Annotated in this window: 50 protein-coding genes (1 of these 50 only partly in view); 16 read left to right on the top strand and 34 right to left on the bottom strand. The window is 64.4% G+C overall.

Features of this window, described 5'->3' with window-relative positions:
* The 12 genes from BLW40_RS11800 to fsa all read right to left on the bottom strand — a co-directional run.
* Positions 1 to 329, bottom strand: a 329-nt coding sequence (locus BLW40_RS11800) for an electron transfer flavoprotein subunit beta/FixA family protein (RefSeq protein WP_425283716.1), incomplete at its 3' end; no start/stop codon positions are given.
* Positions 326 to 1,156 carry an SDR family oxidoreductase gene (locus tag BLW40_RS11795; protein WP_074768777.1) on the bottom strand — a complete coding sequence of 277 codons (831 nt, stop codon included), beginning with the start codon at positions 1,154 to 1,156 and terminating at the stop codon, positions 326 to 328. The genes BLW40_RS11800 and BLW40_RS11795, both read right to left, overlap by 4 nt.
* Complete coding sequence (locus BLW40_RS11790) at positions 1,153 to 1,710, bottom strand: thioesterase family protein (RefSeq protein WP_074768775.1); 558 nt, start codon at positions 1,708 to 1,710, stop codon at positions 1,153 to 1,155. The genes BLW40_RS11795 and BLW40_RS11790 overlap by 4 nt, the downstream gene beginning before the upstream one ends.
* 21 nt (positions 1,711 to 1,731) lie before the next feature.
* Positions 1,732 to 3,516: an acyl-CoA dehydrogenase C-terminal domain-containing protein gene (locus tag BLW40_RS11785; protein ID WP_074768773.1), complete on the bottom strand. Its 1,785-nt coding sequence runs from the start codon at positions 3,514 to 3,516 to the stop codon at positions 1,732 to 1,734.
* 30 nt (positions 3,517 to 3,546) lie between these two features.
* The gene (locus BLW40_RS11780) at positions 3,547 to 5,868 is read right to left on the bottom strand and encodes a 3-hydroxyacyl-CoA dehydrogenase/enoyl-CoA hydratase family protein (RefSeq protein ID WP_074768771.1); all 2,322 of its coding nucleotides are present in this window, start codon (positions 5,866 to 5,868) and stop codon (positions 3,547 to 3,549) included.
* The gene (locus BLW40_RS11775) at positions 5,868 to 7,004 is read right to left on the bottom strand and encodes a thiolase family protein (RefSeq protein WP_074768769.1); all 1,137 of its coding nucleotides are present in this window, start codon (positions 7,002 to 7,004) and stop codon (positions 5,868 to 5,870) included. The genes BLW40_RS11780 and BLW40_RS11775 overlap by 1 nt, the downstream gene beginning before the upstream one ends.
* A 79-nt stretch (positions 7,005 to 7,083) precedes the next feature.
* Positions 7,084 to 7,479, bottom strand: coding sequence for a MerR family transcriptional regulator (locus BLW40_RS11770; RefSeq protein WP_002728579.1), 396 nt, complete (start codon positions 7,477 to 7,479; stop codon positions 7,084 to 7,086).
* 122 nt (positions 7,480 to 7,601) lie between these two features.
* Positions 7,602 to 9,269: a long-chain-fatty-acid--CoA ligase gene (locus BLW40_RS11765; protein ID WP_074768815.1), complete on the bottom strand. Its 1,668-nt coding sequence runs from the start codon at positions 9,267 to 9,269 to the stop codon at positions 7,602 to 7,604.
* Between the two features lie 35 nt (positions 9,270 to 9,304).
* Positions 9,305 to 10,576, bottom strand: coding sequence for an OmpP1/FadL family transporter (locus BLW40_RS11760; RefSeq protein ID WP_074768767.1), 1,272 nt, complete (start codon positions 10,574 to 10,576; stop codon positions 9,305 to 9,307).
* Between the two features lie 325 nt (positions 10,577 to 10,901).
* On the bottom strand, positions 10,902 to 11,207 hold the full coding sequence (locus BLW40_RS11755) for an SCP2 sterol-binding domain-containing protein (RefSeq protein WP_074768765.1): 306 nt from the start codon (positions 11,205 to 11,207) through the stop codon (positions 10,902 to 10,904).
* A gap of 290 nt (positions 11,208 to 11,497) precedes the next feature.
* Positions 11,498 to 12,298, bottom strand: coding sequence for a TOBE domain-containing protein (locus tag BLW40_RS11750; protein WP_074768763.1), 801 nt, complete (start codon positions 12,296 to 12,298; stop codon positions 11,498 to 11,500).
* A 64-nt stretch (positions 12,299 to 12,362) separates the two neighbouring features.
* Positions 12,363 to 13,019 carry a fructose-6-phosphate aldolase gene (gene fsa / locus BLW40_RS11745; protein WP_074768761.1) on the bottom strand — a complete coding sequence of 219 codons (657 nt, stop codon included), beginning with the start codon at positions 13,017 to 13,019 and terminating at the stop codon, positions 12,363 to 12,365.
* A 150-nt stretch (positions 13,020 to 13,169) separates the two neighbouring features.
* Between fsa and BLW40_RS11740 the strand changes: the two genes are divergently transcribed.
* Positions 13,170 to 13,868 (top strand): class I SAM-dependent methyltransferase, encoded by a 699-nt coding sequence (locus tag BLW40_RS11740; protein ID WP_074768759.1) that lies wholly within the window; start codon positions 13,170 to 13,172, stop codon positions 13,866 to 13,868.
* Positions 13,869 to 14,172: 304 nt separating this feature from the next.
* On the opposite strand, the gene BLW40_RS11735 is transcribed toward BLW40_RS11740, so the two are convergent.
* From BLW40_RS11735 to BLW40_RS11700, 8 genes are all read right to left on the bottom strand, one after another.
* On the bottom strand, positions 14,173 to 14,778 hold the full coding sequence (locus BLW40_RS11735) for an acetate uptake transporter (protein ID WP_074768757.1): 606 nt from the start codon (positions 14,776 to 14,778) through the stop codon (positions 14,173 to 14,175).
* Between the two features lie 258 nt (positions 14,779 to 15,036).
* Positions 15,037 to 15,609, bottom strand: coding sequence for a YqgE/AlgH family protein (locus BLW40_RS11730; RefSeq protein ID WP_170834571.1), 573 nt, complete (start codon positions 15,607 to 15,609; stop codon positions 15,037 to 15,039).
* 5 nt (positions 15,610 to 15,614) lie between these two features.
* Positions 15,615 to 16,121 (bottom strand): MaoC family dehydratase, encoded by a 507-nt coding sequence (locus BLW40_RS11725; protein ID WP_074768753.1) that lies wholly within the window; start codon positions 16,119 to 16,121, stop codon positions 15,615 to 15,617.
* Positions 16,122 to 16,163: 42 nt separating this feature from the next.
* Positions 16,164 to 17,225 carry a hypothetical protein gene (locus BLW40_RS11720; RefSeq protein ID WP_244511167.1) on the bottom strand — a complete coding sequence of 354 codons (1,062 nt, stop codon included), beginning with the start codon at positions 17,223 to 17,225 and terminating at the stop codon, positions 16,164 to 16,166.
* Between the two features lie 92 nt (positions 17,226 to 17,317).
* Positions 17,318 to 19,702 carry a methyl-accepting chemotaxis protein gene (locus tag BLW40_RS11715; RefSeq protein ID WP_074768749.1) on the bottom strand — a complete coding sequence of 795 codons (2,385 nt, stop codon included), beginning with the start codon at positions 19,700 to 19,702 and terminating at the stop codon, positions 17,318 to 17,320.
* Between the two features lie 92 nt (positions 19,703 to 19,794).
* Positions 19,795 to 20,106, bottom strand: coding sequence for a hypothetical protein (locus BLW40_RS11710; RefSeq protein WP_074768747.1), 312 nt, complete (start codon positions 20,104 to 20,106; stop codon positions 19,795 to 19,797).
* Positions 20,107 to 20,235: 129 nt separating this feature from the next.
* The gene (locus tag BLW40_RS11705; protein ID WP_074768745.1) at positions 20,236 to 20,694 is read right to left on the bottom strand and encodes a ribbon-helix-helix domain-containing protein; all 459 of its coding nucleotides are present in this window, start codon (positions 20,692 to 20,694) and stop codon (positions 20,236 to 20,238) included.
* Between the two features lie 7 nt (positions 20,695 to 20,701).
* Positions 20,702 to 21,256, bottom strand: coding sequence for a GNAT family N-acetyltransferase (locus tag BLW40_RS11700; protein WP_244511166.1), 555 nt, complete (start codon positions 21,254 to 21,256; stop codon positions 20,702 to 20,704).
* A gap of 170 nt (positions 21,257 to 21,426) precedes the next feature.
* On the opposite strand from BLW40_RS11700, the gene BLW40_RS11695 reads away from it, so the two are divergent.
* On the top strand, positions 21,427 to 22,365 hold the full coding sequence (locus tag BLW40_RS11695) for a LysR family transcriptional regulator (RefSeq protein WP_244511165.1): 939 nt from the start codon (positions 21,427 to 21,429) through the stop codon (positions 22,363 to 22,365).
* 111 nt (positions 22,366 to 22,476) lie between these two features.
* Complete coding sequence (locus tag BLW40_RS11690) at positions 22,477 to 22,947, top strand: helix-turn-helix domain-containing protein (protein ID WP_074768739.1); 471 nt, start codon at positions 22,477 to 22,479, stop codon at positions 22,945 to 22,947.
* A 116-nt stretch (positions 22,948 to 23,063) separates the two neighbouring features.
* Here BLW40_RS11690 and BLW40_RS11685 read toward each other — a convergent pair whose 3' ends face one another.
* Entirely contained in the window at positions 23,064 to 25,382 is a 2,319-nt protein-coding gene (locus tag BLW40_RS11685; RefSeq protein ID WP_083386759.1) for a response regulator, read from the bottom strand.
* Positions 25,383 to 25,400: 18 nt separating this feature from the next.
* Positions 25,401 to 27,929 (bottom strand): chemotaxis protein CheB, encoded by a 2,529-nt coding sequence (locus tag BLW40_RS11680; RefSeq protein ID WP_244511164.1) that lies wholly within the window; start codon positions 27,927 to 27,929, stop codon positions 25,401 to 25,403.
* An 861-nt stretch (positions 27,930 to 28,790) separates the two neighbouring features.
* Here BLW40_RS11680 and BLW40_RS11670 point away from each other — a divergent pair.
* On the top strand, positions 28,791 to 30,020 hold the full coding sequence (locus BLW40_RS11670; RefSeq protein ID WP_074768735.1) for a DUF2325 domain-containing protein: 1,230 nt from the start codon (positions 28,791 to 28,793) through the stop codon (positions 30,018 to 30,020).
* Positions 30,017 to 30,340: a hypothetical protein gene (locus BLW40_RS11665; protein WP_074768733.1), complete on the top strand. Its 324-nt coding sequence runs from the start codon at positions 30,017 to 30,019 to the stop codon at positions 30,338 to 30,340. Before BLW40_RS11670 ends, BLW40_RS11665 begins: the two co-directional genes overlap by 4 nt.
* Before the next feature lie 13 nt (positions 30,341 to 30,353).
* Here BLW40_RS11665 and rsmD read toward each other — a convergent pair whose 3' ends face one another.
* The 3 genes from rsmD to BLW40_RS11650 are packed head-to-tail and all read right to left on the bottom strand — an operon-like array spanning position 30,354 to position 32,504.
* Positions 30,354 to 30,908, bottom strand: coding sequence for a 16S rRNA (guanine(966)-N(2))-methyltransferase RsmD (gene rsmD / locus BLW40_RS11660; RefSeq protein ID WP_074768809.1), 555 nt, complete (start codon positions 30,906 to 30,908; stop codon positions 30,354 to 30,356).
* Entirely contained in the window at positions 30,883 to 31,791 is a 909-nt protein-coding gene (locus BLW40_RS11655) for a pseudouridine synthase (RefSeq protein ID WP_074768731.1), read from the bottom strand. The genes rsmD and BLW40_RS11655 overlap by 26 nt, the downstream gene beginning before the upstream one ends.
* On the bottom strand, positions 31,788 to 32,504 hold the full coding sequence (locus BLW40_RS11650) for a gamma-glutamyl-gamma-aminobutyrate hydrolase family protein (protein ID WP_074768729.1): 717 nt from the start codon (positions 32,502 to 32,504) through the stop codon (positions 31,788 to 31,790). The genes BLW40_RS11655 and BLW40_RS11650 overlap by 4 nt, the downstream gene beginning before the upstream one ends.
* A gap of 78 nt (positions 32,505 to 32,582) precedes the next feature.
* On the opposite strand from BLW40_RS11650, the gene BLW40_RS11645 reads away from it, so the two are divergent.
* The 4 genes from BLW40_RS11645 to BLW40_RS11630 all read left to right on the top strand — a co-directional run bounded on the left by BLW40_RS11645 (position 32,583) and on the right by BLW40_RS11630 (position 34,442).
* Positions 32,583 to 33,020, top strand: coding sequence for a nucleoside deaminase (locus BLW40_RS11645; RefSeq protein ID WP_074768727.1), 438 nt, complete (start codon positions 32,583 to 32,585; stop codon positions 33,018 to 33,020).
* Between the two features lie 114 nt (positions 33,021 to 33,134).
* Positions 33,135 to 33,365 carry a hypothetical protein gene (locus tag BLW40_RS11640; RefSeq protein WP_074768725.1) on the top strand — a complete coding sequence of 77 codons (231 nt, stop codon included), beginning with the start codon at positions 33,135 to 33,137 and terminating at the stop codon, positions 33,363 to 33,365.
* A gap of 171 nt (positions 33,366 to 33,536) precedes the next feature.
* The gene (locus BLW40_RS11635) at positions 33,537 to 33,761 is read left to right on the top strand and encodes a hypothetical protein (RefSeq protein ID WP_074768723.1); all 225 of its coding nucleotides are present in this window, start codon (positions 33,537 to 33,539) and stop codon (positions 33,759 to 33,761) included.
* A gap of 69 nt (positions 33,762 to 33,830) precedes the next feature.
* Positions 33,831 to 34,442: a methyltransferase domain-containing protein gene (locus BLW40_RS11630; RefSeq protein ID WP_074768721.1), complete on the top strand. Its 612-nt coding sequence runs from the start codon at positions 33,831 to 33,833 to the stop codon at positions 34,440 to 34,442.
* Positions 34,443 to 34,449: 7 nt separating this feature from the next.
* Here the strand turns inward: BLW40_RS11630 and BLW40_RS11625 are convergent, their stop codons facing one another.
* Positions 34,450 to 35,823, bottom strand: coding sequence for a GH1 family beta-glucosidase (locus tag BLW40_RS11625; protein ID WP_244511163.1), 1,374 nt, complete (start codon positions 35,821 to 35,823; stop codon positions 34,450 to 34,452).
* 56 nt (positions 35,824 to 35,879) lie between these two features.
* Positions 35,880 to 36,419 (bottom strand): YdcF family protein, encoded by a 540-nt coding sequence (locus tag BLW40_RS11620; protein WP_074768719.1) that lies wholly within the window; start codon positions 36,417 to 36,419, stop codon positions 35,880 to 35,882.
* A gap of 179 nt (positions 36,420 to 36,598) precedes the next feature.
* Here BLW40_RS11620 and BLW40_RS11615 point away from each other — a divergent pair, with 179 nt between their 5' ends.
* On the top strand, positions 36,599 to 37,957 hold the full coding sequence (locus BLW40_RS11615) for a TrpB-like pyridoxal phosphate-dependent enzyme (RefSeq protein WP_074768717.1): 1,359 nt from the start codon (positions 36,599 to 36,601) through the stop codon (positions 37,955 to 37,957).
* A gap of 433 nt (positions 37,958 to 38,390) precedes the next feature.
* Here BLW40_RS11615 and BLW40_RS11610 read toward each other — a convergent pair whose 3' ends face one another.
* Both BLW40_RS11610 and BLW40_RS11605 read right to left on the bottom strand, forming a co-directional pair.
* Positions 38,391 to 38,762 (bottom strand): c-type cytochrome, encoded by a 372-nt coding sequence (locus BLW40_RS11610; protein ID WP_074768715.1) that lies wholly within the window; start codon positions 38,760 to 38,762, stop codon positions 38,391 to 38,393.
* 255 nt (positions 38,763 to 39,017) lie between these two features.
* Positions 39,018 to 39,380 (bottom strand): c-type cytochrome, encoded by a 363-nt coding sequence (locus tag BLW40_RS11605; RefSeq protein WP_074768713.1) that lies wholly within the window; start codon positions 39,378 to 39,380, stop codon positions 39,018 to 39,020.
* A 131-nt stretch (positions 39,381 to 39,511) separates the two neighbouring features.
* Between BLW40_RS11605 and hrpB the strand changes: the two genes are divergently transcribed.
* Positions 39,512 to 42,031, top strand: coding sequence for an ATP-dependent helicase HrpB (hrpB, locus tag BLW40_RS11600; RefSeq protein ID WP_083386758.1), 2,520 nt, complete (start codon positions 39,512 to 39,514; stop codon positions 42,029 to 42,031).
* A 19-nt stretch (positions 42,032 to 42,050) separates the two neighbouring features.
* On the opposite strand, the gene BLW40_RS11595 is transcribed toward hrpB, so the two are convergent.
* The 5 genes from BLW40_RS11595 to BLW40_RS17980 all read right to left on the bottom strand — a co-directional run bounded on the left by BLW40_RS11595 (position 42,051) and on the right by BLW40_RS17980 (position 46,658).
* Positions 42,051 to 42,914: an MlaA family lipoprotein gene (locus BLW40_RS11595; protein ID WP_074768709.1), complete on the bottom strand. Its 864-nt coding sequence runs from the start codon at positions 42,912 to 42,914 to the stop codon at positions 42,051 to 42,053.
* 145 nt (positions 42,915 to 43,059) lie between these two features.
* Entirely contained in the window at positions 43,060 to 43,782 is a 723-nt protein-coding gene (phbB, locus tag BLW40_RS11590; protein ID WP_074768707.1) for an acetoacetyl-CoA reductase, read from the bottom strand.
* A gap of 105 nt (positions 43,783 to 43,887) precedes the next feature.
* Positions 43,888 to 45,060: an acetyl-CoA C-acetyltransferase gene (locus BLW40_RS11585; protein ID WP_074768705.1), complete on the bottom strand. Its 1,173-nt coding sequence runs from the start codon at positions 45,058 to 45,060 to the stop codon at positions 43,888 to 43,890.
* A 109-nt stretch (positions 45,061 to 45,169) separates the two neighbouring features.
* Entirely contained in the window at positions 45,170 to 46,276 is a 1,107-nt protein-coding gene (locus BLW40_RS11580; protein ID WP_244511162.1) for an alpha/beta fold hydrolase, read from the bottom strand.
* A complete protein-coding gene (locus tag BLW40_RS17980) occupies positions 46,224 to 46,658 on the bottom strand; it encodes a hypothetical protein (RefSeq protein ID WP_244511160.1) in 435 nt (144 codons plus the stop codon). Before BLW40_RS17980 ends, BLW40_RS11580 begins: the two co-directional genes overlap by 53 nt.
* A 151-nt stretch (positions 46,659 to 46,809) precedes the next feature.
* Between BLW40_RS17980 and phaR the strand changes: the two genes are divergently transcribed.
* The 5 genes from phaR to BLW40_RS11555 form a co-directional block, all read left to right on the top strand.
* On the top strand, positions 46,810 to 47,343 hold the full coding sequence (gene phaR / locus BLW40_RS11575) for a polyhydroxyalkanoate synthesis repressor PhaR (protein WP_074768803.1): 534 nt from the start codon (positions 46,810 to 46,812) through the stop codon (positions 47,341 to 47,343).
* A gap of 45 nt (positions 47,344 to 47,388) precedes the next feature.
* Positions 47,389 to 49,044 carry a peptide ABC transporter substrate-binding protein gene (locus tag BLW40_RS11570; protein WP_074768701.1) on the top strand — a complete coding sequence of 552 codons (1,656 nt, stop codon included), beginning with the start codon at positions 47,389 to 47,391 and terminating at the stop codon, positions 49,042 to 49,044.
* Entirely contained in the window at positions 49,029 to 49,997 is a 969-nt protein-coding gene (locus BLW40_RS11565; protein WP_170834570.1) for an ABC transporter permease, read from the top strand. The genes BLW40_RS11570 and BLW40_RS11565 overlap by 16 nt, the downstream gene beginning before the upstream one ends.
* Positions 49,994 to 50,845, top strand: coding sequence for an ABC transporter permease (locus BLW40_RS11560; RefSeq protein WP_074768699.1), 852 nt, complete (start codon positions 49,994 to 49,996; stop codon positions 50,843 to 50,845). The genes BLW40_RS11565 and BLW40_RS11560 overlap by 4 nt, the downstream gene beginning before the upstream one ends.
* 128 nt (positions 50,846 to 50,973) lie before the next feature.
* A protein-coding gene (locus BLW40_RS11555; protein WP_074768697.1) for an ATP-binding protein crosses the window boundary here: on the top strand, positions 50,974 to 51,187 show its beginning. Its footprint extends 2,066 nt past the window's final position; 214 of the gene's 2,280 nt are visible here — the first part of the coding sequence; the start codon lies at positions 50,974 to 50,976; its stop codon lies off the right edge, out of view.

Raw genomic sequence — 51,187 nt, 5'->3', positions numbered from 1 at the left:
GGCTGTTCGGTGTCGGCGAGACGCTTCAGAATCTTCGCCACCGCCAGCGGCTGGATTTCGGCATCGGTCTGGACCAGGATGCCGCGGTCGGCCCCCATCGCCAGCGCGGTCCGCAACGTCTCGGTCGCCGTCTGCGGCCCGACCGAAACCGCGACGATTTCGGTCGCGATTCCCGCTTCCTTCAGCCGCACCGCCTCCTCGACCGCGATCTCGTCAAACGGATTCATGCTGAACTTGATGTTGGCGGTCTCGACCCCGCTTTTGTCCGATTTCACCCGGACCTTGACGTTGTAATCGACCACCCGTTTGACCGCGACCAGCACTCTCATCGAACGGATTCCTCTACGAACAGATCGGTCAGCAGCAGACCGTTGGGATCGACCGCATAGGCGGCAAGATCGGTGATGCCCTCTTCGGCCAAGACCTCTTCGTCGATGAAGAAGCGTCCGGTGCAATCCCGCGCCGGACGGGTCAGGATCGCGTGGGCGGCATCGGCGACGATGTCGGGGCGGCGGCAATGGGCGGGCTTGATCGCGCCGACCATGTTCATCGCGGCGGTGTCGATCAGGGTGCGCGGCCACAGCCCGTTGGCGGCGATGCCGTCCTCGCGGAATTCCTCGGCCCAGCCCATCGCCAGGAGGCTCATCCCCATCTTGCTGATGGTGTAGGCCGCATGCGGGCCGTACCAACGCGGCAACAGCGACGGCGGCGGCCCCATCACCAGAATATGCGGATTGGCCGCCCGCTTCAGATGGGGCAGACAGGCGCGGGTGACGGCAAACGTGCCACGGACATTGACCGACATCATCAGGTCATAGCGCTTGATCTCGGTGTCGGCGGTGCCGGTCAGACTGATCGCGCTGGCATTGTTGACGACGATGTCGATGCCGCCGAAACGATCGACAGCCTGGGCCACCGCCGCATTGATCTCGGCCTCGTCGCGGACGTCGAGCTTGACCGCCAGCGCGGCTCCGCCCGCCGCTTCGATCTCGGCGGCGGTATCGTGAATGGTGCCGGGCAGCCGCGCATGGGGCGTCTCGGTCTTGGCGGCGACGACGATATTGGCGCCGTCGCGGGCGGCCCGGAGCGCGATCGCCTTGCCGATACCCCGGCTGGCCCCGGTGATGAAGAGTGTTTTTCCCGACAGCGATCTCATGCCGCTTCCCCCTGTTCGACCGGCGGTTCCGCCGGTGTCTGTTCAAACGCGCCGTCCATCTCCCGCCACGATCCGACCCAGGCCGGGATGGCGGGCGACGGGCCAGAGAACCCCGCCGCCGCGATCACCGCCGAGGGCGGCACCACACCGCCCTTGGCCACGAACGCGCCCCGCATCAGCGCCTGACAGGACAATCCCTCCGCCGTCTCGACCCGGTGCTCCATGTAGAGCCAGCGCTCGTCCCAGGCGATCAGCCGACTGGTCAGGCTGAACCGCTGGAAGGGGCGCAACGGACGGCGATAACGCACCACGCTCCCCGCCAGCACCGGCTGCCAGCGTTGGCGCAACACCGTCCGCCACAAGGTTCCGCGCAGGATCATGTCCAATCGCCCAAGGTCCATCAGCGCGAGATAGCGGGCGTTGTTCATGTGGATGTTGATGTCCAGATCGTGCGGCCACACCCGGAAGCGCAGGACCGACGAATCGGTCAAGGCCAGCCGGGGGCGGAACAGGGAGGCGATCAGCACCGCCAGCAATCGAAACCACAGGTTCACATTCGCCTCCCCTCTCCCGGACTAAAAAGCAGCTTCGTCGAACGCCATCATCGACTTGCCGCCCGCCATCACCATCGCGAACAAAGCGTTGGTCTGGGGCAGCACCCGCTCGACATAGAAACGGGCGGTGGCGATCTTGGCGCGGTGGAAGCCGTCGGGATCGTTGTCCAACTTGCTCAGGCTGATTTCGGCCATCCGCGCCCACAGATAACCGAGCGCAGTCAGCCCAAGCAGGCGGAGATAGTCGGTCGCCGCCGCTCCGGCTTCGTCGGGATTGGCCATGCCGACGCGGGCGACCTGGGCGGTCGCCTGCTGGAGGCGGACGAACGCCTTGGCCAGCGGCTGGACGAACTCGCCCAATTGCTCGTCCTCGATGTTGGCCTCGATAAAGGCCGAGACCGGGTGGAAGAACCGGCGCAGATTGCGTCCGGCATTGGCGGGCAGCTTGCGCCCGACCAGATCGAGCGCCTGGATGCCGTTGGTGCCTTCGTAAATCTGGGCGATCCGGCAATCGCGGACGTACTGCTCCATCCCATGTTCGCGGATGAAGCCGTGACCGCCGAACACCTGCATGCCGAGGTTGGTCGCCTCGAAGCCGAGATCGGTCAGCAGCGCCTTGACCACCGGAGTCATCAGGGCGACAAATTCCTCGGCCTCGGCTCGGGTCGCCGGGTCGGGATGATGCTCTTCATCATCAATGGCGCGCCCGACCCAGGCGGCGAGCGCCCGACTGCCCTCGACATAGGCGCGATGGGTCAGCAGCATCCGCCGCACGTCGGGATGGACGATGATCGGATCGGCGGGCTTGTCGGGATGCTTGGTCCCGGTCAGCGAGCGGCCCTGGAGCCGTTCGCGGGCATAGGCCACTGCGCCCTGATAGGACGCCTCGGCCAGACCCAGCCCCTGCACCCCCACCGACAGGCGTTCGGTGTTCATCATCGCGAACATCGCCCGCATACCCTTATTGGCCTCGCCGACCAGCCAACCGACTGAATCGTCGAAATTCATCACGCAGGTCGACGAGGCCTTGATCCCCATCTTGTGCTCGATCGAGCCACACGAGACGCCGTTGGACGCTCCGGGCGTGCCATCCGGATTGACCCGGTATTTCGGCACCAGGAACAGGCTGATCCCCTTCACCCCCTTGGGCGCGTCGGGCAGACGGGCAAGAACAAGGTGGATGATGTTCTCGGTCAGGTCATGCTCGCCCGCCGAGATGAAGATCTTGGTCCCGGTCAGTTTAAAGCTGCCGTCGCCCTGGGGAACCGCCTTGGTGCGGAGCAGGCCGAGATCGGTACCGCAATGCGGCTCGGTCAGGCACATCGTCCCCGACCACGTCCCATCGACCAGCTTGGGCAGATAGGTTTCCTTCAGCTCATCCGAGCCGTGGGCATGAAGCGCGACATAGGCGCCGTGGCTGAGGCCGGGATACATCCCGAACGACAGATTGGCCGAGCAGATCATTTCCTCGATCAGGATACCGACCGATTTCGGCCAGCCCTGGCCGCCATGGGCGGGATCGCACGAGATCGAGGTCCAACCGCCCTCGCGGAACAGGGTATAGGCTTCGCGGAAGCCTTTGGGCGTCCGCACCACGCCGTTCTCGAAGGTGCAGCCTTCCTCGTCGCCCGAGCGGTTGATCGGGTGCAGCACCTGTTCGCAGACCTTCGCGGCTTCGTCGAGCACCGGGTCGATCAGGTCGCGGGTGAAATCCTCGAAGCCGGGCAGAGTGGCGAGTCCGTCGCCTTCCATCAGGTCGAAGAGGACATAGCGCATGTCGCGCAGGGGAGCCGTGTAACTGGCCATGATGGTTCTTCCTATCCGTCAGAAAGGCGATCAGTTGCGCAGAGGCTTGCCGGTCATCAGCATCGTCTCGATCCGGGCCAGGGTGCCGGGATGGCGCGCCAGCCGCATGAAGCGGCTGCGTTCCAGTTCCAGCACCTGTTCCTCGTCGAGCGGCGTGGTGACGTCGGTATCGCCGCCGGTCAGCACTTCGGCCAGCGCGCCGCTGACCACCTCGTCATAGGGTGTCGCCTTGCCCTGACGGCGCAGCGAACCGATGGCAAGCTCAAGCGCGACCTTGCCGCTGGGTCCGGGCAGGGTCAGCACCGGCGGCGCGGGCGGCGCATAGCCTTCGACCAGCGACAAGGCGCGGGCCTTGGCATCGGCGAGCAGACGGGCGCGGTTCATCGTGATCCCGTCACTGGGGCGCAGGAACAGGAATTCCTTGGCCTCGGCCGCCGATTTGGCGACGGTCGCAACCGCCACCGTCTCGAACACCTTGGCCACTGCGGGCATCGGTCCCTTGGGCAACGTCCCCGCGTTCGACCAGCGCGACAGCATTTCCTTGCAACCGCCCCAGCCCGGCACCAGACCGACGCCGACCTCGACCAGACCGACATAGGTCTCGGCATGGGCCTGAACCGCGTCGCAATGGAGCAGGATTTCGCAGCCGCCGCCCAAGGCCATGCCCGACGGCGCGCCGACCACCGGGAACGGCGCGTATTTGAGGGCGCGATAGGTCTGCTGCCCGGCGCTGACCATCTGGTCGATCTCGGTCCAGGCGGCGATGTTGGCGGCGAACAAAGCCAGCCCGAGATTGGCTCCGGCCGAGAAGTTGCTGCCCTCGTTATAGATCACCAGGGCCTTGAAGTCCTTCTTGACCCGGCGGATCGCCTTGCCCAGCAAATCCATGATCTCGCCGTCGATCGAGTTCATCTTGCTGGTGAATTCAAAGCAGGCAACGCCGTCGCCGATATCCCACAGCGCGGCCGAGCCGTTCTTCAGCACCGGCTGGCGGTCGAGCTTGAGGTCTTCGAGCAGAACGACGCCTTCGGGGCGGACCAGATCGCGGTAGGCCCCGTCGAGGCCCAGCACCTGACGCTTGCCCGCCTCGATCCGGTGGAAGGTGCGCCCGGCGGCGAGACGCAGCGCGGGCGGCACCGCCCAACCTTCGCGCTCCAGCTTCGCGATCAGCCAATCGACTCCGACCTTGTCGATCAGTTGGAACGGCCCCTGCTTCCAATTGTAGCCCAGCCGCATCGCCTCATCGATCGCCTCGACTTCGTCGGCGGCATCGCCCAGCAGGAAGGCGGCATAGGCCAGGGTGCGGCCCAGCACCCGCCAGGCATAACGCCCGTGCGGGCTGTCGTGATCGAGCAGCGCATTCAGCGAGCGACCGGCCGCGCCAATCGCCTCGACATCGGCCTTGCGGGCGGGCCGGAAGGTGCCGGTGACGAGATCGACCGCTTCCTTGCGCTTGCCCGCCTCGCGGTTGACGCGATAGAAGCCGCCCTTGCCCTTGCGCCCGGTATAGCCGTCGGCGATCAGCCGCTCGACCAGCGGCAACGGCCGGTTCAGACCGTGGAACGGATCGTCGGCGGGCAACGCCGCCGCCAGACTGGCATTGACGTGCGGCATCAGATCGAGCCCGACCAGATCGAGCAGGCCGAACACCCCGGTCTTGGGGATGCCCATCGGGCGGCCGATGATCGCATCGACGTCTTCGATATCCAACCCCATCTCGACCGCTTCGATCACCGCCGCCTGGAGCCAATAGACCCCCAGCCGGTTGGCGATGAAGCCGGGACGGTCCTTGGCATCGACGACGCTTTTGCCCAGACGGTGATCGGCAAAACTCCGCACCGACGCCAGCGCCTCGGGCCGGGTGGCGGGGCCACCGACCAGTTCAAGCAGCCGCATGTAACGCGGCGGGTTGAAGAAGTGGGTGATGCAGAAATCGCGGGCAAAGCTGTCGGGCAGACCGCTGACCAGCGCCGCCAGCGGGATCGTCGAGGTGTTCGACGACACCACGCTGCCGGGTTTGCGCGCCGACTCAATCTTGGCGTAAAGCGATTGCTTGATGTCGAGCCGTTCGATCACCGCTTCAACGATCCAGTCGCAGTCAGCCAGACCGGCCAGATGGTCCTCGATATTGCCGGGCGTCACCAGCCGGGCGGCATCCCGGCTCATGAACGCCGCCGGGTCGGCCTTCTTCAGCCGCTCCAGCGCGCCGTCGGCAATGACGTTGCGGTTGGTCGCATCGGCGGGAACGATATCGAGCAACAGCACCGGGATACCGGCGTTGGCGACCTGGGCGGCGATCCCCGCCCCCATCGTCCCCGCCCCGATCACGGCAACTTTTTTGATGTTGTCCATCACACCGCCTCCAGGATGGTGGCGATGCCCTGACCGCCGCCGATGCATTGGGTGGCCAGGGCGAACCGGCCCTTTTCCCGCTTCAGCAGCGCGGCCGCCTTGCCGACGATGCGGGCACCGGTCGCGCCCAACGGATGGCCGAGCGCAATCGCGCCGCCGTCGAGATTGACCTTATCGACGGCAAGACCGAGATCACGGATGCAGGCGATCGACTGGCTGGCGAAGGCTTCGTTCAGTTCGATCACGTCCAATTGCTCGACCCCGATTCCGGCACGCGACAGCGCCTTGCGGGTCGCGCCGACCGGGCCGATTCCCATCACCGCCGGATCGCAGCCGCACACGGCAAAGCTTCGGATCGCCGCCAGGATGTCCAGCCCATGGGCGCGGGCATAATCTTCGGAGCAGACCAGCACCGCCGACGCGCCGTCGGTCAACGGCGAGGAGGTTCCGGCGGTGACGACACCTTCGGCGTTGAAGGCGGGCTTCAGTTCGGCGAGGCTTTCCAGCGTGGTGTCGGGACGGATGCAGCCATCGGCGGACACGGTGCCCTTGCGGCCGGTGATCGAAACGATCTCGGCGGCGAACAGACCGGCCTCGCGGGCGGCGGCGGCGCGGCGATGCGAGACGACCGCGAACTCCTCCTGCTCACGGCGGCTGATGCCATAGCGGGAGGCGACGTTCTCGGCGGTGTCGCCCATCCCGATATAAGCGGCGGGCAGACGGGCGGCCAAGGCCGGGTTGGGCAGCGGGTTAAAGCCCATCATCGGCACCCGGGTCATGCTTTCGACCCCGGCGCAGACGAAGACGTCACCGGCCCCGGCCAGGATCGAGCCGACCGCGACATGAACCGAGGTCATCGACGAGCCGCAGAAGCGGTTCAGCGTCGCCGCACCGACCGATTGGGGCAGGTCGGCGATCATGCCGACCAGACGGGCGAGGTTGAAGCCCTGCTCGCCCTCGGGGAAGGCGCAACCGAGCAGCAAATCCTCGATATCGCCCGCCGGAATCCCGGAGCGGGCGACCAGGGCTTGGACCACTTGTCCGGCCAGATCGTCGGGACGGACCGACGCCAGATCCCCCTTCTTGGCCGGAGTGAAGGGCGAGCGCACATAACCGGCGACAACCACCTTTTTCATCGACGAGTCTCCAGGACTTGATTGGTTTGGAGGAACGCCGTCGAAAAGAGAGGCTTTGCGGGCTGTGGCCCTCTCTTTTCTAGGCGGAACCGATATCCACGCCCTTGGTACGCAAGGTTTCGAGACTGATCCGCTCGATATCGCGCAATTCGCTCAAGGAGGTCTGCACCGCCTGAAGCTGGTCCTCGAGCTGGGCGATGCGCTCGTGAACCTTGGTGACGAGAAGCCGCAACTGACCGACCTGGGTGGTGTCCACCACGTACAGATCGAGAAATTCCTTGATGTCGCGCAAGGTGAAGCCCAGCCGCTTGCCGCGCAGGATCAAAATCATCCGGGCGCGGTCGCGATGGGTGTAGACCCGGGCATTGCCAGCGCGCTGGGGCCTGATCAGCCCCTGATCCTCGTAAAAGCGGATCGTGCGGGGGGTAACCCCCAACTCGCGTGCCAGCTCGGTGACCGAGTAGAGTTTTTCCATGACGGTTTTGCATCCATAGGTGCACAAGTTGACGTTTGGGTTCGAAGGCTTCCCTATACGTCGCTCTGATAGCATGGTTTGCCGACATGGTCATAGCCATCTTCCAGACTTTCTCTATCGGATCAGACGGCGTCCTGCCGCGAGGCGGCCCGGTCGGCGCGCGCTTTTTCTTCGGCCACCAGCTCTCGCTTCGACAGCTTGCCGATCATCGTCTTGGGCAATTCGTCGCGGAATTCGATGCTTTTCGGCATCTCGATCCGGGAAATCTGCCCGCTCAGGAAGGTTCTCAAATCCTCGGGCGTCGCGTCGGCCCCTTCGCGCAGGCGGACGAACGCCTTGGGAGCCTGACCGCGATAGGGATCGGGAATGCCGATCACCACCACTTCGGCCACCGCCGGATGCTGGTAGAGGACTTCCTCGATCACGCGGGGATAGACATTGAAGCCGCCGCAGATGATGACGTCCTTGATCCGATCGACGAGGTAGTAAAAGCCGTCCTCATCGACATAGCCGATGTCCCCGGTCCTAAGCGCGCCGTCAACGAAGACCTGGGCGCTGTCTTCGGGGCGGTTCCAATAGCCCGACATCACCTGCGGCCCACGGACGCAGATTTCGCCGCGTTCCCCCGGTGCCAGGATCGTTTCGGGATCGGCGGGCGAGCGCACCTCGATCACCGTGCCGGGCAGGGTCTTGCCGATCGAGCCGGTCCGGGCTTCGCCGGTCAACGGATTGCAGGTCACCACCGGCGAGGTCTCCGACAGGCCATAGCCCTCGACCACCCGGCAGCCGGTCAGTTGCTCGAACCGGGTCGCCACCTCGACCGGCAGCGGCGCGCCGCCCGAGATGCAGATCCGGATCGACGACAGGTCATGGCCGCCCTTGGCCGCAGCACCGTTGATCGCGGTATAGATCGTCGGCACGCCGGGAAAGAAGGTCGGCTTTTTCTTGGCGATCAGCTTCAGCACCTGTTCGAGGTCGAAGCGCGGCAGCAAGATCAGCTCGCAGCCGAAATTGATGCCGAGATTCATTACCACCGTCATCGCAAAGACGTGGAACAGCGGCAAAACCCCCAACATCCGTTCCTGACCGGCCTGGATCATCGGCACCCATTGCCGCAATTGCTCGGCATTGGCGGTCAGGTTGGCATGGGTCAGCATCGCCCCCTTGGGAACCCCGGTGGTGCCGCCGGTATATTGCAGCACCGCGACGTCGGTCTCGGGGACAATCGTCACCGGCTTGGGCTTGCCATCGTTGGCGATCAGCCGGGCATAGGGGACGTGGCGGAGATCCTCGGGAACGACGGCCATTTCCGACCGCCGCAACACCGAGAACAACACGCTTTTAACCGAGGGCAGGATGCCGCTCATCGGACAGACCACCACCCGTTCCAGGCAGGTCTCGTCCAGCATCGCGGCGACCTTGGGGTAAATCTGTTTCAGATCGAGGGTCACCATGATGGTGGTGCCCGAATCCTCGATCTGATGCTTCAGTTCCCGCTCGACATAGAGCGGATTGTAATTGACGACGATGCCGCCGATTTTCAGCACCGCGAAGTAACAGATGACGAAATAGGGAGTGTTGGGCAGGCACAGACCGACCCGCACCCCTTTCTTCACGCCAAGATGCTGGAACCCCCGCGCGGCCCGATCGACCAGATCGCCCAGTTCGGCATAGGTCGTCCGCCGCCCCAGGAAGTCGATCGCCGGTTGACCGGCGAACCGCTCCACCGCCCGATCCAGCAAAGCTGCGACCGGAGAGGTCGGGATCGTGGTCGGAGCCTGCGTCAAGATTGTGTTCACGATCCCTTACCCCTTCCGGCCAAAGCCTAGAATTTCATCGACAGACTTGTGCTGACGATATCGACGTAGGACGCGTATTCACCTGTTACGGTGCCGGTATCGGATGTCCCGACTTCGTTGAGGGACACCTTGTCGGCGAACAGGTGGGAATAACCGATGTTGAACTGGTTGCTGTCGGTCAGATCGTAGGAATATCCAGCCGAAACCCAGTAGCGGTTCGAGTCGGGAACCCGAGCGGTACGGTGGGCATCGTCGGTTGCCGACTGGTCGTAGGCGACGCCGACATGGAACTTGCCCGCCTGCTCGGTCGAGTAGGTCGCCCCCAGCGACAGGAACCAAGTGTCGTGCCAGCTTTCGTCAACAACCGTATCGTTGCGGCCGTTGCCGTACTTGATCCGCAATTCCTTGAAGCTGGACCAGCGGGTCCATTGCACGTCGCTCATCACCGCCCATTGCGGCGACAGCTCGTGATAAAGACCGATCGACACCGTATCCGGGGTGGTCAGATTGGCCGAAGCGCTATCGTTGGCGAAACGGGCCGGTCCCGGAACCCCGTTCGGAACCCCTTCGAACCGGGCCTTGCCCGAAATGTTATGTTCGATCTGCGAGCGGTAATTAAGGCCGACCCGGGATGTCGGACTGAATTCCCACAACAAACCGGCATTAGCGCCATAACCGATATCGTCGCCCTGGACCGTCGATTTGCCATCGGTGGCCCCGAAATTAATCGCCTGCGACAGCGTCACCTTGGTGTAATCCAACTGAACGCCCGCCCCGATCGACAGATTCTGGGTGATGCGATAGGCGACCGATGGATTGGCGTTGATATTGGTGATGTTGCTTTGCAGGGCGTGATAGCGCCCGACCCAATTCGGCTCGTAATGCGAGCGCAGACCATACGGCGCGGTCACCGCCAGCCCGACCTTGAGGTCGGGCTCGACATCCCACATCGCATAGACCGACCCCACCGCCGCATCCATGATCGCGTCGTCGCCGGTGCTGCCCCGCACCGAACTGTTCCGCAAACTGGCCTGACCGTTGAACACCGCGGTCGGCATGATGTAGGTGGTCGAACCGGCGACCTGCGACCCCTCCAGCCGGGTCATCCCCGCCGGATTATAAAAAATCGTGCTGAGATCATATGCCTTGGCGGTTGAGCCGGCATACGCATTTCCCAACCCTTCAGCGCTCTGCTCACGCAGCGCGAACCCCGCGGCCTGGACGTCGGCGGAAACCGCCAGCGCTGAAACCAGGCCAAGCAACCCCATACACGCCTTGCGGCGAATCAAGTGAGACATGGTGTGTTTTCCTCCCGGAGCGATCTTAACGTCGCCCTTGCCGTAAAGCTAACCGTCTCCCCTTATAACGTCAAGAGCTTTACGTTTACGTAAACGTAAGGCATGGCCTACGCCCCATCGCCTGGAATGTTCCCGTTTTATTACCGTTTGGAACAGATGGCCGAAGGCACGGCTCCGGCCCGGACACCACACTTTCGCTGCGTAGCCCCACCGCAAAATCGCCCACTGGATGCGACAAGCGGCCGGGTCAGGTCGGGCCGGAACAGTAGATATAGCGCGCGGCCGACCGCGCGGTCCGCTGCCCCGGCCTCACCTGGGACAAGGCTTAACCGATCGCGCCGACCAATTTCATCGCGACCCCCATCGACCCGGTCACCTTCAGTTTGCCCAGGGTATAGCCCAGCATTGGGTCCATCCGCCCGTCCATCAGCTTGAACAGATTGTCGGCCGACAGCCGAATGGTGCAGGCGGCGTCGATCTCGTCGTCGCTCTCCCCTTCGCTCAAGGTCGGGTGGGGCGAGCGGGCATCGACCACCCAACAGCCGTCTCCCCCCAGATCGAACCGCACCACCGCCCCCAGACGATTGAGACGGGGCAACACATCCCGCAAGCGATCTTCGACGTCGGACATTTGAGACTTGCTCCCTGCGCTTTGGATTTTTCTGTGTTTACGTTTACGTAAACGTAACCCTAAAGTAAAGCCTGTTCGACGACGACAAGGCTGACCAAAATCCTATTGAGCCGCGTCGCCCCGACCGCGCCTCGGGACGATTAAACCGATAAATATCAATATTATATTTTGCGAGATGGGCCAACGAAGGCCGGGCGTTCCCAGAATTAAATCCTGGTTACGCATACGTAACTATTGTTACGAATCGGGGATATGCCTAAGGGCTGATACGGCTTTTTCCGCCGCCTGACTCAGTCGATGGCGAGAATGACGTGCGACGCCTTGAACAGAGCCCAGGCCGGGCGTCCGGGAGTGAGCCCCATCGCCTCGGCGGACTCGCGGGTCACGGTGGCGGCGATGGTTTTGCCGCCGCCGATATCAAGACAGATCTCGCTGCTGACCGGACCATCGGCACGGCGCGACACAATTCCGGCCAGCCGGTTGCGGGTGCTCGCCTGCGGTTCGCTCACACCGTCGGCCAACAGCACGAAGCTCGACGTCACCAGGGCGGTGACGTCCTGGCCCAGCCGGATATCGAGATCGCGCAGGCTTTCGACGGTAATCAGGGCGGTCAGGGTCGCGTGCTCGGTCAGACGCAGCCCGATTTCGGCATTGACCCCGCCCAGACGGATTTCCTCGACCCGACAGCGAAACGCGTTGCGGGCGGTGGTCCGCAGCCCCAGACGGCGCAGCAAGGCCGGGGCGTCCAACGTGTCTCCGCCCTGGGAGAACAGAGCGGCGACGCGCTCCAACTGCTCTTCCATCTGATGAAAAGCGGCGATCAGAGCCAAGCCGTCTTCGGTGACGATTGCACCGCCGCCGCGACGCCCCCCGGCCTGGGCGGCGACCGCCGGACGCGGCAACAGATTGTTGACCGCGTTCAACGCTTCCCACGCCCCTTTATAGCTGATGCCGACCGACTGGGCCGCCTTCGAGATGCTGCCGTGCCGGGCCACCTGCTCAAGCAGGCGGATGCGCTCGCGTCCGACCGCGCCGCGGCCCGACCCGCGCAACGCCACTATCGCTTCGACTCTGTCGCCGTTGCCATCCACACGCCGCCCCCATCGTCATATTGCACGAGTATATGACGATGGGGGCGGCGCGCAAAGCGCAAGACTACAAAATCGACTGGCCGGTCTTCTGCCAGTCGGCCATGAAGGTGGCCAGCCCCTTGTCGGTCAGCGGATGCTGGACCATCTGGCGCAGCACCGCGGGCGGCATGGTGACGACATGGGCGCCCAGACGCGCCGCCTCGGTGACATGCATCGGATGGCGGATCGAGGCGGCCAGCACCTCGGTGCGGAACAGCGGGTAATTGTCGAAGATCGAGACGATATCGCCGATCAACTCCATCCCATCCTGTCCGACATCGTCGAGACGACCGACGAAGGGCGACACGAACGATGCCCCGGCCTTCGCCGCCAGAATCGCCTGATTGGCCGAGAAGCACAGGGTGACGTTGACCTTGATTCCGTCGTCGGCAAGCGCCTTACAGGTCCTAAGGCCCGGCATCGTCAGCGGCACCTTGACCGCGACGTTGGGGCGCAGCGCCGCCAGCTTGCGGCCCTCGGCCAGCATCGTTTCGTAATCGGTGGCGGCAACCTCGGCCGAAATCGGGCCGGGGACGATGTCGCAAATCTCGGCGATCACGTCGAGAATCCGTCGCCCGCTCTTGGCGATCAGGGTCGGATTGGTGGTGACGCCGTCAACCAGCCCGGTCGCGGCAAGATCGCGGATTTCCTGGACATCGGCGGTATCGACGAAGAACTTCACGGCGAGCTTCCTTTCGTGGCGGGAACGCGGCGGTCACCCTACCCCGCTTTGCCCACGCTGTCCTCCCCGAAAGCTCTTGCCAGCGCCGCCTGGGCGGAGTCACCCTTTCCGCCCCACTCCCCCGAGCGACGGCACAGGACGACAGAAGGCATGGGCACGACAGAACGGCATCTTGGAATCGGCGCGGCGTTCGACCGCGCGGCGGCCTCCTACGATGCCGGACGGCGGCGACTGATTCCCTGCTTCGACGAATTCTACGCCACCGCGATCGCGTTGGTGACCGAGGCGGCTCCACCCGGAGCCCGCATCCTCGACCTTGGCGCAGGCACCGGCCTGCTGACCGCGCTGGTGGCCGACGCCCGCCCCGATGCCGATTTCACCCTGACCGACCTGTCGGAGGGGATGTTGGACCAGGCGCGGGCGCGCTTTGCCGACAGTCCGTTGACGGTCCGGTTCCGGGCAATGGATCACCTCGCCCTCGCCGAGGTCGGGGCCTATGACGTCGTGATGTCGGCCTTGTCGATCCATCATCTTGAAGACGAGGGCAAACGCCGCCTGTATGCCGCCTGCGCCCGCGCGCTGAAACCGGGCGGCCGGTTCGTCAATGCCGATCAGGTCGCGGGCGACGACGCGGCAATGGAGGCGCGCTATTGGCAGCATTGGCGCGACCGGGTCGTCGCCGCGGGCACCAGCCCGGAAGACCTCGCCGCCGCGATCGAGCGACAGAGCTTCGACCGTCGCACCCCGCTTGCGCCGCAACTCGACTGGCTGCGCGAGGCGGGCCTGGGCGCGGTCGAGTGCCGCTACAAGAATGTCAGCTTCGTGGTGATCTGCGGGGATCGGGGATAGCCGGACGGCCATCCCCTTACACCCGTCGGTCGTGAAAAAGTCCTTCGGCCTTTGGCCTCAGTGTACTTTTCCCCGGTTCAAAAAGAATCCCCGTGCTCAATCAAGCTTTCCGCGCGGGGATGGATTTGGTTCCCTCCGAGGCCGATGGGCGACGCCCACGGCTTCGGAGGCTGGTGAAACAGACAACACGAAAAATGGGCGCTGGGCCGCCCCTAGCCCATTTTTCTCCTTTTAATCCAACGGGAAAAAGTACACCGAGCGACAGCGAGGGACTTTTTCACGGGAGACTAAACCCGTTCTTGCCTTACAGAACCGGCTTGCCGACCGGCAGAACGGTGCGGCCGAACAATTCGCCCAGCACGATCGCGGCCATCATGTACCAGGCCAGACCGGCGCACACCAACAGGACCCAGCCCGCGACGACGGTCATCTGCGGGAACCCGAAATGGGCGAGATCAAGCAGAATGAAGCCGATCAGCAGGGTGGTGAAGCACCCGGCCATCGCCTTGCTGATCTTCAGCGAGCCCACCCACAGAATCGAGGTGAACAGGGTCCAGGCAACCAGGAACCAGCCGATATCGGTGGTCGAGGACGGGAACAGATCGAACTTGTTGCCGATCAGCATCGCCGCCAGGGAAATCCAGAAACAGCCAAAGGAGGTAAACGCGACATAGCCGAAATTGTTGCCGGTCTTCTGCTCCTGCAACCCGGCGATCAGCTGGGCCATCCCACCGAACACCAGTCCCAGCCAGATCACCGGGCCGATCCCCGCCCAGCCGATATTGTGGAACTGAAGCATCATCGTCGTCAGACCGAACCCGGCCAACCCGACCACAGCCGGATTGCCAAGCTTCGGCGCGGCGGCGCCCCCCGTTTTCTGATCGGTCGCTACGGCCGAAATATGAGACATTGTTCGCCTTTCATTATTCATGGCCCACATGGATGGGCATGTTGCAGCCCGCATGACGCAGAATGACGGCGAACGGATTGGTTCCAGACCATGCCGGATCGATCCCCCCTGATTCCCCGCCATTTTTATCATTTTATTGCGGCGAAACAGAGATACAGGCGAGGATCGTTCCCGAGAAACGCTCATTCCACGCGACCCGCCACACAATTTTGCATAGCTGGATTGCGAAGATAAGGGGATGGGGCGGCGCGATTGCCGTTAAGCGTGACCGGCTTCGCCCGACAACAGGCCGACATCGATCCCCAATTTGTGGATCGCCTGCTCGTATTTGCGTTCGAGATCGGGCGCGAACAGCAGGTCGGGATCGGACGGCGCGATCAACCAGGCATTATCACGAATCTCGTTGTCGAGTTGCCCCGACCCCCACCCGGCATAGCCGAGCGCCAGCAGCATCCGGCTGGGGCCGTTGCCCTCGGCGATCGCGCGCAGGACATCGACGGTCGCGGTCAGCGCCACCCCCTCGGCCACCCGCATCGTGTTGTCGTGCAGGTAATCGTCGGAATGAAGCACAAAGCCGCGCCCGACCTCGACCGGACCGCCGAACAGGATACGGATCGCCTCGCACTCGCTGGTCGAGGGAATCTCAAGCTGCTCCAACAATTGCGGAAAGGTCAGCCCGCCCAAGGCCCGGTTGACCACCAGCCCCATCGCCCCCTCGGCATTATGGGCGCACAAATAGACCACCGTCCGCGCGAAGCGCGGATCGGACATCTGGGGCATCGCGATCAGCAATTGTCCGGCCAGATAGCCGGTCGTCATCGTCTGGCTCATTCGATTCACATATTCTGCCCGGCAGCGGAAAGCAAGTCCCGCTGCTCGGTTGGACGGCGCATGATCATGTTGACCGCTTTCATCGTCATCACCGGTTCGCCATGCTGGTTGACCACCTCGATCGCCGACGTGACGATGCCGCGATCGGGCTTCGAGCGCGAAGCCACCGCCTCCAGCACCGTCACCGTCACCGCTAGGTCATCGCCCGGCCGCACCGGGCGCAGCCAGCGCAAATGATCGATTCCGGGCGAGGCGAGGCTGGCAACCGAACTCAGATAATGCTCGGCCAGCAGCCGCATCATCAGCCCGGCGGTGTGCCAGCCACTGGCGATCAGACCGCCAAACGGCCCCTGCGCTGCCGCCTCGGGATCGACATGAAAGCTCTGGGGATCGAAGCGGCGGGCAAAGGCCAGCACCTCGTCCTCTTCGACCGCGATCTCGCCGCAGCGATGGACCGATCCCGGCAGGTAATCCTCGAAATAGCGGTTGTCGGCGGGGGTGGCAAAGCTCATCTCGGCGGTGCGCTCCTGGCGGGAGAAACGATCTGCCCCAGACTACACTTTCACCGCTGCCTCGGTAAGCCGGGCCAAGGTCTTAAGATCGCAACGCGAGCCAGCCCCCCGTTCGCGCAGTCGTTTGGCGATCGTTGCGATCGCGGCGGGCTTGCCCGGCAGCCCGAACAGAGTGGTGAAGCTGTTACGCCCCAACACCCGGAAGGCGGTGGACAGGCACACCGCCGCCTGGAACGTCGATAGCGACAGACCGGCAAACAATTCGGAGCGGACCGTATCGTTGACCCCGGCCAGGGCGGCGACCAATTCGCGCAATTCGTTCGGCGAGTGTTTGCCGAGAACCTGCGCGACCGACGGGTCGGTCAGGGAGTCCCACCAGAATTCCTCCTGCGGCGAGGAGGGCCGGGCCGGGCCAGCCCCGGCAGGGGTGAGACGAACCAGCGGCGGCGGCGCGGGCGGCGGCGGGGAAAGCGCGGCGACGACGGACGGAGCGACGGGAACGGTGGCGATGGGAGACGGAGCGGGGGCGAGAGACGCGGCAAGAGGCGGCGGGACGGATGGAAGCAGGGCGCGCAACGCCTCGGGATCGCGCAGATCGAGCAGCCCCGGCCCCAACCGCAGCACCGTTTCGACCGGCAGCGGAGCGTAATGCGGTACCAGCGGCACTTGCCAATCATGCAGCAGGTAATCGCGGATCGCCAGATACAGCCGCCCCGAACGGGTGGCCGGATCGTTGGGATCGCCGCCCAGAGCCGAACGGAACCGGCGCTTGGCATGAGTACGGACGATCATCGCGACGATGTCCTGGACCGATCGTCCGCAGCGCAGCCGGACGCGGTCGTCATTGACCGGACGGCCCCGCTCATCGACCAGCAGCGAACTGAAATGAGTACGCTGGAGCTGAAAAATCTGAAGACACCCGGTCAACAGCTCGGTGCTGTCCATCACGGTATCGTAGAAATCGTCGCGGCGGATCGAGGTAAAGCCCGGCACCAGACCGCGAAAGATCGCCGCCGTCGGGCCTTTGAGGGCTTCGTTAATGAAATGAACCGCTTCGAGGCGCCCAGGGGGATCAACCAAGCGGACGGTTGAAGGTCGTGTCACGCCGCCACCATCCTTTGGCATGGCCGCCATACCCTACCCAATGGTCGGATAAGGTACATACCTGACTGACCTTGGTCAAACATCGAGTTATGTCAACTTGTCGCACCCTGTCGCGCCGCAACATCGGCGGCGGCGAGACTTTGGTCTCGATCAAGCGGTCGGCCGATAAAAGTGGGGCAAACCGGCCCCTGGGACAGGACCAGACGGCGGTGCGGGTCGCCGTCGTCGATCAGCACCAGCGGGACCGTGCCGAGCGAACCGAGTTGGACCGGGTCGATCGCCTGGGTAGCGGCAATGACCAGATCGAACGGAGCCCGGGTGGCGGTGGCCCGGGCCGAGGCCGCCAGGGCCTCGCGCCCCCCCGGAACCCGTACCACCGCGCCGCCCGCTTGCTCGGTGACCAGGGCGAGCAGACCGCGTTCGTCGGGATCGGGGGCAACGATCAGAACCCGTTTGCCGATCAGGCAGGCGGGATCGGGCCGGACCGCCACCTCCCCCGCCACCGGATCGAGCGGCAGAACGCACCACACCGCGCTGCCCTGCCCCGGTTCGGCCACGCCGTCGATCGTGCCCCCCATCCGTTCGACCAGCAGACGGGCCAGGGCCAGCCCCAAAGCCCCGGCATCGGATTCCGGGGTCGGAGCGCGGACGACGTCCAGCCAGCCGGCCTCTCCCGCGCCATCATCGACCACCCACAGCCGCAACCGGGGCGGCTGGCCGGGACCGACCTCTGCCCCCACCCGCTCGGCGAACAGACGGACCCGTCCGGTAGCGGCGGCGGCGGCACGATCGAGCAGCAGACCGAGCAGACGGGCCAGCCAGACCGGATCGACCCGGACCATCGGCGGCAACCCGGGATCAATGCGGGCCTCGATCTCGATCCGACCGGCTCCGGCACGGGCAAAGGCGATCGCGGCGGCGATCACGGTGGCGAGATCGACCATGCAGGGGGTGGACGGAGTCTCGCCCTGGTCGAGCCGGGAATAATCCAGCGCCGCGTCCAGGCGGTCGAGCACCGGCCAAGCCGCCGTGCCCAGGCTTTCCAGCGTCGGGCGCAAACGAGCGGACAGGGCGACGAAAAAGGCGGATCTGGCCTGGGCGAGGGCATGGGCCGCCTCCACCGCCTCGGTCAAGGCGCGGATCCGGGCGTCGCGCTCCCCGGTGGCGGCGTGGAACTTGGCCAGGATTCGGGTGAACACGGCGGCGATCTCGGCGGCCTCGGTCGCCGGATCGGCGGTCAGCGGCGGAACGAACGACCCCGACGCATCGTGCGCCTCCATCTGGGCGAGGAGGTCGTGCAGGGTGCGGCGGTTGGCCGCCTCGGCACGGGATTCGGCCTCGGCCTGCTCGCTTTCCAACCGACGTTTCTCGGTGGCATGGCTGCGAAACACTTCGACGGTCCGCGCCATCGCCGCCAGTTCGTCGTTAAGGTCGCCGTCTTCGACCGCGCGGCTCCAATCGCCCTGGGCTCCGGCCTCCATCACCGCGCGCAGATCGAGCAGCGGGCGGCGGATCGACAGGCCGATCATCGCGCTGATCCATCCCCCCAGCACCAGCAACCCGACCGCACCCGCCGCCCCCACCGCCGCCATTCGGGTCAATTGATCGTGCGATCGCCGACGCAGATTGTCCTCGCGCTCGCGGCTGGCGACGATCAGACGCTCGATCGCCGCCGACATCGTCACCTGACTGGGGTCGAGCACTTCGGACAAGATCCGTCCCCGCTCGGCGTAATCGCGGGCGACCTCGTCGATCGCGACGGACAGGGCGCGGGCGCGCAAAGCCAGCATCGCCAAAGCGTCGCGTTGCAGATCGCTGTCGGCGATTCGGGTCAACACTGGGATCGATTCGACCATCCGCTCCAGCCCGGCGCGGGCTTCGTCGGCGCGGTCCGGGTTGCCCTCGAAAGAAAAAGCGTTGATCGCGATCAGGGTGCCGACGAACGTCTCGTGCGATTTGACCAGCGCCGGGGCCAGTTCACCGCCGCCCCGGGTCCGGGCGGTCGAGTTGAGAATCGCGTAGAGGCCGGAAATCTCGCCAATCGTCTGGTGGATCTGGCTTTCATACAGACGGGCGATGTCGGCATTGACCATCTTCAGACTTTGGAACCCGGCGACAAAGCGCCGCGCGGCCTCGTGCATCGCCACCGCATCGTCGCCTTGCGGAACCTGATAGGAATTCGCATCGCCCATCAGGACGAACAATTCCTCCGACGCCCGCATCGCCTCCTTCAACAGATCGTCGCTGGGATTGGCGAGATAATGCCGCACCAGCCCCTGCACCCGGCTGGCATGGGCATTGATGTCAGAGAGGGCAACGGTGCCGCGCTGGACCAGCCGTAATTCGTCGATATCGTCGCTGGTCACCATCGCGGCATGCCAGCCCAGCCCCCCCACCGCCAGGGCGATGAACAGGTTGAGCGCCACCACCAGCGGAATGCGCCAAGCGATGGGAAGAGCCCTGATCCAGCGAATCAATCGGCGCGGTACCATGGACGCAATGGTACGTCATCCCTTCCCGGCTTTAAACCCAAGCGGTGAGGGGACGCCCCCGCACCGCATTGCGGGGCTCATCCGAATGCCGGAACCTCCCGCCTGATATCGGGGCCATCTTGGACGAAGGTGATCGAGAGTTGGGCGGCAATCTCCCCCGCAACGGCCGCGCGGTCGGGAACCGGCTGATGCAGGGTCACCCCGAGATCGGCCAGGGAAGCGGCAAACGCACCAAGCGCGCTGGCCGGAATTTCAAACGCAATCGAAGCCAGCCGGTTCGAAAAGAACTGATGGGTCACGACCCATCCGCCCGCCGCATTGATTGCTTCGGCCACATCATGCACCGCTTCGTGGAAGCTGCGCCGCGTCGATGCCTCCAAAACCAACATCGCTAAGGAACCCTTCTGCCGAGACCCCCATTCATCCCGGCCACAGTGGCAGAATCGTCCCGCAGAGGCCAACCTGAACTCCGTCGTGGTGGGGGGCTGAACGAGACTGTCGGCAGCCCCCCTGTCCCATCACGATTCGGCAGGCTCGGTCTGCCGCCGGGTTCGGCTCTCGCCCCGTGCGGCAGCGCCGTCGCGGCTGGCCAGCACGAACACCCGGACCGCCGAGGTCAACCCGCCATCGGGGTGACGGCGCCGTGCCGTCTGGCACAATTCATCGACACTGCACCCGTTTTCAGACGACAGCAAATCGAGCGCCCGCCAGAATTCCGCCTCGAGCTTGACGCTGGTCCGCCGCCCGTCGATGCGGACGTTGCGACAGATCAGCCCACCCGACCGGCGTTGCGGGGGATGGTCCCGCCGGATATAACTGGACGGATCGGCGATCCGTTCGTCGAGGCTGCTGATGGCGACCTCTAGGATCGCCATCAGGGGACCGTTGTCCATCTCCATCGCCCGATCGGCCAGACGGCGCAATTCGATGCGGATGTTGATATCGGCAACCAGCCCAGCAGACTCATCCCACCCCATCACCGGCCTATTCCGCCGCGGACAGGTGGTGGGTCGTCGGCCGGGACTTGATCCGGCTGAAATCCCACGAGCCCTCGGCCTGGACGATCAAGTTTTCAAACTCGGGATCGCCGAACGGCCCGGCCTCGATCGCTCCCAGATCAGGACGACGGGGCAGATCGTGAATGATCGGAACCAAAGTCCCGCGATACATCTCGATCGCCTCGCCCGACTGACGGCCGCCGAAGCGCTTCCAGAAATTAACCGTCTCCTTGCGGGCACGTCCGGCGACGGTGCGATAGCCCTTCTGCCGGGCCAGATCGAGCGCGGCGCGAGCCAACCCGGCCAGCACCTGATAGGAGCGATAGCGCCGCCGAATCCCGACCCGCTCCAGCAGGGCGAAATCGGCGAACCAGCGCAAACGGATCACCCCGGCCGGATCGCCATCGACATAGGCGATCAAGTGGGTCGATACATAATCGTTTCCGTTGAATTCGTCGAAGTAGGTGATGTTGTCTTCTTCGGCGAGAAAGACCGCCGCGCGTATCGCCATCGCCATCGCGTGTTCGTCAGGGGTACGCACTAACCGAATCTCTATCGTAGGAGAATGACGCTCGGAAGCATCTTTTAAGGGCAGGGCGCTCATGATTGCGTCTCCATGCAAGAAATCCAACAGGGGCTATCTTGCGACGGTCTGGCGCACTGTGGTATGCCGTGAAAACTGAATACCGCACACCGACCCCCGAAGGGTGCATGAGTTCATTTCGCCTCCATGATTGGAATGATGTCCGGCTGATCATCGCCTGTGCTTCGCGCGGCAGCTTTGCCGGAGCCGCAGCCGAGTTGGGCCTCGACCAGACCACGGTCAGCCGCAGGATTTCCGCGATCGAAGCGGCGATCGGACGGCCGCTGTTCAACCGGCGCCGCTCGGGGGCCTCGCCCACTCCGGCCGGGGTCGCCCTGCTGGAACGGGCAATTCGGATGCAGGAAGCCGCCGAGGATTTCGAAGGGGCGCTGCATGGGATGTCGACCTTCCCCACGCCCAAGGTGACGGTCTCGGCCAGCGAAGGATTGCTGACCTACACGCTGATTCCTGCCCTTCTCGGCCTTAAAAAGGCGGAATTGCCGCTCGATCCCTCGATGATCCGCGCCACCTTGCCCGATCTGGCCTTCACCACCGCCGCGGACAAGGCCGATATCTCGGTGATCGCCACCTCGCCCGGCGATCTGCCCCGGCTGAAGGGAGCGGTGCGGGTGCGCCGGGTCGGCACGATGCATTTCGTTCCGGTGGCGTCGCGGACGTTCCTGCACCAGATGCCGCCGCTCAGCCACTTCGACGATCTGGTCGATCACCCCCTGCTCGACATCGGCATCTACCACGCGATCCGCGGTCTGGACGGGTGGAACGCGCTGGTCTCGTCGCGCAAGGGGCGGGGCGAGGAGGTTCTGATCGCGCCGACGACGCCAAAGCTGCAACAACCGTTGCTAAGCGGTGGCGGCGTATCGCTTCTGCCTAATTATTCAACGCTTTATGAGCCGTCTTTGGTTCAGCTCGACCTTGACGCGCCATCGATGGCCGTGTCGTTGTGGCTGGTTTCACACGAAGACACGCTTCGCGAACCCGCCGTGCGCGAGCTTTACGACCTGATGGCGGCAATGTTCCTGGCCTCGTCCTGGTACCGGGAAATTTAACCACTGGTCTGCATACGCCGGTATGCAATTGCATACAAAAAACAGTTGCGTCGGCGGCCCCGGTGTTTACAATGTTTCCTGGTTCTATCCATTCGATTAGGGGTATTTGTTTTGCTTAAGAAGAACGTTTCGACCCGGGGCCGCCTGGAGAGCGGAGCCCCTAACCCCGTTGACGTTCACGTCGGCGCCCGGATGCGCCTGCGTCGCACGCTGCTGGGGATGAGCCAGGAAAAGCTGGGCGAGGCTATTGGTTTGACGTTCCAGCAGGTTCAGAAATACGAGCGTGGCGCCAACCGGATCGGAGCCTCGCGGCTGTTCGATCTGGCGCGGGTTCTCGACGTTCCGGTGTCCTATTTCTTCGACGATATGTCGGATGCGGTTCAGAATCTGAGCCCGGTCAACGTGATCAAAGGCTCGGTCGGCCTGTCGGAAGAACCGGCAACCTTCGAAGCCGATCCGATGACCAAGCGCGAGACTCTGGAACTGGTGCGGGCTTACTACAACATCACCGATCCGCAGGTCCGCAAGCGGGTGTACGAGTTGGCCAAGGCCCTCGCCGCCGCCAATATCGACGAAGAATAAAGACGTTTCCCCGACTGCTCTGCACGGATCGAAACCGATCCGTGCAGGTCCCAGGGCGGGGTTCTCTGGCACCTGATGTCACGAACCAACGCCGTCACAACAGATCGCCAGAACAGCTATCTGTTGTTCTCAAACAGAAGCTTGTAAACATCAATCAGGCTTTTTAAGCCAGCCTTTCGCATGATTGATGAGCGATGGTTTTCCACCGTTCTCTGACTGACGTTAAGTTGATAGGCAATCACCTTATTCGACAGTCCGGTAAACAGCAAATCAAGGACCTGGCGTTCCCGCGGTGTTAGTCCGGCGATGCTCTTCGTCGGCTCGCCCCGCTCCAAACGGGTTTTGCCCGCCTCTTGCGAGAGGGCCAGAGCCCGATCAATCGCCCGCCGAACCTCCGCCGACTCGACCGGCTTGACGATGAAATCAACCGCCCCGGCCTTCATCGCCTCGACAACCATCGCCATGTCGCCATGCCCCGTCATCACGATCGCCGGGCGCTCGTCGCCTCTGAAACGTAGATCCCGAAGCAATTCAAGCCCGCTCATTCCCGGCATCACGGCATCAATCAGCAGACACCCCCCGGCGTCCGAGGGCGAGCTTTCAAGAAATTCCTCCGCACTGGAAAATGTCTCCGTCGCCCATCCCTCGCCTTGCAGCCATGTCGATAGCGCCCCGAGCAAGGGGGCGTCGTCGTCTATCACCGAAATCGTCGGGGAATCGGTCGCGTCCGTGTTGGCCGGATGATGAACCCGCACCAACGTCAGCAACCGCTCGGCCGCCCGGATCAGATCGGCTCCCGTCGTCGGCTTGGTCAGCGGGAGGCATTTCGGCAAAGTAGCCAAATTGCGCTGGGTTTCGAGCGAAATGTCCCCGGTCAGGATGATCGCGGGCAGACTCTCCGCCGCCTTGACCCGCAAAGCGGCAACGATGTCTGGGCCGTTCATCGTCGCGTCGATCGAATGCTCGACCACCAGCAGGTCGATCCCCTGGGAAACCGCCTCCAACGCCGCCGCTCCGTTTCCGACCGACGTCACCTCGGCGTCTGCCGCAGTGAAAAGACGCTCCAGCATGGCACTCAGCGTCGCATCGTCTTCGACGATCAAGACACGCTTGCCCCGCACCGATTCGCTCGGCCCTTCCGCGCCCACGGATAAAATCGCCAGTGTTTCGCCCGCGCTGGCAAGCGGAAGGTCGATCGAGAACACCGACCCCCGCCCCAGACTGGAGCGGACCCGGATGTGATGCCCCAGCAGCGCGGCCTGACGCCGAGCGATCGCCAGTCCCAGGCCAAGCCCGCGCGTCCGGTGTCGGGCGGAGGTATCGACCTGATAAAACTCTTCGAAGATCGCCTGTAACTGGCTCTGAGGGATACCGATTCCGTTATCCCACACCTCGATCCGCACCATCTCGCCATAACGGCGGCATCCCATCAGAACCTTGCCGTTACGGCTATATTTGAAGGCGTTCGACAACAGGTTGCGCAGAATCTGATCAAGCAACCTTGGATCGGTATCGACGCGAAGGGTACAAGGAACGACCCGCCAAATGTTGTTGCTGGCCGCCGCGTCGGCGGCAAATTCACGCTTCAAATGTTTCAGCAAAGCAAACAATGGGACGGCGCCCCGTTTGGCGACGACGATACCGGCATCGATCTGATTGATATCGAGCAGGGAATTCAGCATCGTCACCATCGTCGCCAGCGAGGAATCCACGTTGGCGACCATCTCCAAGGTCTTGGGATCCTGGTACATCTGCCGCAACACCCCGCTGATCAGGGCCAGCGTTTGCAGCGGTTGACGCAGATCGTGACTGGCGGCCGAAAGAAAGCGGGACTTAGCCTCGGTGGCGCGCACGGCCAGATCCTTGGCCCGGCTAAGGGCGTTCTGATCGCGTTTTCGTTCGGTGATGTCGATCAGGGCCAGATTGCAGCCGCCACTGCCGAGGTCGCCCCGTCCTTCCAGGATCGCGGTACAGCCGGGACGCCCGTTGACCGGCCGCAACCCAACCTCCAGAGAGTGGATTGCCTCGCCGGGATAATGGCGGACTCCGTCCATGAAGAGCATGAAATCCGGCAACGAATCATTGATGAGTAGGGCCGCGAACTGAAGCGTTCCGATCTGTTGGGGCGCGATGTCGAGAAGGGTATGGGCGGCATGGTTGGCGCGGACGATGATCCCTGCCGCATCAATGGTGACATAGCCGACCGGAGCATGATCGTAGAGCGCCGCATACCGGGCGGCACTCTCCTCGGCCTCGACCCGCGCCTGGGCGAGGGCTTCGTTTTGCATTTCCAGTTCGATTTGGTGGACGCGCAATTCATGGATCAGGCGGATCGACTCGTCGTGCCCGCCCACCTCGATCCGGCTCTCGCGCTCCCGTTGCTCGGCACGGGCACGGATTTCGTTAGGCCCCGGTGGTTTCGCGGAACTGGTCATGGTCTGCCCCCTTTCGGGTCAGAGAGTCTCTCCCTTGAGACGTTTCAATTCGTCCTGAAGCTCCTTGATCTCGGTAACGTCGATAAAGGTGATCGCAACTCCGTCGATCACATTGTCCTGGGTGCGATAGGGAATGGTGCGCACCTTGACCCAACGTCCATTTTGGGTCGGAACCTGTTTTTCGATAAAGATCAGAGTTCGCAGAACCTCCCGCGCATCGTCGGTCAAGGTCGGATAGCGAAGATCGGTCACGATATCCGACAATGGGCGGCCGGAATCGCTGTCAATCAGCTTAAACAATTGATTTGCATAGGGCGTGAAGCGGCGAATCCGCATCTCCCCATCAAGAAACACCATCGCAATTTCTGTACTATTTAACAGATTGCTCATGTCGTTATTTACACAAACAAGATTCTCGACCTTTGATTGCATCTCGGCGTTGACGCTATGCAGTTCTTCGTTCATCGACTGCATTTCCTCTTTCGAGGTAATCAACTCTTCGTTCGCCGACTGCAACTCCTCGTTGGTGGCCTGCTGTTCCTCATTGGCGGATTTCAATTCCTCCAGCGACGCCTGCATTTCGGCGCGAGTGACATCGAGTTCCGCCCGGGTGTGCGCCAACTCGTCGCTCATTGCGTCGTGCACGCGCGAACGCGCCGCCTTGCGCGAGATATTGTGGGGAACCGAGACGCACTCGACATCGCTAAAGACCACCAACGCCAGATCGAACGTGCTTTCCGGCCGGTTCATTTTCTGAACGGTGACGGTCACCGCCTTCATCCCGCCCTCGGTCATGAAGGTAAGACCGGGGAGAACGACCGCCTCGTCCTGACGCAGCGCCCGTTTGATGGCCGATATCAAGGGCAGACGAATTCCGTCGCGCGCCATGACATGCAGGTTGAGGTTGGCTTTGCCAGCCGCCGGTTCGAGATATCTCCCGGTACGCCCACTGAAATAGAGAATTTCGCCATCGCTATCGACCAGCACCGCCGCCGGACAAAACCGGCTCAGCAAGATCCGCTCCATCATACCCTGGAGCGTCTCGCCGCCCCGTTCGCCGATCGAGGCGTCGTGCTGACTGGACAGCATGGGAACAGCCTTGCCGGGAAAGCGGATCGCGCTTCGCAGCACCGGATGATTGATCCGACGAAACAATCTGGCCTTCTGGTTAATGGGGGAGAACAGACGGGTGAAATCGCCGATGGCCTCGGCACTGCCCAGAATGAGGGCTCCGTCCGGATTGAGGGCGAAATGAAAGAGCGGCAACAGACTCTTTTGCAGATCGGGGCCGAAATAGATCAGAAGATTGCGGCAACTGAGAATGTCGAGCTTGGTAAAAGGCGGGTCGGAGATGATGTTCTGCTCGGCAAAGGTCACCATGTCCCGGATATCCTTGGCGATCCGGTACCCACGCGCATCAATGGAAAAGAAGCGGTTCAGCCGTTCCGGCGAGACATCTTCGGCAATATTGGCGGGAAACACGCCCTGGCGAGCCTGGGTGATCGCTTCGGCATTGAGATCGGTGGCATAGATCTGCAAAACGCTTCGCGCCGGGGGGACAATCTCGTCGAGAATCTCGCGAAAGACGATGGCGAGAGAATAGGCCTCCTCTCCGGTCGAGCAGGCCGGTACCCAGGCTCGTATCGGCCGACCGAGCGGATGGGACGTCACCAGAGGCACCAGAATCTGGGCCTTGACCGCATCCCACACCGCCGGATCACGGAAGAAATTGGTGACCCCGATCAGGAGTTCCCTGAACAGAAGATCAATCTCGCGGGGGTTCTCGTGCAGATAACGGACATAGTCCGGCAGGGAATCGAGGCGGTGCAACGCGACCCTTCGCTCGATACGACGAAACAGGGTCGTGGTTTTGTACAAAGTAAAATCATGGCGGGAGCGCTCGTTGAGCAGAGCGATGATCGTGTTGAGCGCGCTTCGACTTTGTTCCTCGTCCAGACCCGAGACCGGTCGGCGTCGGCAGTCGAGAATCTCCGTTATCAACGCACTGGCCGGAGCCACGATATCGACGAAACCGGCCTCGATCGCCGATTTCGGCATACTGTCGAACCCCGCTTCCTCGGGCGACTGCGCCAGGGTCAGGCCACCACTCGCCTTGATCGCCCCCAATCCCAAGGTGCCGTCCGCCCCCATCCCCGACAAGACGACGCCGATGGCAAATTCCCGCTGGTCCTCGGCCAAGGCGCTAAAAAAATGATCGACCGGCCGACGCGGCGCGTGCGGCATTGCGGTGGGCAGCAACCACAATCGCCCCTCCCGGATCGACAGATCGCGATTGCGCGGAATCACATAGACCGCATTGGGGCGCACGGTTTTTCCGTCTTCTGCCTCGGCCACCTCCATTGAGGTGACCCGTTGCAACAGGGAGACGATCGCGCTGGATTGATCGGGGTCCAGATGCTGGATGACGACGAACGCCAGTCCGCACCCGGACGGAATCGGCAGCAGAAACCGCTCCAACGCCTCCAACCCACCGGCCGAGGCCCCGATGCCGACAATTGTGAAACGCCCCTGAGCAGAATCGGACACAGGGGTGCTTCCCATCGGTTCGGGCATATCGGACGCTTGCATCGGGGGTTCGCTCGTTTCGTCGGGCATCTTTGCCCCTCCCACCCGCAGACCAATTCAGCCGGGGGCACGCCTTAAAAGTACACCGCACAGCCCAACAAAAAAATAGAAATTCATAAAGGCGTCAACGCAGAGGAACATTTCCCCATGAACTTCATTTGCATGAGTATTTTCCGAATCTATTTGGTATAAAAAATAAAGAATAACATCATACTAAACAATACATACAAACAATTATATTTGTAATTATTGCAATTGTTGTTTCAATTTTATTTTTACATTACATTAAATAAATAAAAATTATTTACTGAAATGGCGAACACCTACACCAATCAATTCATGCTTTTTACGTTTAGATGGACATCAGACAGATAGAATCTCTGGTGGAACCGATACTTCATCCCCGAATTCTCTGAAAATAACGTGCGGATGGTGGGCCAGCAGCGCCAAATCCTCGAAATAAAGGTCTTTCGGCCATGACCTCAGACTCACTTCTGTCGGTAATCGCCAGGTCAATGGAAATGGCCGAGCAGAACGGGTACGACATGGCTGGAAAAACCGAGTTCACCGCTGAGGCCATCAGGAGAATAGAGCCGGACATCAGCATATCGACCGCGAAACATATTGTATCAAAACTTACCGACATGAGTATTCGATAAAAATCGTCGGCCCAGACCCACAATCGCAGCACTCCGGACGATGGCAGGGAGGGACGAGCCCCCCCCTGTTTTAATCCGTTCACCACCCATTGACAAACCAGGGGGGAAAGGACGATAGTCGCCCTTATTAAGAATGACTCGCATTTGCGAAAGGGAGTTCCCCATGTGTCAGGCCTGTCTTACCGATCCGGTCCCGTCTGAATCCCGCCCGCGTCTGCGCCGCAAATTGTGGGAGGTCTCGTCCCACTGCCACTGCACCATCATCGGCACCTGTCTCAGCCTGCCGGAATTGCGCGGGATCGCCAGCCGCAACGGCCTGGAACTGGCCAAGCCCAACCCGACCGAATATGAAATTCATTCGGCGATGGTCCACCTCGCCTCACGCGACCGCTCGCTCGGCAAGGCCCTGCACAAGACGCTCGACCGCAAATACGCCCTGTCGATCAAGCGGTTCTCACGCATTTCCGACCGGGACAGCGTCGAGGCGCTGTGGAAAGAATGCCTGGGCCGGGGCGAAGTCGCCGGGCCGCTCTGGGCGCTGATGACCCACCCCGCCACCGACGAATCGCTGCAATCCCTGGTGTTCGGCGAAATCCACATGCTGTCGCATCAGGTTGGCGCGATGGTGCGGACCGACATGCGGCAGATGGCGGCGCTGGAAAAGGACAAGACCGCGCTGGAAGCCAAGATCAAGCGCCAGCAGGACCGGCTGCACCAGGAAATTTCCAGCCGTGAGGCGATGCTGCGCGACCTGCGCGACCTGCTCGCGCTTGAACAGGCGGAAAACCGGCGGCTGCGCGAATGCGGCGATGCCAGCGAGCAGCTCCGGGCGATGAAGCTGATGTACCAGGATATGCAACAGGCCCTGGATCGGGCCGAAGCGCGGGCGGTCAAGGCCGAGGAGCGCGTCCGCCTCGCCGAGGAGGTTATCTGCGAACTCGACAGCAACCTGACCGACCAGACCGCCGAACTGAGCGCTTTGCGCGCCGAGACCACAATGCTCGAGGCGCGTCTGAACGAAGCCCTGCCCGGTCACGACCGCCCCGCCTGCCCCACGCCGTGCGACCGTCCCGACCTGTGCGGCCGCTGCATTCTGTATGTCGGCGGGCGCTCGATCCAGGTGAAGCATCTGCAACGGCTGGTGTCGGAACGCAATGGCGTGCTGATCCATCACGATGGCGGCGTCGAGGACAATATCGGACGCCTGCCGGGATTGCTCGGTACCGCCGACGCGGTGATGTTCCCGGTCGATTGCGTCAGCCATGCCGCCCACGACCGCTTGAAGAAGCTGTGCCGCCAGTGGAGCAAGCCGTTCGTTCCGGTGCGGCGCTCGGGCCTGGGTGCCTTCATCGCCGCGCTCGACAGCCTGTCCCAGGCGACTCCGCAATCATGAACGCGCCCACCGCACCGGAAGCGCTGTGCGATCCCACCTGCCGCGACCTGATGTGGAAGACGGTGCTGGAACTGGTTCTGTCCGGCCCGCTTCCGCTCGGGCGGCTGGTGCCCGAGGTCGAGGCGGCGATCTCGGATTGCGGGCGGCACAAATCGCTGTCCGCCTGCCTTCAGGAGATGGCGCGGGGCGAACACATCCGGATGAGCTGCGACGGAAAGAGGTGGACGGTGTCGCTCGGCCCGGCGGGACGGTCCACCCTGCTGCGTCTGCGCGAAACCAGCGCCCAAACCTCGGCCAGGACCGGATCGGGGCAGGCATAGCCCCGCGTCGCGATCAGGTCTCGGACCGCACCACGAACTCGATCCGGGCCGGACCGTGGCGGCGAGTGTCGGCCAGGATGAAGCCGGGCGGCGGGACAAAAGCCTCGTCTCCCGCCACTTCGACCACCGCCAACATGCCGGGCGCCAACCACCCCGCCACATCGAGCGCGGCCAGCGCCGGGGCGGCCAGGCCGCCATGATAAGGAGGATCGAGAAAGGCCAGGGTGCAGGCGGCCTCGGCCACCGGCGGACGCGTCGCGTCGGCGCGCAGCAGCCGGGTCCGGGCACTTTCGCGCAGGGTCTCGACATTGGCGCGGATTGCGTCGAGCGAGGCCGGATGGGTGTCGAGGAACCACGCCCGCTCTGCCCCGCGCGACAGCGCCTCCAGCCCCAGCGCTCCCGATCCGGCAAAGGCGTCGATCACCGTCGCCCCATCCAGATCGACCAGATCGGAATGGGCCAGGATGTCGAACAGCGCCTGACGCACCCGGTCGGCGGTCGGCCGCGCGGTGCGGCCGGGCGGCGCGACCAGGATACGGCCCTTATGGCTTCCGGCGACGATTCGCATCGGCATTCCCCTTGGCCGGGCCGTGACGGACCGGAGCCGCCTTCTTGCGCTGATCCTGCTCTTTCAGCCGCTCGTCTTTTTCCCGCTCTCCGGCCGGACGCGAATCGACCTTGGGGCGCAGCACCGGCTTGGCCCCACCGGTCTGCTCGCGCAGCACCTTGCCCGGCACCTCGTCCACCGCGCGTTCCTCCAGCGTGCCAAGCTGGAACGGGCCATAGGCGACCCGGATCAGCCGGGTCACCGGCCAGCCGAGATAATCCATCACCCGGCGGATCTCGCGATTCTTGCCCTCGTGCAGCGCCACGGTCAGCCAGGCATTGGCCCCCTGCTGACGGTCGAGCGTCGCCTTGATCGAGCCATAGGCCTGTCCCTCGACGGTGACGCCGCGATCGAGCCGTTGCAGTGCGACCGGATCGACCTCGCCATGGACCCGGACGCGATAGCGCCGCACCCAGCCGTTCGAGGGCAGCTCCATCTTGCGGGCCAGCGCGCCGTCATTGGTCAGCAGCAGCAGCCCTTCGGAATTGAGATCGAGCCGCCCGACCGACACGACGCGGGGCAGATCGGCGGGCAGCGTCTCGAACACCGTCTTGCGCCCCTCGGGGTCGCGGTGGGTGGTGACCAGACCGGCGGGCTTGTGATAGCGCCACAGCCGGGTGCGCTCGGGCTCGGACACCGGCTGACCATCGACCAGAATCAGGTCGTTCGCGGTCACGACGCAGGCCGGGCTGTCCAGCACCACACCGTTAACCGCGACCCGGCGGTCGGCGATCCAGCGTTCGGCGTCGCGGCGCGAGCACAGACCGGCGCGGGCCAGCCGCTTGGCGATCCGCTCTCCGGCCGAAGCCGGGCTGGTGGTTTCGTCCCGCTCGTCGGTCGTCATTGTCTTGCCGCCTCCACCAGGGCCGACAGCACTTTGGCGTCGGCGGGGCCAATCAGAAATTCGGGATGCCATTGCACCCCGATGCAAAAGCGCCGGTCGGGCGCCTCGATCCCCTCGATCACCCCGTCGGGGGCGAGAGCATCGACGATACAGCCGGGAGCGACCTGTTTCACCGCCTGATGATGGGCGGAATTGACCACGATCCGCCCCGTCCCCACGATCGCGGCCAGCCGGGTTCCGGCGACGATCTCGATCTCGTGCCCCGGTTCGGTGCGCGGATTGGGCTGTTCGTGGACCAGCGCGTCTTCGACCTCGTCGGGGATATGCTGGATCAGCGAACCACCCAAGGCGACGTTCAGCAATTGCTGGCCGCCGCAAATCCCCAAAATCGGCAGATCGCGGGCCAGCGCGCCGGTCAGAATCCTCAATTCGAACGCGGTCCGGGTCGCGTTCAAGGTGACGGCGGGATGGCGGCTGTCGGCCCCGAACAGCGCCGGATCGACATCGAACGCACCGCCCGAGACGATCAGCGCGTCCAGGCGGTCGAGATACTCCTCGGCCAGATCGGGATGGTGGGGCAACGACACAGGCAGACCGCCCGCAGCGGCGACCGACTCGCAATAATTGCAGCGCAGCGCGTACCAGGGCATCGTCGAATAGCCGCCGGATTCTTCGCTGTCGAGAGTAATGCCGATGATCGGTCGTCGACTCATGGTCAAAGCTGTTCCTTGGGCGCGTGGGAGCCCTCCTATACCTTTCCGTCTCCGCCGAAGCCATGGTAAAGCGACAGCATGACCGGCTTCATGCAGATCGCCCTGGCCGAGGCCATGGCCGCCGCCGCCCGCGCCGAAGTGCCGGTGGGCGCGGTATTGGTCCGAAACGGAGAGGTGCTGGCCGTCGCCGGAAACCGGGTCGAGGAATTGTTAGATCCCACCGCCCACGCCGAAATCCTGGCGATCCGCGCCGCCGCCGCCGGACGCGGCGGACGGTTGGAGGGTTGCGACCTCTACGTCACGCTTGAGCCTTGCCCGATGTGCGCGGCGGCAATCGCCCTGGCCCGAATCCGGCGGGTCTATTTCGGGGCCTACGACCCCAAGGGCGGCGGCATCGACCACGGCGCCCGCGTGTTCGACCATCCCACCTGTCACCATCGCCCGGAAATCTATGGCGGAATCGAAGAGCGACGAGCGGCGGCGCTGTTGCGCGATTTCTTCCGGGCCAGACGATAGAGGTTTATCTATATTTTTCTCCGACTCAATTTAGCCTGAATCGCGCCGAAGATAAGCCACCGTCGGCACCGAGACTCATGACCGTCAACGCTTTGTCCCCGAAGGGGATGCATCATGGTCAAATGTCTCGCCGCAATTCTGCTGTGCACCGCCCTGTCGGGGTGCATCATTCAGCCGCTGCCTCCGGGTCGGACCGTCTATTATGCCGAACCGGCCTATGCGCCGCCGCCGGTCTATTACGCTCCGCCGCCGCCGCCGCGCTATTTCGCCCCCGGCGGCGGCTATGGTTACGGCTATGGCCCGTCTTACCCGCGCCCTCACCATCATTTCCGGCCGTGGAGATAGCGGCGGCGGTACCGATATCGACCTCTGGCCCAGACGATTGCCCTTGCCGGGACGAAGCGCAGGCTCTATCACCGGCGCGTTCAACCCGACGTCCTTACGGCGGCGGCCACCGGCGCGGCAGCGCTGGCGTCAGGCCGAAAGACGATACGTCAAGCCAGAGGAGATGCGGCAATGGCCCGCAAGAAAGCGACCGACAACGCGTTTGTCTTCTTCGACATCCTTTATGAGGACGGCACCCGCAGTTCAAACCGGAAGATCGCCAGCGCCGAATTGCTCGGGCTGGAGGGAGACGCCCCCGCCAAGGCGCTGATCGAGGCTCAGGATCGCGACATCGCCGCGAAATCGGGCAATCCGCGCGGCCCGATCAAATCCATCACCCGCTCGCCCGGTCAGTAACGTATCCCGAGGGTTTTGGTATCCAGGAGCGCCCTGCTTCACGCAGGGCGCTGGCCAGGCGGCACGTCAATGAGCGACAGCAACAACGCGACCCTGCGCACCTATGGCGACCATGTGCAGGATTATATCGACGGCACGGCGCAGACCGTGTCCGGAGCGACGAAGGACTGGATCGACTCCACCCTGGCCGGGCTCCCCGGTTCGGCGCGGATTTTGGAACTGGGCAGCGCGTTTGGCCGCGACGCCGCCTATATCGCGTCGCGCGGCTTCACCCCCGAATGCACCGACGCGGTACCGGGCTTCGTCGCCTGCCTCCAGGCCGCAGGGCACAAGGCGCGGCTGTTCAACGCGCTGACCGACGACCTGGACCGCTCCTACGACCTGATCTTCGCCAATGCGGTGCTGCTGCATTTCACCCGGGACGAGTTCGCCCTTGTCCTGGGCAAGATGAGGCGGGCGCTGGCCCCGAGCGGGCGCTTCGCCTTCAGCTTAAAGCGCGGCCAGGGAGAATCCTGGTCCAGCGCCAAGGTCGGCGCCCCCCGCTATTTCTGCTATTGGGAGCCGGAACCGCTGGAAACGGTGCTAGGCGCGGCGGGATTCGCCTCCTGGACCATCGACGCAGCCCGGACCGGGCGCGCCCATCCCGACTGGCTGTACGTGATCGCCCACGCCCCGGCTTAAGGGCGCGCTACCCCCGATGCTCGCCCCGGATCAGGCCGCGATACCAGCCAGCGGATTGCTTTAACGTCCGCGTCCCGGTCTCGAAATCGACATGGACCAGCCCGAACCGGGTGCCATAGCCCGAGCCCCATTCGAAATTGTCGAGCAGCGACCAGACGAAATAGCCGCGCAGGTCGCAGCCCTCGGCCACCGCGTCGCGCATCGCCCGGGTGAAGTCGCGCAGATAGGCGATCCGGTGGGTATCGGCGACGATGCCGTCGGCATCGGGGATATCCGATCCGGCCCCGCCCCCGCAGCCATTTTCGGTAACGAAGATCGGCAGGCGATAGCGCCGGTGCAGCGTCAGCAATTCCTCCTTGAACACCTCGGGGAAGATCGGCCAGCCGACCTCGGGGTGGGTCGCGGATTCGGGCGCGTCGCCCCAGCCATAGCCCCAGGTGGTCGTGGGATCGACCCGAGCATAGATCGGGCCGTAATGATTGAGCCCGATCCAGTCGGTCGGACGACAGATCCGCGCCATGTCGCCGGGCAGAACATAGGGCTCGATGTCGGAACAGACGATCTCGGGGTAATGGCCCAGGATCTGCGGATCGCAGAACACCCCGTTCCAATGGGCGTCGAGCAAGCGGGCGGCGGCAACATTCTCTTCCCGCCCGCCTTCGGGGCGGACAATCTGACGGTTGTGGATCGCCCCGATCGAGGCGTTGGGGACCAGATCGCGCAGCACGTCCACCCCGGCCCCGTGGGCGAGATTGACGTGATGGATCGCCCGCAGATGGGCGGCGCGGTCGGTGATCCCCGGCGCGGCCCAGGGAATGGCATAGCCGAACAGAGTAAAGACCGAAAATTCGTTGAAGGTGGCAAAGCGCTTGACCCGGTCACCATAGCGTTTGGCGATCAGGGCGGCATAATCGGCGAACCACCCGGCGGAATCGCGCGAGGTCCAACCGCCAAGATCGTCCAACGCCTGGGGTAAATCCCAGTGATAGAGGCACAGCCAAGGCTCGATCCCGGCCTCCAGCAGCGCGTCGATCAGACGGTCGTAGAAATCGAGCCCGGCCGGATTGACCGCACCCTTCCCGCGCGGCAGCACGCGTGGCCACGCGACGGAAAAGCGATAGGCCCCAACCCCGATCTGCTTCATCAACGCGATATCGTCGCGCCAGCGGTGATAATGGTCGCAGGCGATGTCGGCGTTGCTGCCATCGGCAACGCCCCCCTTCAGCTTGCAGCGGGTGTCCCAGATGCTGGGGCCACGCCCGTCCTCGGCCACCGCGCCTTCGACCTGAAACGCCGAGGTCGAAACCCCCCAGACAAAATCGGGACGCAGACCCAGCGCCTGGGCAATGTCGGCGGGGGTAGAGGGAGTGGGCTCGGCCAAGGGATGTCTCCTCGCATCACGGGTTGGGAAAAGCATCCCACCGCCCCCGAAGCCGGTCAAGGCGGCGTGGACACCGATCGCGTCAGAGCGGCCCGAAGACGCAGAGGCTCGAGCCTAATCGCCGTCCAGGGCAGCGCCAGCATCTCGCGTCCCCAGCCCAGCCACCATCCCCACCCCGACCCTCCAGAGCGAGGAACCGACGCCCCGGAGACGCGAAGGCCAAAGCGGCGAAAGGCGTAAAGGGCGCGGGGCAGATGGTGCGGATCGGTCACGACCAGAATCCGCTGCCAGCCCCGGGCTTCGACGATCGGGCGGCAATGACGGGCATTGCCGATGGTGTTGCGCGAACTCGTCTCGACGAAAATCCGCTCGGACGAAACTCCTGCGGCCAAAGCCAGATCGCGCATCACCAGCGCCTCGGGAATCGGGTGGCGGACCGGACCGCCGCTCATCAGCAACGCGCCGACCTGTCCCGAAACAGCCAGATCAACGGCGCAGGCGACCCGACGCGCCAGGGCCGGACTGGGGCCGCCATCGGGCGCGATGCTGGCCCCCAACACGATCGCGACATCAAACGGCGAGGCGGGATCGGGCATATGGAGGGCAACTCCTGGGCGGGGAAGGAAGAAAATTACAATTTTGCGGCATTGAGTGGTGTAAAAATCTTGAAACGACGTTTCCTCCGCTCAGGTTCCGACGTATCCTGCGCCCGCGCGACGCCAGCCGGGGGGCCGGTGCCGCGCACTCCTCCCCTAAGTCATGGGAAAAGGCCAAGATGAGCGAGACCGTTAAATATCTGTTGTCCGAAGACCGTATCCCCAAGGCCTGGTACAACCTGGCCGCCGATCTGCCTGTGCCGTTGCCGCCGCCGCTTCATCCCGGCACCGGACAGCCGATCGGTCCGGACGATCTTGCTTCCATCTTTCCCAAGGCGGTGATCGAACAGGAGGTCAGCACCGAACGCTGGATCGACATTCCCGAGCCGGTACGTGAGGTCTATCGCCTGTGGCGTCCGGCGCCGCTGATCCGCGCCCGTGGGCTGGAAAAGGCGCTCGACACCCCGGCCAAGATTTATTTCAAGTACGAAGGCGTCAGCCCCGCCGGTAGCCACAAGCCCAATTCGGCAGTGCCGCAGGCGTTCTTCAACAAGCAGGAAGGCATCACCCGGCTGGCGACCGAGACCGGGGCGGGACAGTGGGGCAGTTCGCTCGCCTTCGCCGGATCGCTGTTCGGCATCGAAGTCGAAGTCTATATGGTCAAGGTGTCCTATCAGCAAAAGCCGTACCGGCGCGCGCTGATGGAAACCTATGGGGCCACCTGCATCGCCAGCCCGTCGAACCTGACCCAGGCTGGGCGCGACATCCTGGCCGTCGATCCCAATTCGAACGGCTCGCTCGGCATCGCCATTTCCGAGGCGGTCGAGGTCGCCGCCTCGCGGTCCGATACCAATTACGCGCTGGGCAGCGTGCTGAACCATGTCTGTCTGCATCAGACCATCATCGGCGAAGAGGCGATGTTGCAGATGGAGATGGCGGGCGACCAGCCTGACATCGTCATCGCCTGTACCGGCGGCGGCTCGAATTTCGCCGGTCTGGCCTTCCCCTATATCCGCGAGAAGATCAAGGGATCGAAGGTCCGTGTGATCGGTATCGAACCGGCTTCGTGCCCGACTCTGACCCGGGGCCGCTACGCCTACGATTACGGCGACACCGGCAAATTGACCCCGATGGTCAAGATGCACACCCTGGGTTCGACCTTCATGCCGCCGGGCTCGCATTCGGGTGGGCTGCGCTATCACGGCATGTCCCCGATGGTCAGCCATGTCAAGGAACTGGGCCTGATGGAGGCGCGCGCCTATCACCAGACCGAGTGCTTTGCCGCCGCCGTCCGCTTCGCCCGTGCCGAAGGCATCGTCCCCGCTCCGGAATCCTCGCATGCGATCAAGGGCGCGATCGACGAGGCCCTGCGTTGCAAGCTTGAAGGCCGCTCCGAGACGATCCTGTTCAACCTGTCGGGCCACGGCCATTTCGACATGCAGGCCTATACCGACCACTTCACCGGCAAGCTGGTCGATCCGGCCTTCAATCAGAGCGCGCTCGACACCGCCCTGGCCGAACTGCCCAAGGTCGGCTGAGACGTCCCGCCCCCTCTCCCGCGTCGTCGTGGGAGAGTCTTCCGTGAAAAAGTCCCTCGCTGTCGCTCGGTGTACTTTTTCCCGTTGGATTAAAAGGAGAAAAATGGGCTAGGGGCGGCCCAGCGCCCATTTTTCGTGTTGTCTGTTTCACCAGCTTTGCGCCGCTTAAGCGCGCAAAGCTGGTGAAATCCCGCCTCCGAAGCCGTGGGCGTCGCCCATCGGCCTCGGAGGGAACCAAATCCATCCCCGCGCGGAAAGCTTGATTGAGCACGGGGATTCTTTTTGAACCGGGGAAAAGTACACTGAGGCCAAAGGCCGAAGGACTTTTTCACGACCGACGGGAGAGGGGAATGGCCGACCGGGGTCTGGAAACGACAACGCCGCCGTTCCTTGCGGAGCGGCGGCGTTGCCAATTTCCGAGACGGCGTGAAACTTACTTCACGGTCTTCAGATAGGCGATGACGGCGGCGACATCGGCCGGGTTCTTCAGACCGCCGAAGGACGCGCCCATCTTGTTGCCGGGGATGGTTTCCTTCGGATTGGCGAGATACTTGGTCAGCATCGCTTCGTCGATGGTCATGCCCGAGGCCAAGTGAGCCGGCGAATATTTGTAGTTCGGGGCCAGACCGACCTTGCGGCCATACGCGCCCGACAGGCTGGGGCCAACGCCATTCTTGCCAGCTTCAATGCTATGACAGGCCTTGCACTGGTTGAAGGCGGTCGGGGCATCGGCGGCGGTGGCGGCGAAGGGGGCGGCGAACAGGGCGACGGCGGCGGCCAAGCCCAGCTTTCTGAAGGTAAACATGAGGTTATCTCCCGTTGCGCAGAATGTTGGTGGCGCGAGGCCCCGGTTATCCCTTATGACTGTGACAAATTCAAGGGTGGAGTCGAGGCAAGTGTGGGCGAGAACCAGAACCATCGAGTAGGATTTCCCCTGCCCGAGTGTTCTCTCGCCTACTTAAACCCGATCCAGACCAGAGCCAGATCGCCGATGGGTTGTCGCGACATCTCCAGCCACCGGGGGGAAGTGGCCGGACGTCCGTCTTGTCTGTCCCCGCGCTTACAGGCTTTTCAGATACGCAATCACGGCGGCGACGTCGGCAGGGTTCTTCAGGCCGGCGAACACCATCTTATTGCCGGGAATAACCCCCTTGGGATCGGCAAGATATTTGGTCAGGGTCGGCTCGTCCCAAGTCAGGCCGGATTTGGCGTGGGGATCGGAGAATTTGAACCCGGCGAGGGTTCCGGCCTTGCGGCCATACACACCGGCCAGACTGGGGCCAACCCCATTCTTGCCAGCTTCGACGCTATGACAGGCCTTGCACATGCCGAAAGCGGGCGGCGCATCGGCGGCGGAAGCCAAAGCGGGCACCGACATCAACGCAGCCCCAAACGCAAAACCAGAAATCCAGTTGACCTTCATAACGCCCCTCCTCAAACGACGCGACGAAGCCCTTACGGGCCATGTGGTAACTGTTTCCTAAGATTGTGCTGAATTCAAGCGTGACTCGGACAGAAACATTTATTTTTCGCCCGGTATAGGAAATGTCTGATATGCAGCCGTCCCCCTTGCCCATCGATAGCGTTTTGTGCGGTCTGCGCGCCACCCTGGCCTCGTCGTCCGGTCTGGTGCTGCTGGCCCCGCCCGGTGCAGGCAAGACCACCCGGGTTCCCCCCGCCCTGCTGGACGAGCCCTGGCTGGCCGGACAGAAGATCGTGATGCTGGAGCCGCGACGGCTGGCGGCCAGGGCCGCCGCCCGGCGGATGGCGGCCGAACGGGGCGAAGTGCCGGGCCAGACCGTCGGCTGGCGGGTCCGCTTCGACTCGAAGGTGGGGCCGGACACCCGGATCGAAGTGGTGACCGAAGGCATTCTGACCCGGATGCTCCAGGACGATCCGTCCCTGCCGGGAATCGGGCTGGTAATCTTCGACGAGTTCCACGAACGCTCGCTTCATGCCGATCTCGGCCTTGCCCTGGCGCTGGAGGCGCAGCAGGGCCTGCGCGACGATCTGAAGCTGTTGGTGATGTCGGCGACGCTGGAGGGCGGGCCGGTGGCGCGGCTGATGGGCGGCGTCCCGGTGATCGAGAGTCCCGGCCGGGCCTTTCCCGTCGAAACCCGCTTCCTGGCCCGCCCCGAGCCCCGACGCTTTATCGACGAGGCGGTCCGCGCCGTCGCGTGCGCCCTTGACGAGACCGAGGGCGACGTCCTGGTGTTCCTGCCCGGCTCGGGCGAAATCCGGCGGGTCGAAACGAGGCTGGCCGAGCATCCGGCGGCGGCGGGCGTGCTTCTCGCCCCGCTTTTCGGCGATCTGACCGCAGAGCGGCAGGATCTGGCGATCGCCCCCTCCCCCACCGGACAGCGCAAGGTGGTGCTGGCCACCTCGATCGCCGAAACCTCGCTGACGATCGAAGGGGTGCGGGTCGTCGTCGATTGCGGACAGGCCCGGGTTCCCCGCTTTGATCCCGGCAGCGGCATGACCCGGCTGGTGACGCAACCGGTGTCGCGCTCGGGCGCCGACCAACGGCGCGGCCGCGCCGGGCGACTGGGGCCGGGCGTGTGCTATCGACTGTGGTCCGAGGCCGAGGACCGTGCCCTCGCCCCCCAGCCGGTTCCGGAAATCCTTGCTGCCGATTTGGCTCCGTTGGCGCTTGATCTCGCCCGCTGGGGAATCGCCGATCTCTCAACCCTGGCCTGGATCGACCCCCCGCCCGAGGCGCATCTGGCGGCGGCCCGCGCGGTGCTGACCCGGCTGGGCGGGCTTGATGCCTCGGGCCGGATCACCCAGCATGGCAAGGCGATGGCCCGGTTGCCGCTGCATCCCCGCCTCGCCCACATGATGCTGAAAGCGCGCGAGATCGGTCTGGCCGGGCTGGCCTGCGATCTCGCCGCGCTGTTGGAGGAACACGACCTGCTGCGCGCCGGTCGAAGCGGGCGGGATGCCGATCTGCGGCTGCGTCTCCAGGTGCTGCGCGGGGGCGAGTCTCCCGATCCCCGCCACGGCCTGACCGTCGATCGGGGCGTGCTCGGCCGGGTCCGTCAGGCCGCCCGCGACGCCCGCCGACGCCTCGGTCTGCGCGGCGACGAGCAAGCGGGCAGCGACGGCGATGCCGGGCTGTTGCTGGCCTTCGCCTATCCCGACCGCATCGCCCGCCGTCGTCCCGGCGGCGAGCCGCGCTATACCCTCGCCAACGGTCAGGGCGCGGCGTTTGCCGATCCCGAGCCGCTGGCGGCCGAGCCCTGGCTGACCCTGGCCGAGCTGGATGGCGACCGGCGCGAGGCGCGGATCTATCTCGCCGCTCCGATTGCCCTGGCCGAGATCGAAACCCACTTCGCCGACGACATCGAAACCGTCGCCCTGTGCGCCTGGGACAGCCGCGAGCAGATGGTCCAGGCCCGTCGGCAACGGCGATTGGGGCGGCTGGTGCTCGACGACAAGCCGTGGAGCGGGGCCGATCCCGACGCTGTCGCCGCCGCGATGACCGAGGGCGTGCGCGAGATGGGGCTAGGCTGCCTGCCCTGGACGCCGGATTTAGAGGGACTGCGCCGCCGGGTTGCCTTTCTCGCCGCGCAAGACCCCGAGGCGGGCTGGCCCGATCTGTCCGACGCCGCCCTGCTCGACGGGCTGGAAAGCTGGCTGACCCCGTTTCTGCCCGGATTGGTGCGGCGAGCCCATCTGACCCGGCTTGATCTCGCTGCGGCGCTGGCCACCCTGATCCCGTATGAGCGCCGCCGCCAGCTCGACAGTCAGGCTCCGACCCATGTCACGGTGCCGTCGGGATCGCGTCTGCCGATTGATTACAGCGGCGAGACCCCAGTGCTGGCGGTGCGGTTGCAGGAGATGTTCGGCTGTGCCGACACCCCCCGGATCGCCGAGGGGCGGGTGGCGCTGCTGCTGCACTTGCTGTCACCGGCGCGGCGGCCGGTTCAGGTGACCCGCGATCTTGCCAGCTTCTGGGCCGGGGCCTACCGTCAGGTCCGCGCCGACCTAAAAGGGCAATATCCCAAGCATTGGTGGCCGGACGATCCGATGCAGGCCGAACCGACCGCGCGGGCCAAGCCGCGCCGGGCCTGACCGCGCGGACCAAGCCTGATTACTTCGCGGGATCGACGAACTCGACGCTGCCATGCACGGGCGGGGCTTTCTGATCGCCGAACCCGGTGCCCGGCTTGGCCGACGCCGCCGGAGTTGCGGCCGGAGCAGGCGCGACGGCGGGTGCCGACTGCCCCTGACGGGCGGCAATGATCGAAGCCTCGCGGCTCTGACGATAAAGGCTGCGGATCGCGGCATAGTCGTCGAGCGAACTGCGCCGCAAATCCTTCAGCGGGTCAAGCAGGTTAGTGCGGGTGTCGAGCACTTCTGCACCGGTCTGAATGTTGTTGACGATGTCCAGACCGTTGGCCGACAGCACCGCGCCGGTGGGGCTGGCCCAGAACTCGGCGACCTTGCCGGTGCCGTCGCGCAGGTTCGACGGGCCGAACAGCGGCAACATCAGATAGGGGCCTTCTTCGATGCCCCACACCGCCAGGGTAACGCCGATATCGGTCTTGTGCGACTTGGCCCCGCCGCTGTCGGCGACGGCATCCCGCGCGCCCAGCAGGCCGAAGGTCGAGTTGATGAAGAAGCGTCCGAGCGAATCCGCCGCGGCATGGGTGTTGCCCTGCAACAAATCGTTACCCGCGACATAGGGTTCCTGAAGATTGGTCAGGATGTTGTGAACGGCGTCGCGGAACCAGTCGGGCAGGTTGGAACGATAGGATTCGGCGACCGGAACCATGATCGCATCGTCGAGCGCCATATTGACATCGAAGATCGCCCGGTTGGTCGGCTCTAGCGGATCGTTGAGGGACTGGATTTCGGCCCGTTCATCGGGATCCTCGGGCAACGTGGTACAGCCGGACAGCAGGGCGAACGACACGGCGGCAACCACCGAACAGACACGAAACCCACGACGCATGAAGACCCCCCAGCCGCGACCACTGATGCAAGAACAGCTCTTTCAGAGGTTCCGTTCGCATGCCGGAGGGGGCGGAGTCAACCTTTTCGCGCCCCGTAAGAAAGGAAGCGCCCCTCCGCCACCGGAGGAGCGCCCCTGTCGAGGATCAATACATATGCTGGCCGCCATTGACGGAAATGGTCGAGCCGGTGATGAAATCGGCATCGTCGGAAACCAGGAACATCACCGCGCGGGCGATGTCCTCGGCCCGACCGAGCCGACCGGCCGGGATGCGGGCAACGATCTTTTCCAGCACCGGCGCCGGAACCGAGCGGACCATGTCGGTATCGACATACCCCGGCGCGATCGCGTTGACGGTGACGCCGCGGGCGGCCCCTTCCTGGGCCAAGGCCTTGGTGAACCCGTGAATACCGGACTTGGAGGCGGCGTAATTGGCCTGACCGTACTGCCCGGCCTGACCGTTGATCGAGCCGATATTGACGATGCGGCCAAAGCCGCGCTCGCGCATCGAATCGATCACCAGACGCGCGGTGTTGAAGCACGAGGTCAGATTGATGCGGATCACATCGTTCCACATCTCCGGGCTCATCTTGTGCAAGGGCGCGTCGCGGGTGATCCCGGCATTGTTGATGACGATATCGATCGGCCCGTGTTCGGCGCTGATCGCCTTGAGCGCCGCATCGGTGGCGGCGAAATCGCTGATATCCCATTTGACGGCGGGAATGCCGGTTTCGGCGGTAAACGTGCGCGCGGCATCGTCATTCCCGCCGTAATTGGCGACAACGCGATATCCGGCCGACTTGAGGGAGGTGGAGATGGCGCGCCCGATGCCGCGGGTGCCGCCGGTGACCAGTGCCAAACGACCCATGGTAGTATCCTCCTTGCGTTTCTCGATTCGACTGGCTCTTGATGGCCATGGTCCGCCCAAGATGGAGCGGACGCCGGGGGACGGACCCGGCGCCCGGTATTTCCGTCAACGCTCGACGCAGAGCGCGATCCCCATCCCTCCGCCGATGCACAGAGTGGCGAGCCCCTTATGACCGTCGCGGCGGCGCAGTTCGTGCAGCAGCGAGACCAGTACCCGGGCTCCCGACGCGCCGATCGGATGGCCAAGCGCGATCGCCCCGCCATTGACGTTGACCTTGGCGGTATCCCATCCGATCGCGCGGTTGACGGCGATCGCCTGGGCGGCGAAGGCTTCGTTGGCTTCGATCAGGTCGAGATCGTCATGGCGCCACCCGGCCTTTTCCAGCGCCTTCTGCGAGGCGGGAACCGGGCCGGTGCCCATCACCTTGGGATCGACCCCGGCGGTGGCCCAACTGGCAATCCGAGCCAGCGGGGTCAGACCACGCCGGGTGGCCTCGGCGGCACTCATCACCACCAGGGTGGCGGAACCGTCATTGATCCCCGAGGCGTTACCAGCGGTAACGGTGCCGTCCTTGGCAAACGCCGGACGCAGCCGCGACAGCACCTCAAGCGAGGCGCCGAACCGAGGGAACTCGTCGGTATCGAACTGCTTTTCTTCTTTCTTGACCATGATCGGGACCGGAACGATCTCGTCCTTGAAACGGCCCGCCTTGATCGCCGCCTCGGCCTTGGTCTGGCTGGCCAGGGCGAACGCGTCCTGGTCCTCACGGGTGATGCCGAACTCGCGGGCGACGTTCTCGGCGGTGACACCCATATGGTAGTTGTTGAAAATGTCGGTCAGCCCGTCATTGATCATCGTATCGACGAAACTGACATTGCCCATCTTGGTTCCGCCGCGCAGAAACGCGGAATGGTGGGCGTTGGACATGCTTTCCTGACCACCGGCAACGACGATCGAGGAATCGCCCGCCTTGATCGCCTGGGCGGCCAGAGCGACGGCGCGCAGGCCCGAGCCACAGACCTGATTGATGGTGATCGCGGTGCTTTCGACCGGCAAACCGGCGGCAAGAGCCGCCTGACGGGCACCGTTCATGCCCTGCCCCGCCGTCAGAATCTGACCCAGGATCGCTTCGGACACATCGGCCGCCGCAACACCGGCCTGGTCCAAGGCGGCGCGAATGGTGATTGCGCCCAATTGAGCTGCGGAATGGGAAGACAACGACCCGGAAAAGGCCCCGATCGCGGTACGAACGGCGGCGACGATAACAATATCAGTCATGAGCCTTGAGTCTCCCTTATCGAGCACGGTTCGTCCGTGCCACCACTGATAGACAGAACTGCTATTATCGTAATACTGCCTTGCTCATATGTCATGCAACACCGTATCGTTACGGGTATCGACGACGGATCCAGCGAACCAGGGGACCAAGGACATCGCTGCGGGCCCGCGGCCCGGTCAGCAACCCGACATGCCCGCCCGCCACCACCGACAGCCGGGCATGGGGAATTCGCTGCGCCAGCGGCAGCGCCGAATCCGGCGGCACGATGCGGTCGCGCCCCGGCACGATCGCCAGAGTCGGCACCCGTACCTCCTCCGGCAGCACCGGACGACCGTCGATCCGCCATTCCCCCCGCGCCGGTGCGTTGGCGCCGTACCACTCGAACAGGCACTCGCGCGCCACCGCCGCCACCAGCGGCACCCCGTCATTGGCCCAATCCTCCAGCGCGACGAACTCGCGGGCACGGGCGCTGCGGGGCTTTGTGTGGGCGAAGGCGGTGAATTTGCGCGCCGCCAGGCCGGGATCGAGCCCGGCGAACAGCGCCTGGAGCAGATCGACCGGCAGGCATCCCGCGCCGTCAATCATTGCCCCCAGCGCCGGTTCCAGCGCCCGCACCAGCGCGGCGGTTTCGCTCCGCCCGGCGACGAAATCGAATGGCGTCGCCAGCAAGACCAGCGCCGCGACGCTGCCGGGCCGGCGTTGCGCCAGCGGCAGCGCCAGCAATCCCCCCATGCAATAGCCGACGACAACCGGGGCACGGCCGCATAATTCGGCGACCCGGTCCAGCATCGGCTCCAGCCGGTCGAGCACGTAATCGGTCAGGGTAAAGCCCTGTTCGTCAGGTCCGGGCGCATCCCAATCGACCAGGAACGGGGCCAGCCCCCGCGCGGCGAAATAGCGCATCAGGCTGCGTCGTTCGGTCAGATCGAGGATATAGGCGCGGTTGACCAGCGAGGGAATCACCAGCACCGGAACCGCGGGAATCGCCTCGGCCTCGCTACGGAAATCGAGCAGACGGGTGCTGCCACGGCTCCAGACGATCGGAGGCGGCGGCAGATCGCGGCGATAGGGATGGCGGCGATAGGCCTCGATCCCGTTCAGAAAGGCAGCGTGACGGCGCACCGCCTCGGCGGCCAGCGCCGTCTCGAACCCGGCCGGAGCCTCAGGACCGGCGGCGGCGAGGCTTTCCTTCAGCAGGTCCGCCTGTTCGGCCAAGTGCGGCTTCCAGGACAGCGACCCGCTCCTCCAGAGCGGCCAGACGGCCAGCGAGCCAAACAGCGTCGCCAGATGGGTCAGCAGGAGGAGCGGCAACGGACGCGGCCCGATCCGGGGTGGTGGCGGCGGCGGGACCGGTGGCGGGCTGGGGCGTGGGCGACTCTGTCGGCTCATCCGCTCGCGCCTTGTTGTTCGGGCTGGTGGCGGCGACCGCGATCCCGGCAGCCTCGGCCATCGCCGCGGCGCAGCCGGTCATCATCGCCACGCCTTTCGCCACCGCCTCGGCCATCGCCGGGTCGGAGGAGAGGGCGGCCACCTGCTGCTGCCACAAATCGAGATAGCGACGCGCCAGGGCGGCGACTTCAGGCGACGGGTCCGTCATGGCCTGAGTATAGCAACGCCCCCCCGCTTTGACCACGCCCCTGATCGAAGATCAGCCTGGATGCCAATCGACGCGGGGCAACATGATCTGTTAAGGTGAGGCAATGACAGGGCAATGAGGCCCTGTCGTCGCAGTCGAGATGAAGAGCCAGATGTCGGAGACCCAGACCGCCGCCAAGGCGCCCATCACGATCAAGAAGTATGCGAATCGTCGGCTTTACAACACCGCGACCAGCAGCTACGTGACGCTCGATCACCTGTGTCAGATGGTCAAGGACAATCAGGATTTCGTCGTTTACGACGCCAAATCGGGCGAAGACATCACCCGGTCGGTCCTGACCCAGATCATCGTCGAGGAAGAAGGAAAAAGCGGCCAGAACCTGCTGCCGATCAGCTTCCTGCGCCAGTTGATCGGGTTCTATGGCGACTCGCTGGGCGGATTGGTGCCGCGCTATCTCGAATACAGCATGCAGGCGTTTTCCCGGAACGAGGAACAGATGCGCGATTACATGCGCACCACCCTGGGCGGTGGGCTGTTCCCCTTCAATCCGTTCGAGGAGGTCGCCAAGCAGAACAAGGCGTTCGTCGAGCAGGCGGTCAAGATGTTCTCGTCCTTTTATCCGGTCCCGACCGGGACGGCGGAACCCGAGGCCGACACTCCCCGGACCGACCCGCCCCGCCGCTAGCGCCCCGCGCCCGCCCCGCGCCGGACCTCTGCCCAAAGGCCCGCCATGCGTCGTTCGCTCGCGATCCTGTCCCTGATTCTGTCCCTGGCCGTGCCGATCGCCGCCCCGGCGCGCGAATCGCTGACGATCGGCCTGTCGCAATATCCGGTGACGCTCAATCCGCTGATCGAATCGATGTTGGCCAAGACCTATGTCCTGGCCTTCGTCCATCGCCCGATCACCGCCTACGATCCCTCGTGGACGCTGGTCTGCCTGTTGTGCGAGACGCTGCCGACGCTGGAAAACGGGCTGGCGCGGATCGAGACCCTGCCGGGCGGGAAAAAGGGAATCGCCGTCACCTACGCCTTGAAGGCCGACGCGCGATGGGGCGACGGCACCCCGGTCAGCAGCGCCGACGTCGCCTTTACCTGGACGGTCGGCCGCCACCCCCGCTCTGGCGTGTCGAACAGCGAATTGTTCAACCGCATCACCCGGGTCGAGATCCTCGATGCCCGCCGCTTCACCCTGCATTTCGACCGGGTGACGTTCGATTACAACGCGATCAACGATTTGCGGCTGTTGCCCGCCCATATCGAGCGGCCCCGTTTCGAGGCCGCGCCAGAGAGCTATCGCACCCAAACCGCCTACGAGCAGGACAGCACCAATCCCGGCCTCTATAACGGCCCCTATCGCATCGCCGGACTCGAACGCGGCTCGCACATCCTGCTGGTCCGCAATCCGCATTGGAGCGGGCCACGACCGGGGTTCGACCGCATCCAGATCCGCACGATCGAAAACAGCGCGGCGATGGAAGCTCACCTGCTGTCGGGCGGCGTCGATATGATCGCAGGCGAACTGGGCTTGCCGCTGGAACAGGCGCTGGCGCTGGAAAAGCGTCAGGGCAGCCGCTTTACCTTCATCACCCGCCCCGGTCTGGTCTACGAGCATCTCGACGTCAACCTATCCTCGCCGATCCTGGCCGACCGACGGGTGCGCCGCGCCCTGCTCGCCGCGCTCGACCGCGACGGGCTGACCCGGCAATTGTTCGACGGCCGCCAGCCGGTCGCGGCGACGATGGTTCCCCAACTCGATTGGGTGTTCGCCGAGGACGTGCCTGCGGCGAAATACGATCCCGCCGCCGCGAGCGCCCTGCTTGACGAAGCGGGCTGGCGGAGCGGCCCCGGCGGCATCCGGGTCAACGCCCAGGGCGACAAGCTGGCGCTGGAGCTGCTGACCACCGCGGGCAACCGCTCGCGCGAGTTGGTGGCCCAGGTGATCCAGGCGCAATGGCGCAAGGTGGGGATCGACCTCAAACTCCGCACCGAGCCGCCGCGGGTGATGTTCGGCGACACGGTGAGCCAGCGCAAATTCCCCCATCTGGCGATGTTCGCCTGGTATTCCGCCCCCGAAAGCGTGCCGCGCTCGACGCTGCATTCGACCCTGATCCCGACCGCCGCCAACAATTGGGCCGGGCAGAATTATCCGGGCTATGCCAGCCCGAAGATGGATGCGCTGCTCGACGCGATCGAGATCGAAACCGACCGTCCCCGCCGCAAGGCGCTGTGGCGCGACCTGCAACGGCTTTATGCCGAGGATCTTCCGGCCCTGCCGCTCTATTTCCGCGCCGATCCCTTCATCCTGCCCAAGGGGATGAGCGGGCTGTCTCCGACCGGCCACCAGGATCCCAGCCCCTATTGGGTCGAGCAATGGCGCTGGGACTGATCCGTCCGGTCGTTTCGCGGCTGGGCCAGTCCGCTCTCGTTCTGCTGGCGATGTCGTTCGTCGTCTATGGCCTGATGGGGCTGATGCCGGGCGATCCGATCGATTTGATGATCGCCGGAGACCCCCGCCTGACCGCCGCCGACGCGCTCCGCCTCAAGGCGCTGTACGGCCTCGACCGCCCTTGGATCGAGCGCTGGCTGGGCTGGCTGACCCAGGCCCTTCAGGGCGAGTTCGGCTATTCCCGCCTCTATGCCCTGCCGGTCGCGGCGGCGATGCTTCCCGCGATCGCCAACACCGCCCTCTTGATGGTCTCGGCGCTGACCCTGTCGCTGGCGATCGCGATCCCGCTCGGACTGTGGGCGGCAAGAAAGCCCGGTTCGGCCGCCGACATCCTGGTCAATCTGCTCGCCTTCGCCTCGGTGTCGGTGCCGGTGTTCTGGCTTGGCCTGATGCTGATCGTCCTGTTCTCCGTCAGCCTGGGCTGGCTGCCCGCCGGGGGACTAAACACGATCGGCGGCCCGGACAGCCTGGGCGACCGCCTTGCCCACCTCGCCTTGCCGGTCTCCACCCTGGCCCTGGCCGGTCTGGGGCAATTCGCCCGCCACATGCGGGCGGCGATGATCGTCGAATCCGGCCGCGATTACATCCGCACCGCCCGCGCCAAGGGCTGTTCCCCCGTCCGCGTCCTGCTGCGCCACCAACTCCGCAACGCCCTGCTGCCGGTCGTCACCATCGTCGCCCTCGAGATCGGTGGGCTGTTTTCCGGCGCGCTGGTGACCGAAACGGTGTTCGCCTGGCCGGGAATGGGACGGCTGATCTATGCCTCGGTGATGGGCAACGATTTCAATCTGGCTTTGTCGGGCTTGCTGCTGGCGACGGCGATGACCCTGGTCGGCTCGGTCCTGGCCGATCTCGCTTATTGGCAGCTCGACCCTCGGGTGCGGGGACGATGAAGGCCCCGCTGTCCCTGCTGGCGGGCGCGGCCCTGCTGCTACTGCTGACCGCCGCGACGCTGGCCGGGCCGCTGCTGCTGCCCGATCCCGAGGCGATGGACCTCGCCGTCCGGCTGGGGCCGCCCTCGGCCGACCATCTGCTCGGCACCGACGAATTGGGCCGCGACGTCCTGGCCCGGCTGGTTCAAGGCGGCCGGGTATCGTTGGCAGTGGCGGCGCTGACCGCGACCTTGGCGGCTTTGTTCGGCACCGCGATCGGGCTGCTGGCGGGCTATGTCGGCGGACGGATCGATTCCGCGCTGATGCGCCTGACCGACGGGGTGATGGCGCTGCCGCTCTTGCCGCTGCTGATCGTCCTGGCCGCCGCCGACCCGGTCCGGTTGGGAATCCCGCCCGACCTTGCCGCCTCGGAACCGGTCGCGGTGGCGCGGCTGGCCATAATCGTCGCCTGCGTCAGTTGGACCGGAGTGGCCCGGCTGGTGCGGGGATCGACCCTGTCGGTTCGCGCCCGCGACCATGTCCGCGCCGCCGAAGCGTTGGGAGCCGGGCCGATGCGGGTGATGGTCCGCCACATCCTGCCCGACGTCGCCTCGCCGGTGGTGGTCGCCGCGACGCTTTCGGTCGGCCATGTCATCTTGATCGAAAGCGCGCTGTCGTTCCTGGGCCTGGGGCTGCGTCCGCCGCTGGCCTCGTGGGGCAACATGCTGACCGGAGCGATGGACGTGGTCTGGACCGCCCCGGCGATGGCGATCTGGCCCGGTGCGGCGATCTTCATCACCGTTTTGGCCTTTAACCTGCTGGGCGAGGGCTTGCAACGGCGGCTCGCCCCGTCCCTCTGCCGCCGATGAAGGCAGAGGAGCAGAGGCCTGCTTAAAGAGAAGGCAAAAGGGTGAGCGATCCAGCGGAATCTACCCGCAGGGAAGTGGCGTGATCCTTGCGTCCGTCGATATCGCGACCGAGGTGGAGCCACCGACCCATGCTGTCCCGCATTAAGGTTTCCCACAAGCTTTTGCTGATCTACGCCCTTGATATGATCGCAGTGATATTCCTTGGCTTCAGTCTGGCCGAAGAGAAATTTCTGTCGATCAATTTCGCTCGCCGCGAACTGGTCGGGATCGATTATATCGCCAGCGCCCGCGAAACCCTGTTCGCCGCCCTCGCGTCCGAGCGACCGCCCGGGCTGATCGAGG

Origin of the sequence: Magnetospirillum fulvum, assembly GCF_900108475.1 — a bacterium.
In the GTDB taxonomy this organism is placed as follows: Bacteria; Pseudomonadota; Alphaproteobacteria; order Rhodospirillales; family Magnetospirillaceae; genus Phaeospirillum; species Phaeospirillum fulvum_A.
The sequence above is the reverse complement of the archived record's forward strand: the minus strand, read 5'-3'. Positions and strand labels throughout refer to the sequence as shown.

Excerpts from the sequence above, each read along its gene's own strand:
- BLW40_RS11795 (WP_074768777.1), bottom strand. The coding sequence starts at position 1,156 with ATGAGATCGCTGTCGGGAAAAACACTCTTCATCACCGGGGCCAGCCGG.
- BLW40_RS11785 (WP_074768773.1), bottom strand. The coding sequence starts at position 3,516 with ATGGCCAGTTACACGGCTCCCCTGCGCGACATGCGCTATGTCCTCTTC.
- BLW40_RS11780 (WP_074768771.1), bottom strand. The coding sequence starts at position 5,868 with ATGGACAACATCAAAAAAGTTGCCGTGATCGGGGCGGGGACGATGGGG.
- BLW40_RS11775 (WP_074768769.1), bottom strand. The coding sequence starts at position 7,004 with ATGAAAAAGGTGGTTGTCGCCGGTTATGTGCGCTCGCCCTTCACTCCG.
- BLW40_RS11770 (WP_002728579.1), bottom strand. The coding sequence starts at position 7,479 with ATGGAAAAACTCTACTCGGTCACCGAGCTGGCACGCGAGTTGGGGGTT.
- BLW40_RS11760 (WP_074768767.1), bottom strand. The coding sequence starts at position 10,576 with ATGTCTCACTTGATTCGCCGCAAGGCGTGTATGGGGTTGCTTGGCCTG.
- BLW40_RS11755 (WP_074768765.1), bottom strand. The coding sequence starts at position 11,207 with ATGTCCGACGTCGAAGATCGCTTGCGGGATGTGTTGCCCCGTCTCAAT.
- BLW40_RS11740 (WP_074768759.1), top strand. The coding sequence starts at position 13,170 with ATGGGCACGACAGAACGGCATCTTGGAATCGGCGCGGCGTTCGACCGC.
- BLW40_RS11735 (WP_074768757.1), bottom strand. The coding sequence starts at position 14,778 with ATGTCTCATATTTCGGCCGTAGCGACCGATCAGAAAACGGGGGGCGCC.
- BLW40_RS11730 (WP_170834571.1), bottom strand. The coding sequence starts at position 15,609 with ATGAGCCAGACGATGACGACCGGCTATCTGGCCGGACAATTGCTGATC.
- BLW40_RS11725 (WP_074768753.1), bottom strand. The coding sequence starts at position 16,121 with ATGAGCTTTGCCACCCCCGCCGACAACCGCTATTTCGAGGATTACCTG.
- BLW40_RS11710 (WP_074768747.1), bottom strand. The coding sequence starts at position 20,106 with ATGTTGGTTTTGGAGGCATCGACGCGGCGCAGCTTCCACGAAGCGGTG.
- BLW40_RS11705 (WP_074768745.1), bottom strand. The coding sequence starts at position 20,694 with ATGGGGTGGGATGAGTCTGCTGGGCTGGTTGCCGATATCAACATCCGC.
- BLW40_RS11695 (WP_244511165.1), top strand. The coding sequence starts at position 21,427 with ATGAGTTCATTTCGCCTCCATGATTGGAATGATGTCCGGCTGATCATC.
- BLW40_RS11685 (WP_083386759.1), bottom strand. The coding sequence starts at position 25,382 with ATGACCAGTTCCGCGAAACCACCGGGGCCTAACGAAATCCGTGCCCGT.
- BLW40_RS11670 (WP_074768735.1), top strand. The coding sequence starts at position 28,791 with ATGTGTCAGGCCTGTCTTACCGATCCGGTCCCGTCTGAATCCCGCCCG.
- BLW40_RS11665 (WP_074768733.1), top strand. The coding sequence starts at position 30,017 with ATGAACGCGCCCACCGCACCGGAAGCGCTGTGCGATCCCACCTGCCGC.
- rsmD (WP_074768809.1), bottom strand. The coding sequence starts at position 30,908 with ATGCGAATCGTCGCCGGAAGCCATAAGGGCCGTATCCTGGTCGCGCCG.
- BLW40_RS11655 (WP_074768731.1), bottom strand. The coding sequence starts at position 31,791 with ATGACGACCGACGAGCGGGACGAAACCACCAGCCCGGCTTCGGCCGGA.
- BLW40_RS11650 (WP_074768729.1), bottom strand. The coding sequence starts at position 32,504 with ATGAGTCGACGACCGATCATCGGCATTACTCTCGACAGCGAAGAATCC.
- BLW40_RS11645 (WP_074768727.1), top strand. The coding sequence starts at position 32,583 with ATGACCGGCTTCATGCAGATCGCCCTGGCCGAGGCCATGGCCGCCGCC.
- BLW40_RS11640 (WP_074768725.1), top strand. The coding sequence starts at position 33,135 with ATGGTCAAATGTCTCGCCGCAATTCTGCTGTGCACCGCCCTGTCGGGG.
- BLW40_RS11635 (WP_074768723.1), top strand. The coding sequence starts at position 33,537 with ATGGCCCGCAAGAAAGCGACCGACAACGCGTTTGTCTTCTTCGACATC.
- BLW40_RS11630 (WP_074768721.1), top strand. The coding sequence starts at position 33,831 with ATGAGCGACAGCAACAACGCGACCCTGCGCACCTATGGCGACCATGTG.
- BLW40_RS11620 (WP_074768719.1), bottom strand. The coding sequence starts at position 36,419 with ATGCCCGATCCCGCCTCGCCGTTTGATGTCGCGATCGTGTTGGGGGCC.
- BLW40_RS11615 (WP_074768717.1), top strand. The coding sequence starts at position 36,599 with ATGAGCGAGACCGTTAAATATCTGTTGTCCGAAGACCGTATCCCCAAG.
- BLW40_RS11610 (WP_074768715.1), bottom strand. The coding sequence starts at position 38,762 with ATGTTTACCTTCAGAAAGCTGGGCTTGGCCGCCGCCGTCGCCCTGTTC.
- BLW40_RS11605 (WP_074768713.1), bottom strand. The coding sequence starts at position 39,380 with ATGAAGGTCAACTGGATTTCTGGTTTTGCGTTTGGGGCTGCGTTGATG.
- hrpB (WP_083386758.1), top strand. The coding sequence starts at position 39,512 with ATGCAGCCGTCCCCCTTGCCCATCGATAGCGTTTTGTGCGGTCTGCGC.
- BLW40_RS11595 (WP_074768709.1), bottom strand. The coding sequence starts at position 42,914 with ATGCGTCGTGGGTTTCGTGTCTGTTCGGTGGTTGCCGCCGTGTCGTTC.
- phbB (WP_074768707.1), bottom strand. The coding sequence starts at position 43,782 with ATGGGTCGTTTGGCACTGGTCACCGGCGGCACCCGCGGCATCGGGCGC.
- BLW40_RS11585 (WP_074768705.1), bottom strand. The coding sequence starts at position 45,060 with ATGACTGATATTGTTATCGTCGCCGCCGTTCGTACCGCGATCGGGGCC.
- BLW40_RS17980 (WP_244511160.1), bottom strand. The coding sequence starts at position 46,658 with ATGACGGACCCGTCGCCTGAAGTCGCCGCCCTGGCGCGTCGCTATCTC.
- phaR (WP_074768803.1), top strand. The coding sequence starts at position 46,810 with ATGTCGGAGACCCAGACCGCCGCCAAGGCGCCCATCACGATCAAGAAG.
- BLW40_RS11570 (WP_074768701.1), top strand. The coding sequence starts at position 47,389 with ATGCGTCGTTCGCTCGCGATCCTGTCCCTGATTCTGTCCCTGGCCGTG.
- BLW40_RS11565 (WP_170834570.1), top strand. The coding sequence starts at position 49,029 with ATGGCGCTGGGACTGATCCGTCCGGTCGTTTCGCGGCTGGGCCAGTCC.
- BLW40_RS11560 (WP_074768699.1), top strand. The coding sequence starts at position 49,994 with ATGAAGGCCCCGCTGTCCCTGCTGGCGGGCGCGGCCCTGCTGCTACTG.